This window comes from Chitinophaga sp. CB10, from assembly GCA_001870995.2.
Taxonomy (GTDB): Bacteria; Bacteroidota; Bacteroidia; order Chitinophagales; family Chitinophagaceae; genus Chitinophaga.
Window position 1 is genome coordinate 346,029 of sequence record MLAV02000004.1, and the last position, 50,980, is coordinate 397,008.

General features: G+C 52.1%; 48 protein-coding genes (1 of these 48 running past the window's edge). 14 read left to right on the forward strand and 34 right to left on the reverse strand.

The features are described 5' to 3' along the window. Positions 1-312 carry the beginning of a Gfo/Idh/MocA family oxidoreductase gene (locus BOC67_RS08580; RefSeq protein ID WP_291909359.1) on the reverse strand. 960 nt of this gene lie to the left of the window's left edge, so 312 of the gene's 1,272 nt are visible here — the first part of the coding sequence; it begins with the start codon at positions 310-312; its stop codon lies beyond the left edge, outside the window. Positions 313-877: 565 nt separating this feature from the next. After that, on the reverse strand, positions 878-1,759 hold the full coding sequence (locus BOC67_RS08585) for an ROK family protein (RefSeq protein WP_291909360.1): 882 nt from the start codon (positions 1,757-1,759) through the stop codon (positions 878-880). 220 nt (positions 1,760-1,979) lie between these two features. Here BOC67_RS08585 and BOC67_RS08590 point away from each other — a divergent pair, with 220 nt between their 5' ends. Continuing rightward, entirely contained in the window at positions 1,980-2,354 is a 375-nt protein-coding gene (locus tag BOC67_RS08590) for a helix-turn-helix domain-containing protein (protein ID WP_291909363.1), read from the forward strand. Between the two features lie 267 nt (positions 2,355-2,621). Here BOC67_RS08590 and BOC67_RS08595 read toward each other — a convergent pair whose 3' ends face one another. Next, positions 2,622-3,506 (reverse strand): NAD(P)-dependent oxidoreductase, encoded by an 885-nt coding sequence (locus BOC67_RS08595; protein WP_291909365.1) that lies wholly within the window; start codon positions 3,504-3,506, stop codon positions 2,622-2,624. Between the two features lie 164 nt (positions 3,507-3,670). Here BOC67_RS08595 and BOC67_RS08600 point away from each other — a divergent pair, with 164 nt between their 5' ends. Both BOC67_RS08600 and BOC67_RS08605 read left to right on the forward strand, forming a co-directional pair. Further along, the gene (locus BOC67_RS08600; protein WP_291909367.1) at positions 3,671-9,451 is read left to right on the forward strand and encodes a carboxypeptidase-like regulatory domain-containing protein; all 5,781 of its coding nucleotides are present in this window, start codon (positions 3,671-3,673) and stop codon (positions 9,449-9,451) included. 43 nt (positions 9,452-9,494) lie between these two features. Then, entirely contained in the window at positions 9,495-9,956 is a 462-nt protein-coding gene (locus BOC67_RS08605) for a DUF962 domain-containing protein (protein ID WP_291909398.1), read from the forward strand. On the opposite strand, the gene BOC67_RS08610 is transcribed toward BOC67_RS08605, so the two are convergent. The 5 genes from BOC67_RS08610 to BOC67_RS08630 form a co-directional block, all read right to left on the reverse strand. Continuing rightward, positions 9,953-10,528, reverse strand: a complete 576-nt coding sequence (locus tag BOC67_RS08610) for a hypothetical protein (protein WP_291909402.1) — start codon at positions 10,526-10,528, stop codon at positions 9,953-9,955. The genes BOC67_RS08605 and BOC67_RS08610 overlap by 4 nt on opposite strands. A gap of 132 nt (positions 10,529-10,660) precedes the next feature. Beyond that, positions 10,661-12,244 carry a DHA2 family efflux MFS transporter permease subunit gene (locus tag BOC67_RS08615; RefSeq protein WP_291909404.1) on the reverse strand — a complete coding sequence of 528 codons (1,584 nt, stop codon included), beginning with the start codon at positions 12,242-12,244 and terminating at the stop codon, positions 10,661-10,663. A gap of 175 nt (positions 12,245-12,419) precedes the next feature. Continuing rightward, a complete protein-coding gene (locus BOC67_RS08620) occupies positions 12,420-13,508 on the reverse strand; it encodes an HlyD family secretion protein (RefSeq protein ID WP_291909406.1) in 1,089 nt (362 codons plus the stop codon). Positions 13,509-13,571: 63 nt separating this feature from the next. Next, positions 13,572-14,945 carry a TolC family protein gene (locus BOC67_RS08625; RefSeq protein WP_291909409.1) on the reverse strand — a complete coding sequence of 458 codons (1,374 nt, stop codon included), beginning with the start codon at positions 14,943-14,945 and terminating at the stop codon, positions 13,572-13,574. After that, a complete protein-coding gene (locus BOC67_RS08630) occupies positions 14,935-15,567 on the reverse strand; it encodes a TetR/AcrR family transcriptional regulator (RefSeq protein ID WP_291909412.1) in 633 nt (210 codons plus the stop codon). The genes BOC67_RS08625 and BOC67_RS08630 overlap by 11 nt, the downstream gene beginning before the upstream one ends. A gap of 219 nt (positions 15,568-15,786) precedes the next feature. Between BOC67_RS08630 and BOC67_RS08635 the strand changes: the two genes are divergently transcribed. Continuing rightward, the gene (locus BOC67_RS08635) at positions 15,787-16,272 is read left to right on the forward strand and encodes a hypothetical protein (protein WP_291909415.1); all 486 of its coding nucleotides are present in this window, start codon (positions 15,787-15,789) and stop codon (positions 16,270-16,272) included. A 307-nt stretch (positions 16,273-16,579) separates the two neighbouring features. Here BOC67_RS08635 and BOC67_RS08640 read toward each other — a convergent pair whose 3' ends face one another. Together BOC67_RS08640 and BOC67_RS08645 are read right to left on the reverse strand one after the other, a co-directional pair. After that, positions 16,580-17,200: an HAD family hydrolase gene (locus tag BOC67_RS08640; protein ID WP_291909417.1), complete on the reverse strand. Its 621-nt coding sequence runs from the start codon at positions 17,198-17,200 to the stop codon at positions 16,580-16,582. 14 nt (positions 17,201-17,214) lie between these two features. Beyond that, positions 17,215-17,739 (reverse strand): DUF4251 domain-containing protein, encoded by a 525-nt coding sequence (locus BOC67_RS08645; protein ID WP_291909420.1) that lies wholly within the window; start codon positions 17,737-17,739, stop codon positions 17,215-17,217. A gap of 169 nt (positions 17,740-17,908) precedes the next feature. Here BOC67_RS08645 and BOC67_RS08650 point away from each other — a divergent pair, with 169 nt between their 5' ends. Next, a complete protein-coding gene (locus BOC67_RS08650; RefSeq protein ID WP_291909423.1) occupies positions 17,909-18,745 on the forward strand; it encodes an ankyrin repeat domain-containing protein in 837 nt (278 codons plus the stop codon). An 82-nt stretch (positions 18,746-18,827) separates the two neighbouring features. After that, on the forward strand, positions 18,828-19,133 hold the full coding sequence (locus tag BOC67_RS08655; RefSeq protein ID WP_291909426.1) for a hypothetical protein: 306 nt from the start codon (positions 18,828-18,830) through the stop codon (positions 19,131-19,133). 38 nt (positions 19,134-19,171) lie between these two features. Here the strand turns inward: BOC67_RS08655 and dinB are convergent, their stop codons facing one another. The 13 genes from dinB to BOC67_RS08720 form a co-directional block, all read right to left on the reverse strand. Next, on the reverse strand, positions 19,172-20,308 hold the full coding sequence (gene dinB / locus BOC67_RS08660; protein WP_291909429.1) for a DNA polymerase IV: 1,137 nt from the start codon (positions 20,306-20,308) through the stop codon (positions 19,172-19,174). 20 nt (positions 20,309-20,328) lie between these two features. Beyond that, positions 20,329-23,031: a TonB-dependent receptor gene (locus BOC67_RS08665; RefSeq protein WP_291909432.1), complete on the reverse strand. Its 2,703-nt coding sequence runs from the start codon at positions 23,029-23,031 to the stop codon at positions 20,329-20,331. Positions 23,032-23,036: 5 nt separating this feature from the next. Beyond that, entirely contained in the window at positions 23,037-23,747 is a 711-nt protein-coding gene (locus BOC67_RS08670) for a hypothetical protein (protein ID WP_291909436.1), read from the reverse strand. A gap of 69 nt (positions 23,748-23,816) precedes the next feature. After that, the gene (locus tag BOC67_RS08675; protein WP_291909441.1) at positions 23,817-24,077 is read right to left on the reverse strand and encodes a chitin binding peritrophin-A domain-containing protein; all 261 of its coding nucleotides are present in this window, start codon (positions 24,075-24,077) and stop codon (positions 23,817-23,819) included. An 18-nt stretch (positions 24,078-24,095) separates the two neighbouring features. Further along, positions 24,096-25,172: a DUF1573 domain-containing protein gene (locus BOC67_RS08680; protein ID WP_291909445.1), complete on the reverse strand. Its 1,077-nt coding sequence runs from the start codon at positions 25,170-25,172 to the stop codon at positions 24,096-24,098. Between the two features lie 357 nt (positions 25,173-25,529). After that, positions 25,530-28,682 (reverse strand): glycoside hydrolase family 2 TIM barrel-domain containing protein, encoded by a 3,153-nt coding sequence (locus BOC67_RS08685; protein ID WP_291909447.1) that lies wholly within the window; start codon positions 28,680-28,682, stop codon positions 25,530-25,532. 190 nt (positions 28,683-28,872) lie between these two features. Then, positions 28,873-29,271 (reverse strand): hypothetical protein, encoded by a 399-nt coding sequence (locus BOC67_RS08690; RefSeq protein WP_291909450.1) that lies wholly within the window; start codon positions 29,269-29,271, stop codon positions 28,873-28,875. A gap of 12 nt (positions 29,272-29,283) precedes the next feature. Beyond that, positions 29,284-29,634 carry a hypothetical protein gene (locus BOC67_RS08695; RefSeq protein ID WP_291909453.1) on the reverse strand — a complete coding sequence of 117 codons (351 nt, stop codon included), beginning with the start codon at positions 29,632-29,634 and terminating at the stop codon, positions 29,284-29,286. Between the two features lie 664 nt (positions 29,635-30,298). Then, positions 30,299-30,691 (reverse strand): DoxX family membrane protein, encoded by a 393-nt coding sequence (locus tag BOC67_RS08700; RefSeq protein ID WP_291909454.1) that lies wholly within the window; start codon positions 30,689-30,691, stop codon positions 30,299-30,301. Positions 30,692-30,778: 87 nt separating this feature from the next. Next, the gene (locus BOC67_RS08705) at positions 30,779-31,342 is read right to left on the reverse strand and encodes an HPP family protein (RefSeq protein ID WP_291909456.1); all 564 of its coding nucleotides are present in this window, start codon (positions 31,340-31,342) and stop codon (positions 30,779-30,781) included. A gap of 46 nt (positions 31,343-31,388) precedes the next feature. After that, entirely contained in the window at positions 31,389-31,592 is a 204-nt protein-coding gene (gene xseB, locus BOC67_RS08710; protein ID WP_291909457.1) for an exodeoxyribonuclease VII small subunit, read from the reverse strand. Continuing rightward, positions 31,570-32,940 (reverse strand): exodeoxyribonuclease VII large subunit, encoded by a 1,371-nt coding sequence (xseA, locus tag BOC67_RS08715; RefSeq protein ID WP_291909459.1) that lies wholly within the window; start codon positions 32,938-32,940, stop codon positions 31,570-31,572. Before xseA ends, xseB begins: the two co-directional genes overlap by 23 nt. Positions 32,941-32,955: 15 nt before the next feature. Continuing rightward, the gene (locus BOC67_RS08720; protein ID WP_291909462.1) at positions 32,956-33,561 is read right to left on the reverse strand and encodes a pseudouridine synthase; all 606 of its coding nucleotides are present in this window, start codon (positions 33,559-33,561) and stop codon (positions 32,956-32,958) included. 39 nt (positions 33,562-33,600) lie between these two features. On the opposite strand from BOC67_RS08720, the gene BOC67_RS08725 reads away from it, so the two are divergent. Together BOC67_RS08725 and BOC67_RS08730 are read left to right on the forward strand one after the other, a co-directional pair. Further along, positions 33,601-33,795 (forward strand): YwbE family protein, encoded by a 195-nt coding sequence (locus BOC67_RS08725; RefSeq protein ID WP_291909464.1) that lies wholly within the window; start codon positions 33,601-33,603, stop codon positions 33,793-33,795. A 99-nt stretch (positions 33,796-33,894) separates the two neighbouring features. Next, on the forward strand, positions 33,895-34,596 hold the full coding sequence (locus BOC67_RS08730; RefSeq protein WP_291909466.1) for a LexA family transcriptional regulator: 702 nt from the start codon (positions 33,895-33,897) through the stop codon (positions 34,594-34,596). Here the strand turns inward: BOC67_RS08730 and BOC67_RS08735 are convergent, their stop codons facing one another. From BOC67_RS08735 to BOC67_RS08750, 4 genes are all read right to left on the reverse strand, one after another. Then, positions 34,597-35,076 (reverse strand): DinB family protein, encoded by a 480-nt coding sequence (locus tag BOC67_RS08735; protein WP_291909469.1) that lies wholly within the window; start codon positions 35,074-35,076, stop codon positions 34,597-34,599. A 12-nt stretch (positions 35,077-35,088) separates the two neighbouring features. After that, a complete protein-coding gene (locus BOC67_RS08740; protein WP_291909472.1) occupies positions 35,089-35,871 on the reverse strand; it encodes an alpha/beta hydrolase in 783 nt (260 codons plus the stop codon). A 95-nt stretch (positions 35,872-35,966) separates the two neighbouring features. After that, positions 35,967-36,554, reverse strand: coding sequence for a Crp/Fnr family transcriptional regulator (locus BOC67_RS08745; RefSeq protein WP_291909474.1), 588 nt, complete (start codon positions 36,552-36,554; stop codon positions 35,967-35,969). A 70-nt stretch (positions 36,555-36,624) separates the two neighbouring features. Next, a complete protein-coding gene (locus BOC67_RS08750) occupies positions 36,625-37,113 on the reverse strand; it encodes a 2'-5' RNA ligase family protein (RefSeq protein ID WP_291909476.1) in 489 nt (162 codons plus the stop codon). A 39-nt stretch (positions 37,114-37,152) separates the two neighbouring features. Here BOC67_RS08750 and BOC67_RS08755 point away from each other — a divergent pair, with 39 nt between their 5' ends. Next, positions 37,153-37,575, forward strand: a complete 423-nt coding sequence (locus BOC67_RS08755) for a hypothetical protein (protein WP_291909479.1) — start codon at positions 37,153-37,155, stop codon at positions 37,573-37,575. Positions 37,576-37,698: 123 nt separating this feature from the next. Continuing rightward, positions 37,699-38,121: a VOC family protein gene (locus BOC67_RS08760; protein ID WP_291909483.1), complete on the forward strand. Its 423-nt coding sequence runs from the start codon at positions 37,699-37,701 to the stop codon at positions 38,119-38,121. Positions 38,122-38,270: 149 nt separating this feature from the next. Here the strand turns inward: BOC67_RS08760 and BOC67_RS08765 are convergent, their stop codons facing one another. Next, a complete protein-coding gene (locus BOC67_RS08765; RefSeq protein ID WP_291909486.1) occupies positions 38,271-38,765 on the reverse strand; it encodes a hypothetical protein in 495 nt (164 codons plus the stop codon). Positions 38,766-38,896: 131 nt separating this feature from the next. Here BOC67_RS08765 and BOC67_RS08770 point away from each other — a divergent pair, with 131 nt between their 5' ends. After that, positions 38,897-39,823 (forward strand): DUF6268 family outer membrane beta-barrel protein, encoded by a 927-nt coding sequence (locus BOC67_RS08770; RefSeq protein ID WP_291909488.1) that lies wholly within the window; start codon positions 38,897-38,899, stop codon positions 39,821-39,823. Positions 39,824-39,826: 3 nt separating this feature from the next. Here the strand turns inward: BOC67_RS08770 and BOC67_RS08775 are convergent, their stop codons facing one another. The 4 genes from BOC67_RS08775 to BOC67_RS08790 are packed head-to-tail and all read right to left on the reverse strand — an operon-like array spanning position 39,827 to position 44,412. Further along, positions 39,827-41,047: an ABC transporter permease gene (locus BOC67_RS08775; protein ID WP_291909490.1), complete on the reverse strand. Its 1,221-nt coding sequence runs from the start codon at positions 41,045-41,047 to the stop codon at positions 39,827-39,829. Positions 41,048-41,056: 9 nt separating this feature from the next. Continuing rightward, positions 41,057-41,803: an ABC transporter ATP-binding protein gene (locus tag BOC67_RS08780; protein ID WP_291909492.1), complete on the reverse strand. Its 747-nt coding sequence runs from the start codon at positions 41,801-41,803 to the stop codon at positions 41,057-41,059. Then, positions 41,800-43,038, reverse strand: coding sequence for an efflux RND transporter periplasmic adaptor subunit (locus BOC67_RS08785; protein WP_291909494.1), 1,239 nt, complete (start codon positions 43,036-43,038; stop codon positions 41,800-41,802). Before BOC67_RS08785 ends, BOC67_RS08780 begins: the two co-directional genes overlap by 4 nt. Positions 43,039-43,050: 12 nt before the next feature. Next, on the reverse strand, positions 43,051-44,412 hold the full coding sequence (locus BOC67_RS08790; protein ID WP_291909496.1) for a TolC family protein: 1,362 nt from the start codon (positions 44,410-44,412) through the stop codon (positions 43,051-43,053). Positions 44,413-44,622: 210 nt separating this feature from the next. Between BOC67_RS08790 and BOC67_RS08795 the strand changes: the two genes are divergently transcribed. After that, positions 44,623-45,330 (forward strand): DUF92 domain-containing protein, encoded by a 708-nt coding sequence (locus tag BOC67_RS08795; protein ID WP_291909499.1) that lies wholly within the window; start codon positions 44,623-44,625, stop codon positions 45,328-45,330. Positions 45,331-45,432: 102 nt separating this feature from the next. Here the strand turns inward: BOC67_RS08795 and BOC67_RS08800 are convergent, their stop codons facing one another. Both BOC67_RS08800 and BOC67_RS08805 read right to left on the reverse strand, forming a co-directional pair. After that, positions 45,433-48,651 (reverse strand): LpqB family beta-propeller domain-containing protein, encoded by a 3,219-nt coding sequence (locus tag BOC67_RS08800; RefSeq protein ID WP_291909503.1) that lies wholly within the window; start codon positions 48,649-48,651, stop codon positions 45,433-45,435. Positions 48,652-48,755: 104 nt separating this feature from the next. Next, positions 48,756-49,634, reverse strand: a complete 879-nt coding sequence (locus BOC67_RS08805) for a hypothetical protein (RefSeq protein ID WP_291909505.1) — start codon at positions 49,632-49,634, stop codon at positions 48,756-48,758. Positions 49,635-49,748: 114 nt separating this feature from the next. On the opposite strand from BOC67_RS08805, the gene BOC67_RS08810 reads away from it, so the two are divergent. Together BOC67_RS08810 and pth2 are read left to right on the forward strand one after the other, a co-directional pair. After that, positions 49,749-50,186, forward strand: a complete 438-nt coding sequence (locus BOC67_RS08810; RefSeq protein ID WP_291909506.1) for a DinB family protein — start codon at positions 49,749-49,751, stop codon at positions 50,184-50,186. 39 nt (positions 50,187-50,225) lie between these two features. Continuing rightward, complete coding sequence (pth2, locus tag BOC67_RS08815) at positions 50,226-50,621, forward strand: aminoacyl-tRNA hydrolase (RefSeq protein ID WP_291909508.1); 396 nt, start codon at positions 50,226-50,228, stop codon at positions 50,619-50,621. Positions 50,622-50,980 lie beyond the last annotated feature (359 nt).

Genomic DNA, 50,980 nt, shown 5'->3' on the forward strand with positions numbered 1-50,980 from the left:
GATGTCCACTTCCGGGAGGGTGATGACCTCGCGGTAGTCGGTGAAGGTTTTAACCGATTTATCTTTCAGCTGATCCATGGCCAGTTTCAGGTGACTGCGGTCCACGTCGCAGATGGCCACCACGCGGGTGCCGGCGTAGCCGAAGTGGCCGCGCCCCATGCTGCCGGTACCGATAACGGCTTTGGTAAGTTGATCGCTGGGTGCAAGGTATCCGCGTCCCAGCACGTGCCTGGGAACAATAGTGAAAGCTGCCAGTGCGCCAAGGGAGTTCCGGATAAAGGAGCGCCTGGAATTGCTTGTCTGTTTAGTCATAAGGTGTGATTATGAGTAGATTTATTTGTTCACGTTGCTGTCCGCATGCGCAGCAGTCAAAGGTTCACTGTGGATTCAGGAATAGCGTCAAAGTTCAGTACATCTACCGGGTGCGCATGATTGTCTTGGAAAGATAGCGGGGAAAGTGGGGATTTGCAAGCCTGGGTGCGTGAAATGTGATGAACGGCGGGTGGGTGGTTTCTCGCAAAGCGTTTTAAGGTGCAAAGCACGCAAAGGATTATGTTTTGTTTGGGTTCTCGCAAAGAGGCATAAGGTGCAAAGCACGCAAAGAGTTGTGTTATGCTTTTTTGCGCGCAAAGTTGCAAAGTATCATAAGCTGTAAATACCGAAGGTCCTTTGCAATCTTTGCACCTTAAAATCCTTTGTGAGAAACAGACACCTCACAGGCCGAAGGCCCTTAGCGTGCTTTGCACCTTATGCCTCTTTGCGAGAAACAATCCTTTGCAATCTTTGCACCTTAAAATCCTTTGCGAGAAACAGACACCGCACAGGCCGAAGGCCCTTTGCGTACTCTGCACCTTATGCCCCTTTGCGAGAAAAAAACCTACGCATTCACCGGTTCGCCGAACCAAACGCTGGCGGCGCCGATGATAGCGGCGGACTCGCCCAGCATGGCTATGCGGACAGGTATATGAATCTGATGCGCTGCCAGTTCCACGATCAGCGCCGGCAGGAACAGTGGGGATGCGTTGGCGATATTGCCGCCGAGTATGATGACTTCCGGGTTTTCGTCCTGCACGAAGGGTACGAGGAATGCGGCCAGGTTAGCGGCAAATTCCTGGAAGATGCCTTTTATCCGTTCGTCCCTGGGTTCCAGCTCACATAAAGCCTTTACGTCTTTCACGGTTTGGCCGCTGATTTCCTGGTAACGTTTTACGAACCAGCGGGTGGAAATGTAATCCTCTGCAATGCTGTTTTTGAAGGGCGTACACCAGCGGTCCGCGTCCTTAGCGATGCGCCCGTCGTAGGTGGCGGATCCCAGCCCGGTGCCCAGGGTAAGGCCTATGGCGCGCTTGTATTCCCTGGCGGCGCCGCTGAATCCTTCTCCCTGCAGGAAGCATCCTGCATCGTTGATAAACTGGATATTTTTTGGCGAGATGTTCAATTTAGCAGCCAGCAACTCTTTTACATTCAGGTTGTAGAGTGCGTCGTATTTATCCTGGTGCTGCATTTTGCTGATGCCCAGTTCATAATCAAATGGCCCCGGCATTCCGATGCCGATCACCAGGTTATCGTTGGTTGTACCGGTAGTGACCTCGCTGATAACCGCTGCCCATGCGGTAATAATATCTTCCGCTGTACCTTTGGAATCTACCCGCTCACGACGCCAGGTGTTCTCGATGATGGACCTGTTTTCCAGGTCTACTAATGCTGCCGTAATGTGCGAGCCTCCTATATCCACTCCTACAGCCATGGAATTTTTCATATGTTAAAAAATCAGGTTAAACGCTAAATCGTTTTAGCGATGAGGACAAATATAATATATTTTTTTATTCAGCCATGGATTTTCTGAAGAATCTGCCATAAGCCTTTCTGGTACTGCACAAAATCGATTTTCTAATATAGCGATTTATCCGGTCATGTTCCCGCAGGCATCAGAACTTGTATAGATGTTTTACATTTATAGTCTGTAAATGTTTAGCAAAATGAGAAAGGACGCTTCTACGAATTCGCAAAATGCCAGGCAGCTACGGGGCGACTGCGGCACGGTCTATACCTTGTCGCTCATTGGCAACCGTTGGAAGCCGGTGATCCTGTGGCGGTTGCTGCAGGACAGGCAGCGTTACAGCGAGTTGAGGAAATCCATTCCGGGGATATCGGAACGGGTGTTGGTATTGCAGCTGCGCGAAATGGAGCAGGACGGGCTGATTAGCCGCTTCGTGTACCCCGAAGTGCCGCCACGCGTGGAATACGAACTGACGGAATTAGGCCGCTCCATGGAACCAATCCTGGAAGTAATGAGCGATTGGGGCATCGAACATATGCCTGCAGTTGGTTTTGTTTCTCGCAAAGAGGCATAAGGAGCAAAGAACGCAAAGGGTGTTTTTCTCGCAAAGGGGCGTAAGGAGCAAAGAACGCAAAGACTTGTATAAGTTGTTTTTAAGAAATTGCTTGGCAACATGCATAAGCAATTGCTACTTTCCACTTTTGCAACAAAAGACAAAAAACCATCCTTTACCTACTTTGTTTCTTATGCCTCTTTGCAAAAAAAATACAAAACATAATCCTTTGCGTTCTTTGCTCCTTATGCATCTCTGCGAGAAAAACCCTCTTTGCGAGAAACAAACCTACTTCAGGCCCGCATCGTTCAGCGCCCCCGTTGCCAGCGCTACCCAGTCCGCATCTCTCCTGCCCTTGCTCAATACCGTCAGCAACCGCTGGTGTACCAGGTTCGCAATCGGCATCGGCGTATAGCTGTTGCGCGCCGTTTCCAGCACCAGGTCAATATCCTTCAAGCCTAAGGAGGCCTTGAACGCCGGGTTACCGGTAAACTCCCGGTTCAGTATCATAGCGCCGTAATTACGGAAGACAGGCCCGGTAAATAAAGTAGTCGTCAGCATTTCATAAGCCGCCTTCACATCCAGCCCGTTCTTCTCCGCCAGCACAAACGACTCCGCCATCAATTCCATAGCGCCGGCAATCATGAAATTACCGATCAGCTTCATCACATTCGCCTGCTGCGGCTTCGTGCCCATATCAAAAATATTCTTGGCAAAGCCATCCAGCAGCAACGTCCGGATGCGCTCCTTAGCCGCCGCATCCCCGCTGATAGCCGCATTGCCCATCTTCGCCGCAGCCGCCTCCGGGCGCGCAAATACCGGCGAAGCAACGTAGGTAGTACCCGCCTTCTTGTGCAAGGCCGCCAGCTCACGGGCCGTATCCGGGGAAATCGTGCTCATGGAAGCATGCACCCCGCCGGCGCCCAGCGCAGCCAGGAACTCAGGGGTGACGATTTCCCGCAGGGCCGCATCGTCGGAAACAAGGGTGAATACAATCCCTCCCTTCTCTACAGCGGCAACAGGACTGTCCACCACCACCGCGCCCAATTGCTCCAGCGGCAGGGCCTTCTCACGGGTACGGTTATATACTTTCAACTGATGACCTGCCTTCAGTAAATTTTCCGCGATAGGCAACCCCAGGTTACCTATTCCAATAAATCCAATTGTCTGCATAAAAAATAAGTTTACGTTGAAGTATCAAGGAGCTACAAACTCACTAGGAAAGTTAATCAATTAAGCCGAAAAATATTTTCCTTAAAAATAAAGTAACACTGCCACGGCTGCATGAAAATTACTGCTTAAATACTTACATTCAATGATCGTGCAACACCCTTACCATGAAAAAATTACTGACCACTGTACTATTCCTGCTGACGTTGCAGGCATCCTATGCGCAGCAGCTTTCCAACAGTCAGACCAGCGGCCAAACCATCGCCCTCTTCAAAATTACCGACAGGGAGGCCGCAGGACTTTATTTATCCTCCCTGAAAAATGCCAGTATCAGCAATGGTATGCGCAAAGCAAAGGTCGAATACCTACGCAATACCAACCCTTCGGACGCGCTGCTGCATACGTTTGTACGCTCCTGGAACGCGGATGCGCCTACGCCGGCGGACATACCGGCTGGCCACTACCTGCTCGTGCGCGGTGAGGGGAATATGCTGCGGTACGAGTACTACCCTGTCAAAAACGTCCGGCTGCACCTGATTAAAAACATGGATAGCTATGCCATCTCCCTGACGGATAAAAACGACCGCGCGCTTACTACCCCGGAAGTGCAGTTCCGCGGGAAGCAACTCTCCCTGCAGCCTGAATTCCAGACCTACCCGCTGCGCCAGTCCTCCAAAAAAGGACTGGTCACAGTAAAGCACGAGGGCACGGTCAACTACTTCTACCTGCAACCCTACAAACGCTACCGCCTCTATAGCAACCAGTCATGGTTCGTACGCCAGTGGCGGCAACTGCAACGCTTCTTTGGCCCGAAGCCGGGGAAAAATAATTATAAAGGCTACCTCGTTACGGGCAAGCCAAAATATAAGCCCCGTGATACGGTGCGGCTCAAAGCCTTCCTTACGGACGCCAAGGGCAACCCGGTGAATATCCCCCTGCAGCTGAAGCTGGGAGCCGTAAACAACCGGGAAGAGGAAGATACCATTTTACAGGTGCTGCACCCCTACCGCCCCGGCGCTTATGAATATAGCTTTGTACTCACGGACGGGCTGGACCTGGACCTGGACGAGGACTACAAACTCAGCCTGGGCGCCAACTTCAAGACCAACCGCAAAAAAGAATATCTCCACGGCAGCTTTGAGTACGAGGAGTATGAACTGAGTCAGCTCACCTTCAACGCCCGCACGGAAAAACCTGCCTATGCCCCTGGCATGCCGGTCAAATTCTTTTTGAAAGCGACGGATGAAAATAACCTGCCGGTGCTGGACGGGCGTGTAACCGTTACCGTTAATACCATATCCAGCTCCAACTACGCCACCGGCGCCACCTTCATTCCCAAAAAGCTCTGGCAGCAGGAAGTACCCCTGGAACAAACGGGGGAAACAGTGGTAATAGTACCGGACAGCATCTTTCCCGATGCGGACCTTCAATGCAGTGTAACCTGTGAACTGAACAGCAGCAGTAATGACCATAAAACCGAAAGCTTTTCCTTCTCCCGCCAGAAAACCGTTACCGATATCAGGTTTGAGCGGGTGGCCGACTCCATCCGTATCACCTGCCTGGAAAGCGGGCTGCCGGCGGCCGTACCGGCAAGGGTAATTTTCTATAATGCGGGTAAAGACAGCATAGGCCAGGCTGCGCTTACTTTGCCGGCCACCATTCCCGCCTCTCCCTATGTAGCCCGTTATACTGCCGTAACCGGCCATTACCGGAAGTCGTACGACATCAGCAGCAGCATGGCGGAAATTTCCTTTACCGGCTATCGCCGGCATGATTCCATTTTCGCCAACCTGGACAATCCCTATAAAATACCCGTGTGGTACAAGATTTATGCGGACAAGCAGCTGATCCGCTCCGGCAAAGCTACGCAGCTGCAGTGGGCCGATAAAGCCGCCGGCAGCGCTACCTACTCCCTGTGGATGGCTTACGTGTATGGAGATGTCAGCGCCGGCTCAGGGCAATATGTGTATTACCTCCCTTCCACCCTGGATGTAAAAATCCATGCGCCGGAAACCATCCAGCCGGGCGCTACTGCCCGTATAACCGTGGCCGTTACCGATAACAAGGAGCAGCCCGTGGCGGATGCGGATGTTACTGCCTATGCGCATACCTCCAAATTTAATGCTGGCGATCCGGAAGTGCCTTACCTGGACAGGCTCCATGTAGCGTCGCCCAAATTAACGCCTGACGCAGGCATAGCCACCCGGGAGAAATTGGTGCAAACAGGCCCGTTGAACTGGAGCCGCTGGAAGACCTTACTGGGGCTGGATACCATGCCCTTCTACCGCTTCTTCCACCCCGAGGGGCTGCTCTATAACTTTGAACCTGCCGTTCATGGGATTACCCAAATCGCCCCTTTTGCCGTAAAGGATGGCAAGCCGCAACTGGTACAACTGGTATGGATAAACGATCAGTTAAAGTACGTAAACGGCCGGTTTACCGATAACACCTACAGCTTCCGGATTATGCCCGGCAAGCAGTCCATCCGGATGGTAACAGCGGAATACGAGATCGTTGCAGACTCCGTATATGCGCCGGCCGGCATGAAGACCTTTGTCAGCATTCCGGTCGATAAACCGGGGCCCGGCGTGAAAGTCATGCCCCGCAGGAAGCCTTATTTTACGGACGCCGAAAAAGCGCTGCTGGGCAGCAAGCTGCTGTTGTTAAAGCCTGCGGCGGTATCTATGCCGCAGTATGTCAACAACAATGGCCTGATCTTTCCGTTTACGTATAGCTATTACTCACCCGCAATCATTGGCCCCGTAGCCCCTGCGCGGACCTATTATTTTGGCAGTCCGCTGCTGCGCCAGCACTTCACGCCCGAAACGGGTTATGCCTACAGCATTTCCAAAGGGCTCATCAAGCAGGAGAAACTGAATATCGTCGATAAGTATTTTAGCGACAAGCTCAGCGGCGGTGACGATACCAAATTCCGCCTCGGCGATCATGTGCTGACCGCTACGGATATGGACAGCCTGTACAATGACCAGCTGGAATCCGTTGCGGTTACCCTCAGGCAAAACGGCGACAATAAGGCGCTGCTGAAATGCTATTTTCCTGACAGCGTACAGCAGCAGGTACGGCAGCTATTCCTTTACAGGTATGATTCCACCGCATGGGTGGAAATAGAAAGGGGGAACAGCGCTTCCGAAATCCGCCTGACGCCCGGCTTTTATAAGATGGTGCTGCTCATGAAACACAACGGCTTTGCCCAGATGGACAGCCTGCAGGTCAAAGCCGGTCATGAGGCCATCTATAAATATGACCGGCTGCCTGTTCAGCCGGATACCGATAGCATACACCGATTGCGGCAGCGACTGAACATGGCCATTATTACCGGCGACTATGAAATGGAATTTGCCATTAAAAAGCCGGAAAAAAGATATCCTGATTCCAAACCAATCACGCTGAATGGCCATCAACTGGTAAAGCTGGTGAAAGGCACCGTGCGCGATGCCGATGGTACGCCTATCCCCTTTGCCAGCGTCATGATCAAAGGCACTTCCATTGGCGCCTTGACGAACGAGCGGGGCGCCTATGCGTTGCATGTAACGGATACGGGCACACTATTATTCCGCGCGGTAGGTTATAACGAGGCAGTGCGGCCCATCCAGTCCGATGAAATTTATGATGTGATGCTCTTTGAGCATGCGGATGCCCTGTCGGAGGAAGTGGTGGTAGGTTATGGCGCGCAAAAAAAGGCCTACATGAGCGCCAGCGCCATCCACTACGAGCGGGCGTTGCAGGGCCGGGTGGCCGGCGTGTCCGTAGTCAGTGCCAAAAGGAAATTCTTTGCCCGTGATGGTAACCGGGTGATCATCCGCGGAGCGGCGGGTACGGAAAGTGATCAGCAACCTTTGCTGATCGTGGACGGGCAGCCATTTACCGGCAGCCTGAGCGATATCAGTGAGGACCTGATCTCCAACCTGGAGCTGCTCTCCACCGAAACTGCGGTTAGCCTCTATGGCGCCCGTGCCGCAGCAGGCGCCGTTATCATTACCACTACGGTGAAAGGAGGATTGAAAAGCCAGGAACCCGAAGCAGCGGAAGGCCCCAGGCTATCCCTTCGCCGCAATTTCAGGGATGATGCCTACTGGCAACCACGGTTACGCACCAACGAAAAAGGGGAAGTGAGTTTTGACGTCACCTTCCCGGATGACATTACCAGCTGGAAGTCGTACGCCCTGGTAGCGGGCGACCATAAGCAATCCGGCTTTGCGACCGCTCTAACCCGCGCCTATACGCAGGTAAGCGCGAACCTGGCCTTACCGCAGTTTGCCCTCGCGGGGGATACGCTGGATGTGCTGACCAAGATTATGAACTATAACGGGGATAGCATCCGGCTGCGGCGCTCGCTGACCGTGGATGGAAAGCAATTGAAAAACGGGGAGGTAGCGTTGCGTCATAGCCTGATAGAAACCGCCAGGGTGGCGGCGCCAGCCGGGGACAGCCTGCGCAATTTGTTCGCCATCCACCATCAATCCCTGAGCGACGGGGAGTACAGGGCAGTGCCCATTTACCCGGTAGGGACACAGGAAGCGGTGGGCCAGTTTTTTCAGTTAGGGGGAGATACCACCTTCACACTGCAGGCGGGCAACGATACGGGTACTGTTCATCTTTATGCAGCCGCCTCCGCTATGCCGGTACTGTTACAGGAGGCAGCCTACCTGTACGCCTATCGCTATGATTGTAACGAACAGCTGGCATCTAAGCTAATTGCCGCGCTGCTGCAAAAACGCTGGGCCGCCGCGCTGGATACCAACATTCACATTAATGAGCATATACGTAATATGGTCAACAGGCTGGAAAAGGCCCGCAATATGGACGGGCTCTGGGGTTGGTGGAGCAACGGCCCTACCTCCGGGTGGATCAGCGCGCACGTGCTGAAGGCCCTGCATATGGCCGCCGATGCCGGCTTCCGCACCAAAACGGCCAATAAAGACCTTACGCGATTCTTAGCGCCACGCGTTGATCAGTACGGGGTGGATACCCGGATGGACTTTCTAGGTTGGCTGCGTGATACAGACAGTACGTTTAATTTACGGGCATATGTGGATACCATCAGCACCAGACATCTTTCCCCTATCCAACAACTACGCTTAATGGAACTCAAACAGCGTGCAGGCGTGACCGTTAATACCGAAACCCTGCGTGGAGCTGTGAAAAGAACCCTTTTCGGGAACACCTGGTGGGGGCCGGACAGCCTGGATATTTACAACAGCCGTATCCAGTACACCCTGCTGGCGTACCGCATCCTGCGCAATGAGGGCGGCCACGACGCGCTGCTGCGCAGTACCCGGGCCTGGCTGCTGGATCAGCGCGGCCCGAACTGCTGGCGCAATACTTATGAATCGGCCACCATTATGGCTACCATCGGGGATGATATTTTCCGCGAGCAGGAGCAGCAGCTGCCGGCATTGCAGGTGAATAATACGAGGGTTACGAAGTTCCCCTATGAAGCGACGTTCCCTGCCGGGCAGCCGTTGCAGATCAGCAAAACGGGCCGGCGCATGCTGTACCTGGGCGCCTGGCAGCGGCGGTTTAACGCGAGTCCGAACCGGGTGGACAGCGCCTTTAAAGTGCGTACCGCCTTTAAAGCGGACAACAACGTGATCACCACCCTTACGGCCGGTAAGAAGGTGGAACTGGAGGCCAGGGTGGAGGTAAGGGAAGATGCGCAATTCGTGATGATAGAAATTCCCATACCTGCCGGCTGTTCTTACAACGGCAAGCCGCAGCCATCTGGCAACGGGGAGGTGCACCGTGAATATTTTTATGAAAAGGTGAGTATTTTTTGCCAGTACCTGGGCAAGGGGGAATATACCTTCACGATTCCGCTGATGCCGCGGTACACCGGCAGTTTCCAGTTGAATCCCGCCAGGGCGGAGCTGATGTATTTCCCTGTGTTTTATGGCCGGGAAAGGGTGAAACGGGTCCCTATCAAATGAGGAAAAAATTGATTATATTTAGATACAGCAAAATTTCCACCTTATGAGATCCATACAATCCTGGCTGGACGAGTACGGCGTCAGCCACCGCAATGCCACCAACAAGTCCATTCACTGGATTTGCGTGCCTGCTATCTTTTTCAGTATTGTAGGTTTCCTGTACAGCATTCCCCTGCCCTTTCATATCGGGGGCTTGCAGGTAACGGTGGCGCATATTGCGCTGGTGCTGGTATTGATATATTATTTCCGGCTCTCGCCGAGTTTGAGTATGGGCATGCTGGTATTTGTACTGCTTTGCCTCTGGGCCTGGCGGGTGTTGGACAGCTTTGGCGCGACGCCCTGGATCCTTTCCCTGATCATCTTTGTGGCGGCCTGGATCGGCCAGTTCATCGGGCATAAGATAGAGGGCGCCAAACCTTCCTTCTTCAAGGATTTACAGTTCCTGCTGATAGGGCCCGCCTGGCTGCTGAGCTTTATTTACCGCAAGGCGGGCATACCGTATTAATTACTAACGGTCAGGAATAAACGAAGGATGTAGGAAAATTCGTACAGGATAAAGAGTATGACGAGGAAGCTGTGGAATGTTTTATTGGAAAACCGGATAGCCAGCAGGCATAGCAGCACGTGGGTAATGCCCCGGATGGGGTATTCCGCATTATAGTGCATATGAAAATAGGCTTGCCCTTTCATGAGGGTGTCTACCACATCTGCCACGAAAGTGAGGGCCAGCAGGCCGAAGAACCACTTTCGCCGGGAATAGAAATAATCTTCATAGCCGGTGTAATCCTTAATATCATCGGGGTACAGCAGGGCGCTGAGTACATAGAACATGATGATGTAGAGCGTTACAAAGAAGTATTCCAGGAACGTCCACCGGGTGATGTGGCTCAGGCTGATTTCCCACCACCAGAAGTGCAGTAGTATCAGGAAGAGATAGAGTACCCAACCCAGGTGTACCCAGTAAATCTTTTGCCTTCCGGGGTGCTGGATAAACCTGGCCGTGCCCTTGAGGAGCTGGGCGATGCTAAGACTCAGGATGATGCCGATGACAGTACGTACATGACTAAACGTTTCCATAGGCGCGTATATTCTGATACTGAATATACCAAAAAAAATTAAAGCCCCGATGAATATCGGGGCTTATTTACCTAAACCTACAACTGTTACACTGTTATTGCAACAATTATTTTTATGATATAGCGCTTCCCGTTAGTGCATGGCACTTGGGTCGAGCTTACCTTGCTGTTTGTTGGCGCGTACCATGAGTACGAACGGAATACAGATCAGGAACAGGATACCGAGGTACAGGAACGCATCCATGTAAGATTGTACGGAAGCCTGTTTGGTGATGCTATAGTCCATCATCATGTACGCTTTTTTCTGGGCGGTGGCAAAATCAAATCCTTTGGACATGAAGTTGGCGGTCAGCCCTTTGAGCCGGGTTACGACTTCAGGATTGTTCATATCGATGTACGGCACGAGGTCGCTGCGGTGCAGCTGTGTGCGGCGGGTCATGAAGGTGGTGATCAACGCCACCCCGAAGGAACCGCCCAGCTGGCGCATCATACCTGTGAAGGCTGCACCCTGGCCGATCTGCTGGCCTTTCAGTGTAGAGAGGGCCAGTGTGGTGATCGGGATGAACAACAGCCCCATACCTACCCCGCGTACGATCAGCATCCAGAAGAAGGATTCAGAACCTGTATCAGCCGGCGTGAGGATTTTATATCCCCAGAAGCTGTAGACAAAGAACAGGAACATACCGGCGGCCACCATGTATTGCTGCGGCACACCCTTTTCGAGCATCTTACCGATGATGGGCATCATAAATGCGGTGGTAAGCGCTGCCGGCACCATGAGCATACCGGATTGGGTGGCGGTCCATCCCAGGATACCCTGTGTGTACAGCGGTATGATAAAGGTGGAGCCATACAAGCCGAAGCCGAGGATGAACGAGAGGATGGTACCCACGCGGAGGTTACCGTTTTTGAGTACCCTCAGTTCCACGATCGGGTATTTATAAGTGAGTTCGCGCCACATAAAGAAGAACAGCGCGAGGGCACTTGTAACAGCCAGTACGGTGATGAGCGGGTCGTTAAACCAGTCGTCTTCCTGGCCGCGTTCCAGCACGTATTGCAAAGAGCCAACGCAGAGAGCGAGCAAACCGATACCGAGGAAGTCCACATCCTTTGCAGAGCGTTTTTCCGCGTATTTAGGGCTGCGCACGAACTGCAGGGTGAGCAGTGTTGCGATTACGCCGATGGGAATGTTAATGTAAAATATATAAGGCCAGGAGTAGTTATCGGTGATGAAACCACCCAATGGCGGACCAAGCGTAGGACCGATGATTACACCAAGACCGTAAATAGCCTGAGCTGTACCACGTTTTTCAGGCGGGTAGCTTTCCGTGATAATGGTTTGGGAGGTCACGAGCAGTGCGCCACCGCCAATACCCTGTATGAAACGGAAGAGTACCAGTTCCCACATGGCTGTTGCGTTACCGCAAAGGAAGGAGGACACTGTGAATATGATGATGGAAGCCGCAAAGTAGTTACGGCGGCCAAATTGCTGGGAGAGCCAGCTGGTCATTGGAACGACAATTACGTTACCGATTGCATAGGCCGTAATTACCCAACCAATTTCGGACATGGTAGCGCCCATGTTACCGCGCATATCATTCAGTGCCACATTCACGATAGTGGTATCAACGATTTCCAGCAGCGCGCAGAATATAGCGGTGATCGTGATGATCACCCTGCGGGCGCCGTATTCTATCAATGATTCTTGTTGCAGCATGAAATACTATATTATATAGAAAAGAAGAAAGCAGTATGACCAGGAACTAATAATTAATACCGGAGCATGGCCCTTTTTGGTAGTCTTAAATTATGCTAATGGTTTCCGCCGGTTGAGTGATCATGGTTCCCATTAATTATTAATTCCGGGTCATTACGCTTTCTGCTAAAGCAGATTAGTCGAGGTGAACATCTACCTCTACGTTCATACCAGGACGGAGGTTTTTCACCAGTTCATCGGAAGGATTCACAAACTCGATCTTCACCGGGAGGCGCTGTACCACTTTCACGAAGTTACCGGAAGCGTTATCCGGAGGCAGCAGGGCAAATTTAGCGCCGGTAGCAGGCGAGAAGGAAGTGATTTTCGCTTCCAGTTTTTTATCAGGATAAGCGTCCACTTTCACGGTTACTTTCTGACCGAGTTTCATTTTGGTCAGCTGCGTTTCCTTGAAGTTGGCCACTACCCATGGCGTGTTGTTCAATACTACGCTGAACAGGGATTGTCCGGCGTTGATGTATTGACCAGGCTGTACATAGATTTTGGACAGGTAACCATCTTCCGGAGCGAGGATGACGGCGTAGCTGCGTACCAGTTCCGCATCGGCTACTTCGGTTTCGCGTTGCTTGATGGCAGCGTCAGCGAGGCTGATTTGTTTGGAGGTAGCGGTGCTCTGGGAGGATACCACAGAGGTCTGACGGGCAGCGGCGGTTTTTTGGCGTTGCAGCACATCCAGCTGGCGTTCAGCGGATTGTTTTGCGGCCAGCGCCTGCTCGTATTGCTGCTGGGTGATAGAGTGATCTTTGATCAGGTTGGCATAACGCTCATAGTCCTGGTTAGCTCTCCAGAGGTTTACTTTGGCGGCTTCGATCTGTGCGTCGATGGTACCGATCTGGGCTTGCGCCTGGGTGATACCGGTTTCGGCGGCCTGTGTAGCGGCGGCTGCAGCGTTTTTATTGGCTTCAGCAGCGAGGAGGGCAGCCTGGGCGGATTGCACTTTGATGGCCAGGTCGCGGTCGTCCAGAATTACCAGGGTATCCCCTTTTTTCACGAACTGGTTATCTTTCACACGTACTTCTTTCACGTAACCGGAAACTCTGGGGATAACCGGGCTCACGTTAGCATCGATCTGCGCGTTATCTGTTTCCTCGTGGTGCTGACCGTGAATATATTTGGTGATACCGAAGGCGCCGCCACCGATTACCAGCGCTGCCAGTACGATGACGAACCCTTTACTGCGTTTTTTAGGCGCGGATGTTTCCTGCATGGTCGTATTATTAGTATGATTAGAAGCTTTAGTTTGCGTTTCCACAGCTTATAAATTTGTGTGTTATTGTTTATTGATTGACTGGTCCAGGATACCTGCCGCCTGCAGCAGTTTGTTGTAGGCTACGATGGCTTCCGCTTTGGCGAAGGCATAGTTCAGGTGAGCCTGGAGGTTGGCCACGTCAGCGTCCAGCAGGTCGGTAGTGGTTGCGAGGGCGTTGTCGTGTTTGTTTTTGGTAATACGGTAATTCTCTTCTGATTGTTCAATGGCCTTGATGTAGGTATCCATTTTTTTGTGGCTCAGGAGATAATTTTCGTATGCCTGGTAAACGTCCAGGTGGATGGCATCCGTTACCTGTGCTTCATTGGCGCGGATCTGTGCCAGCTGGGCATTGGCTGCGGCTACCTTGGATTTGTTTTTCCAGATGGAGTGAATGTTGTATTTCAGTCCTACCCCTGCTGTGATGGCGTTGGTGATAGTCAGGAAATTCGGAATGTAAGCGGCTACATAACCACCGGTTAACGCCAGCTGCGGATACATTTCTCCTTTCACGGATTTCACGTTGGCGGAGGCGGCGCCTTCGTGGGCTTTCAGGGCCTGTGCATCCTTGCGGTTCTGGTAGGCCAGCTGTTCAAACTCTCCGATGCCCCGGGCGTCTACCTGGTTGCTGGTGTTGAATACGGTGGTATCCAGTTCCAGCGTGGTATTGTCCGGCAGGCCGAGCATGATGTTCATGTTGAGGTTAGCCACTTTGAGGCTGTTTTCCGCATCCATGAGCAGCAGTTCGTAGTTGGACTGGTTGAGCTCAGCTTTTAAGAGGTCGTTCCGGGCGAGCAGGCCATTTTTCTCTAGGTTGCTGAAATCTTTTACGCGTTGGGAAGACTGTCTTACGTTTTCCTTCATGAGGTTGACGCTCTGCTGTGCTTTATAAAGATTGGCGTAAGCAGCGATGGTGTTCTGCATTACTGCTTCTTTATCTTTTTCCGCGTCGAGGCGGGCAGCGGTGGCCAGGTAGCTGGCTGCTTTCTTCCCGTTCTGGATCATCATACCTGCGAATACAGGGATGCTGAGGTTAGCCATGCCGTAGGCGGCGCTGTTTACTTTCGGCATTTCTGAGCCGCCACCGGAACCGCCGGAGTTGTCTTTACCCAGCTTGAGGTCAATGTTAGGTTCGGTAACACGCATGTAGGCGCCGGTAACGCTCAGGTCCGGCAGTTGACGTTCGTTAGCTTCCTTCAGTTTTGCGTTAGCTTCTTCAATCTTCGCCTGGCTTACCTTTAACTGTTTACTGTTTTGAATACTCAGCGATATGGCTTCACTTAACGACAGTTGCCTGGAGGCTGACTGTTGCTGTGCCGAAGCGGCCTGAAAAACCAGCGTCAGCAGGATTCCCGTTGTAAGCGCATATAATCGTGCGTATATGCTTTTAGAATTCATGTGTAAGGATTGCTTTAAACATTTTTTTAAGATGGGCGCTCACCCTGACTTTCAGATATTCGACGAATTCGTCATCGGGCATATTTGCAAATTCAGGGCTGGACCTGATATAAGATTTAGCAGGAACTACCTGGTGAATGGTACCGAAAAGGCTGGACATCAGTAACACCACGTCCACATCCTTATAGAAGATACCTTCTTCCTGGGCGCGGGTTACAATAGGCTCCATCAGTCCCATCATTTCCCTTTTCAGCTCCCAGATAAGGTCTTTCACCGGACTCTGTTCCCGGTTCATCTGTTCCCGGTTCATGATGCATTGAAAATTTTGTTCATTCAGCATCTTATTCACAAACCGGTCTATCAGCGAGTATATTTTTTCCAGCGGTCCCATGGTATCGTTGTTCACCAGTTCCTGTATGAATGCCTTGGAGGCTGTCATACGATACCGGAATACCGCTTCGAGTAATTTGTCTTTGGAGCCGAAATAATAGGAAATCATGGCGATGTTCACATCTGCTTCCTGGGCGATATCCCTGACTGAAGTGCCATGAAAGCCCTTGTCGGCAAACAGACGCTCGGCGACTAATAATATACCGAGTTGTTTTTCACTGTATCCTTCCATGTTTCATTTTATTGTTTCGACGGCACAAAGTTAAACAAACGTTTGATTTAAACAAGAACTTAATTAATCGTTTGTTTAAATATTTTTTATACTAAATCATATATAATTGATATTTAATTGTTTTAGATAAATAATAAAATTTGACTTCACTATTCCTTAACAGAAGGCGATATTGCCGGGGAATTATTTTAACTTAAGAGATATTTAATTTCTTAATCTATGGAATCGACCCGCCAATACAACAAATTCACTTCGGGCACTATTGCGCTCACCGCCCTCCTGGCGGGCACGCTGGACCTGGCTACTTCCTGCATCCTGTTTACCGTCCGGTCCGGGAAGTCGTTCGTGGAGGTATTGAAGTTCATTGCCAGCGCGATATTTGGCCCGGCGGCCTACAGCGGCAATCCTGCCATCCCCTGGCTGGGCGTATTATTTCACTATGCCATTGCCTTTGTATTCACCACCTTCTTTTTCCTGGTCTATCCCGTTGTACGCAAAGGCATCCGCAACACCTTCCTGATAGCCGTCCTCTATGGCCTGTTTGTTTGGGTGGTGATGAACCTCATTGTGCTGCCCTTTACGCATGTAAGGCCGGTACCATTTACCGCCTTCGGGGTAACGGTAGGGGCATTGGTGCTGATCGTCATGATTGGGTTACCGCTGGCGATGGTGGCCGAGCGGGTGAGCGCGCCGGAGAAAAAATAAAATAAGGGCGGGCGCTGCAACAGTAAAAGCCCGCCCCTGCACATCTTGTATGAGGGCAAGATGTTGTACCTGTTTTTATCAACCGTATAAAATTGCTTGTATTATCCTGTTCAAAGGAATGCAGTTTTGTGTCTATTGGTTTTGTTTATTTGGTAGCGCGCTGCTGCGTGGAGCGGCAGCCTTTACCGGGTCAAAAACAATGCGGGGCTCGTTGCCTGCTACGAAAAAGAGCCACGCTGTTAATTATACTAACAGTCATGGCTCCGGAATGTTCAATATTATTTTTTATTATACGGCCGGTTCGTATTTATACCGCCAGGCCATAGGTGGCCAGGGCCGCCTTCGTAGATTCGTAACCGGTATGGCAGATGCTGTTGATATCCAGCCCCCGCGCCACGTCCACGAACATGCTCCTGTCTTCAATATACACCACTTCCTGCGGCTTCACCTGGGCAATATCCAGCGCTATGCGGTAGATATCGGCGTCCGGTTTGCGGAAATGTACAAAGCAGGAAGAGATATAAAAGTCCGCGATCTCCCCGATGCCGAAATGATGGATACGGTGGGCATTCAGCTCCCGGCCTTCATTGTTGACGATCGCTATTTTTACCTTGTGCCTGGCTTTGACCTCCCGGATCAGTTCCAGCATATCCGGGAACGGTTCCGTTTGGGCGAACATGAATGCCCGGAAGTCGTCCGGCGTAAAGGACCGCGGGGCGTAGAACACGACCCGGTGCAGGTATTCGTCCAGCGTGAGCTTTCCTTCTTCATATGTATCAAAAGTCAGGTGATGCCGCTCTTCGGTTTCCACTGCATCCAGTCCGAATTTTTCAATTGCCAGTTTACGCGCTTTTCTGTCCCACCCGTTGCTCAATAACACGCCTCCTATATCCAGGAAGAGGGTCGTAATTTTTTGTGAAGATGACATGTTTCCTTTTTAATCTATTTTTTGCTTTTTGCCCGTTTTTCCCGCAGCACGCCATTGTAGCTGATGGGCTGTTTGCTGTTGCTGGTGACCTGTAAGGTACCGTAACCGCTTTCGCCAACGGTGAGGTTGATGGTTGCCACATCCCGGTTATCCTTCGGGCGGATGGTGATATCCCAGCCGCCTTTTTTGCGGGGAGTACTGGTGTAATCGAATGATTTACTCTTGAAATCCATGGAGTTTTTTGTCGGGTCGATCGGCGCCGTATAGGCGCGACCGTAGTACGGCAGATAACTCACCAGCGAATCCGGGCTAACGGCCAGGAAAAATTCGCCCGTCAGCTGTACGACCCTGCCACCCATGGGTATGGCGGACTGGGGTACAAATACATACTGCTTTGCATCTATCCATCCTTTTACTTCCGCTGCCTTAGCGGCTTCCTTTGCTGCCCTGGTTTCCTTTTGCTGGGCGGATATGGTTGTTGTAAGGCCAGTGGTAATCAGGCCGGTAAACAACATTACCTGGAAAATCTTGCTTTTCATAATGCTGCTTTTTTATGGGGTACATCGTTGTGATGCCTCTAATAAATTTCGTAAAAATTCACCTAAAAACTGAAATCCGGGATAAATACTAACAGTCTATAAACAAATTAACTAAATTGCACATGTATTTCATCCGCAATCCCGTCAAAGTATCACGTTAAAACGGTTTATGCAGCTAGTATCTCTCCAGGAGTTAAAACGCAAAATTAGAAACAGCCAGGATCCGGACGAGATCATCACCTATATCAGCTATAACCTTGCCTATTACACGAAAGAAGAAAATTCAGCCTTACTCTGTGAGCTGCTTGAATACCAGGAGATATTTTTTGAAGCGGCAGAATTACTGATTACAAGCGGTGGCGCCGACATCCATTACAAAAAGGAAGGGATTATCCCTATTATCTTTTGTGCCGTGGGAGCCAACAAGCCCATGGCAGTGGAGTATGCGCTTGCCAAAGGCGCCAGCCTGCGGGTGGATAACCCGGATTACCTGTTCGCCATTGCCTACATCTTCCGGCAACACCGGCTGAGCGCTATATCGGACATGCTGCTGATCCTCATCCAACATAATATTCATTTCGACTTTGTATTGGCAGACAAAGAAACGCCGTTATTGTTGGCCGTGAAGCATAATTCCTACCCGGATACGGTGCAGTTCCTCCTTTCAGAGGGCGTGAACAAATATGCCTATGACGAAGATGGATTCACGGCTATTCACTATGCACCGTTCGCGAAGTCCCCGCATCTCTATAAAAGTATGATCACCACTATCGATGATGTATTGGTCACCACGCAATATGCCACTTACATGGAACCTGTGGCCAATTGCATTATTAAAGTAGAAGCGGATACCACATTTGAGGAGTTCATCTACCTGGCGCTGAATGCGTTCCTGCACAACCGGCACCGGATGTTTGAACAGATCTTTGAGAAGTATTATTACCGGCTCCACATGATTGCCGAACACATTGCCCTGATGTGGGAAAAAGCAAATACCGCCCGATAAATAAGGAATATTTGGAATATTGAAGGGAATTAGTAATTTGAGGTAATAACAACCAATATCCTAACCTTAAAAGAACCACGAGATGTTAAGTACCCTTACTACACTGTGCCTGTTATCATTCCTGGCGCACGTTTTCCTCCTGTTTACTTCATTTGGCAAAGGCGGTATGAACAAGCCCAAATACCTGTGGTCCCATATTACGCTGTGGATCGCGGGCGGACTGGCCTGCCTGATCACCATCCTGTATGCAGGTAAGAATGTGTCGTCCGTAGTGGACGTTTTTGATACGCCGGCAAAATCGGCCCTGCTGATTGTACTGGCGTTCGTCCTGTCCCTTATTGCGCATACCATTGTCCGCAAAGTGGTGATGCCAAAGTATGCCAAATAATTTTTCCGGGAGGTTATATCAGCCGGTATAACCTCCACTTATTCATCGTCGAAATTAAACAGGGATAATTGCGGCGATGGTCCCTCCTTCCCCGTTCCCTGGTTTAGCTCCCCGAAATTAGACAGCGTTATACCCAGCAACCGGATTGGCTGGCCCTGCGCCAACGTGCCTGCCAGCAACTGTTTGGCCGTTTCCAGGATGGTTTCATAATCGTTGATGGGATAGGGAAACGATTGGTTACGGGTGATCTGCCGGAAGTCGTTGTACTTTACTTTGAGCGTGACGGTGCGGCCTTTGAGCTGATGGCGTTCCAACCTTCTGCATACCGCTTCCGCCAGTTTTTCCAGTTCGGCATGCATGTCTTCCACGCTGGTGAGGTCGTGCGGGAAGGTATCTTCCGCCCCGGCGGACTTGGTTTCCCGGTGGGGCTGCACTTCCCTGTTATCGATCCCTCTTACGATGCGATAATAAAAGGAGCCTACTTTTCCGAAATGCTGCAGGAGCTGTTGCTCTGTCATCTTCTTCAAATCCGCGCCGGTAAAGAGCCCCATGCGTTTCATTTTATCCGCCGTCACCTTTCCTACCCCGTGGAATTTTTCGACGGGCAGCTGTTCCATGAAGGCTTCAATGGCAGAAGGGCCTATAAAGGTGAGCCCATCGGGCTTTTGCAGGTCGGAGGCTACTTTAGCCACAAACTTATTGATTGATACGCCGGCGGATGCCGTCAGTTGCAGTTCTTCCTTGATGGATTGTTTTATCTGCGTGGCAATTTCGATGGCGGAGCCGATTCCCAGCTTATCGACCGTTACGTCCAGGTAGGCTTCATCGAGGGACAAGGGTTCGATCAGGTCCGTATATCGCGCGAAAATTTCGCGTATCCTGCGGCTTACTTCCTTGTACACATCAAAGCGGGGCCGCACGAAAATGAGGTGCGGACAGAGCTGCTGCGCACGCTTGCTGGGCATGGCGGAGCGCACGCCGAACTTCCTTGCTTCGTAGCTGGCGGTGGCTACTACGCCGCCGCGGCCTTCCGGGCTACCACCCACGGCAATAGCCTTACCCCGGTAGAGCGGGTTATCGCGTTGCTCTACAGAGGCATAAAACGCATCCATATCGATGTGGATGATCTTGCGGCGAGTTGTTTGCGTGGTGTCCATGAATACAAGCAAGGACAAAGATACGGCGGTTAGGGGAATCAATCTACAAAACTGCCGTCGTTGCGCCGGGCTTTGCCGGCGTTGCGCCCGCCCGTCCACCGTTGCGGACTCCAGGAAAATTGCAGGAGAAAAAACCGGCTGTCCTGCGCGGTAGGAATATCCCGGTAGCCATTGAACAGGAGCTGGCGGGATACGGCGCGGTCCTGCCGCAGGAGGTCCATGACGAGGAAGCTGATCACGCCGTTCTTCCGAGGGAAAAGGCGCTTTTCCATATTGAGGCCCACGATGAGGGGCGACCTGTTCAAAGCGGCGTCGCTGCTGCGTTCCAGCTTCTTGCTTACATCAAATCCTATGAGCCATTCGGGTGTCAGGTAGATGGTACCGCAGAGATTAAAACGGCTGCGGGTACTGTTAAGCGCCGCGAAGTCGCTGCCATGGCTCCAGTCCACCCCTGCCGCGGCCTGGAGGTCCAGCCAGCGCCAGGGCGTCAGGGCGGCCGTAAGGGCATTGTTGTTCATCAGGCTGGTAGTGCTGTTCACTACCTGCTGACTTAGGTACATCATGCGGTTCCGGGAGAGCTGCCCGTCCAGCTTCAGGCTGAGCGAGCGGTAAGTAAAGCTTTTTGTGAGGTTGTAATACAACTGCATTTTCGTATCCCCGTTCACGTTAGTGAACCCGGTAGTCCGGCTCATCACGCTGCCATTTTGATGGAAGGTAATATCCGGCGTTACCTTGCCGGCGGTGAGCGCATACATGGCAGTCACACTGAAAAACAAATCCGCCCGCAGGAGGAAGCGCGCCAGCCTCGCCTGGAATTGATGAACTGCCGCGGGGGTCAAATAAGGATTACCCTTTATGGTATTCAGGGGATTGCTTACATCCGGAATGGGCAGCACTTCTTCCATGCCCGGCAATATGGCATTACCGTTGTAGCGAAAGGAAAACTGCGTGCGCATGCCGTTGGAATACTCGTATAGCAGTTCAGGGAATAGCTTTGCCCTGTGCCTGGCCTGTAAGTTCTTCATCCATGTTTGCTGCAGGCGCAGACCGGCGGTGAGGATGCTTTTACCGCCGATGCGCTGCTTGAGGGCTGCTACTATGGGGTTGTCGATAGTGGTATAAGTAAAGCCCGCGCTGAGGGAATCAACCCGCTGGGGGGCGCTTAGCTTGTTGTAAAATTGCTGCTGGTAATCCACCTGCCGGAACTGCCAGTCGCCCTTCAGTTGTAGCGTGGTGCGATCGTTGAATGGGTGGGTAAAGGTTAGTGCAGCCTGGTAGCCCAGCGGGCGACTATTCACCTCCGACAGCACATGGTAGCTACTGTCCGGCGAGGTGATGGCGCCTTCATCATTTTTTTCCCTGCAGTCCTTTGCATTTAACAGGCACAGGCCGGCGGTGAGCGTGGTTTTGGAGTGGTTGAACCGCTGGATGTAGAGCAGGTCCAAATCCAGCTCAGGGCGGGATGCGGATTGGGTACCGTGTTGTAAACTGCCCTGCTGCAACAACCCGGCCTGCACGGCATTGCTGTTCCGCTCCTGTTCATCGCTGCTGTATTTGAAGCCGATGGTGGTATTTAACTGTGCGTTAGCGGAGAGCTTTGCATTGAATATCCCTTTGCCATCATGCTGGGTTTGGCGCTGGGTGGCCGATTGATGCGTGGTGGTCGTCAGTGTACCTGCGGGAAAATATTCCTGTTGCACCACGTCCTTCAGTTCCAAATTATCCTTGTGTTGCAGGTTATAATATAGTTCGTAGGTAAGGAACTGCCTGAACTGGTTTTTGTAGGTAAAAATGCCGTATGCGTTTTGGCGACGGCCGCCGGAGATGCCGGCAGCAGGGCCGGCGGTAAACTGCATGGCATTGGTTTTACTGATCGTGCCCACGGGCGGGCCGGCGATGATACCTGCCGGCATCTTTTCCGCTCCTCCCTGTACTTCCAGCTGATGGACGCCATCAATATGTTTAATATAGCCGTGACCGTTATAACGCGCGTCCAGGTTTGCTTCCGCCGTCACGTCGTAGAGGTTGGCGACTGATTTATCTTTTTTGGATACGATGTTGATGGATTTGGTGGAAGCGCCGGTTTTAATGCCGGCAGCATTTGCCTGGTCCCCGTAATCATCAATGATTTGAATGCGCTCGACAATATTGGCCGGCAGCTCTTTGAGCAGCTGCTTTACATCTCCGCCGAAATAGCGGATCCCGTTGAACATGGCTTTCTTCAACAGCTGGCCCATGAAGAGGACGTTGCCATCTTTATCCACGCTGACGCCTTCCAGTTTTTTCACCAGCTCTTCCAGCCGTGCATAGTCCCGCACGATATAATCATCCGCCCAGAACTGCACCGTATCGCCCAGCATTTGCGGCCCTGTTTTGCCTTTGATGGTAACGCCGGAAAGCGCCTGCATGGCCGTATGCAGGAGAACAGGCGCCAGCGTGAGGCGGGGTTTGGTATCGTTCATCAAATAGCGTTGCAGGAAGGGCTGGTAGCCCATGTGGCGGACGACGATGGTGAATTCAGCCGACTTCACCGCTTCAAACACGAAAATACCGTCCCCGTTGGTGACGGCGCTCAGTGTATCCGCAGGCGTTATCAGCAGCACGGAGGCTTGTGGTATGTCCACTGCGCCGCTGGAATCGCGCACCACCCCACTCACCTGCCGCTGCGGAAGCGGCGGCGGTTGTTGCGCCAGGGTTTGCCCGGCAAGTATGAGTAGCAGGAGCAGGTGCAATAATCGCATGCGGCTCAGGGTTGGTTTGCAAAATGGTAGGTAGCCCAAAACTCCGTGACGGTATCTGTCTCCGCCAACCTCAGTAGCTCCGCGGGGCTCAGGGCTTTGCCATCCTTGTTTTTCAACTGGATACCCGTCATCAGGAACATGGATGGCTGGCCGCGGCGGCCTGTACCCATCAGGCAGATATTGTAATCAAAAGCATTGCCGTTGAGGGCCAGGAGCTTGCGGGGAATGCGGATTTCGCTGGTGAATACGTTGCTGGCCGCATCCAGCTTCCAGGCTGCTTTGATGCCGTACTGGTTGTAGATGGAAATAAGGGAGTCCTTAATGGCGGGGATATTCCTGACTGCTATTTCATCCCATTTTTCCGGGAGCTTTTTGTGGATGCCTTCCGTTGTTACGGGGAAATGCAGCATGGGTAATTGTTCCGTCTTGCGATCGCCGTTGGCGCTAACGTAAAATTGGATGGAGGCAGGCGTGTAAATTTTGGCGAGGTTGTCTGTCTTTTTAATGGCCAGGTAAATATAGTCGTTATCGTTAGCGATGGCGTACCAGATTTTGTTGGTGGCGTTATAGGCTGCGAGCGCAGCGCCCCAGTCGGCCAGGTTGCCGTCGATTTTTTTGCCGGAGGCCCAGATAGGATTTTGTTGGATGTCCGGCGGCTGTTGGGCCTGCAGAGAGAGGGCTGCCAATAGTATGACTACCGAAAATACGTATTTCATGTGGCGGTTTTTGAAAAAAGCATACCTGCTGCCGGCTTTGCAGCCAACAACAGGTACGGCTATACGAAATTAAATACCGGTTTCAACTTCCCATGGCCAGTCGCATACTTTCAGGGTTGGACTAAACCAGAGGCCTTCCGGGCATTGGCCCAGTAAGGTGAATCCATCTTCCGTGCATACGTAGAAGTTAGGATAAGAGGACGGATGCGGGTAAAGGCCGGGCGCCAGGTTGTTTTGTCCGCAGTAGTTAGGGTTGAAAGGCACCTGGGCGATAGCGGCGGTAGCAATGAAAGCTATGCCTGCAACGAACATTGCAATTTTCTTTTTCATAAGGTTTGTGATTAGTTTTTAATGATTGTTTACTTTACCATGTATATTGATCAATAATGGCCGGGAGGAGGCATTGGAGAAAACGTACACGTTCTGATGGAAGTCGCCCGGCTCTTTCAGCTGGTACGTGACGCTGATGTCACGTATCTCGCCGCCCGGGATGGAATCCTTTGGCCATTTCACCTGCAGGCAGCTGCAGGAAGGATGCACATCGCTGATCAGCAGCGGCTTTCCGCCTGCGTTGCGGACCGGGATGCGGATGGTCCGGAAAGCGTTCAGGGGCGCGGGGTCCAGCATAATGTCCGTAGCTGGGGTGCTGAGGATGGCGCTGTCTTTTGCGGCGCCGGGGCCGGCAAAAAATTCCAGTTCAGCGATATAGGTTTTATACAGCATCCGATCTATCCCCGTGCTGGCGGCGAGCAGCTCCTTTGCCATGGCTGCTGCGGAGTCCTGCTGCCCTTCTTTTGCCTTTAGCTGGGTGAGCAGGTACCGGTTGAGGAAGTAAGGCTTCAGGCGTACATTCTGTTGGAGGCGCTGTTTTTCTTCGCTGGTGAACGTGCCGTTTTTGCGATAGGCGGTGAATAAGGCTGCTACGGTGTTGATGAAATCAATCCGGTCCTCGTTGGTGAATTTTTTTGTAGAGTCCGCCGGCTGAAACGCTTTACTGTTGGGCGAATAGTAGATACCGCCTTTGTAGACCGGCGCCAGCTGTGCCGGCAATTCCGTTGCCAGGCCGCCTTTGGCAATACCCCTGATTTGCCCGTCCGGATTGAAGATCACAATCATCGGGAAGGAGAATTCATGCAGCAGCTGGTTGAGCCAGAGATTCTGCGGCAGGCGGGTGTTGATGGAGCGGATAATCAGGTCCCCCGGGAGCGACTGCTCCTTTTTAACGCTGGTGGCCAGCATGGATTTGTACACGAAACAGGCGTCGCAACCTTGCTCCGTCAGGATTACCACGGCGTGTTTATGCGCAGCTTTGGCATCCCGCAGCACGTCATCGATAGCCGTAAGTTCACTCATATCCACTTCCGGCGGCGTATATTTACAGCTTACAAGTATGCACAGGCATACCCATAGAGAGAGCTTTCTCATTGTTGGTTATTTTCTACTGGTTGGTTATTTGTACTAATGGTTGATATACGTGTAATCAGGGATTCCTGGAATGCTCTCTGCGACAGTCGCTGCTAATGGTCGGTTCGTTCAAGGGCGTTCATTGCTCACTTCCAGTATCACAATAATATTTTTAAAAATTTATTTAAACAAATCTTTGCAGCGGATATTAGATTTTTATTTGTGAATAATTTTCCTATTTTATTCAATAAGATAATATGGAGGGTAGCCGGTAAACTTATCCTGTAGGCAGATAGGATGGATTCCAAACTTTTTCCAGGCATAAAAAAAGAGGCGCCATACAAGGCGCCTCTTCTACTTTTGCTATTTTTAATGAACCTATTTCAGCGGTTTGATCACATAACTGTAATTCAGTTTTCCGAAGGGGATGCGGTATTGTTCCAGCGGTTGTGAGCCCCAGCTGTCGATCCCCTGCACGCCGGACTGTTGAAGGTCCACATGCATGAAAATCTTATCACGGGCAACCAGTTCACCGCTATGGTATTGCTTTTTATCCGCTTCAGGATCGAGGTCATCCAGGCTGTATGGCAATGCGGCAAAATTGAGCCAGGTACTGCCTGTGCTTTCGATCCGGATACCTTTTCCTTTTTTGTTGGTCATGGTCACCCAGCGTACATCCGTTTTGTTGCCGCTTTCCTGCGGGCGTGCATAAGGGAAGTACTGGGCTGCCACGTTGGATTGGTACAGTCCCACGAAGGACGCCGTCTTCCTGTCCCAATAGTTTTCCCATGGGCCGCGGCCGTACCAGTTAATCTGGTCAAACTGTTCCGCCAGTTGTAAATCGTTGCCGTAGCGCAGCAAAATTTTGTGATCGCCTTTGATGCCTTCGAACGTGTTCTGCACGTGGATGGTACCATCCGGCGCGATGGTGAAGGATTGCACCGCGGAGGCGTCGCCATTGAGCAGGGAGGCTTTGAAGGTAACGGTCACGGCTGATGGCTGTTCATCCGTGGCAGCGGTGATGGTGGCTTTGCTGTATGCATCGCGCCAGTTACGCAGGCTATGGTTATAGTTTGCGCCAATGTCGTTATCGGTTGGCGCGCGCCAGAAGGCTGGCTGCGGGCCGTTTTCGATAATATTTTCTCCGTTGAGCCGGTAGGAAGCGAGGATGCCATGCGCCAGGTCGAACGTGGCTTCGAAGGCTGTTCCTTTAACTTTTAACGTCTGCGCATCTTTGATGACGGTCAGTTTACCGTTGGCAGGAGCTGCTGCAGGCGCGGGCGCCGGCGTGTTATAGGCAAACTGTTCTGCCGCGATTTCGTATCCTGCCGGCAGGAATGGTTCTGCTGTTTTCAGCACATAGCGGATATTTAAAAAGTACTCTTTGTTAGCCGCTATTTTAGTTTTAGGGGAGATGGTAAATGCGGCAGAGTCCTGTGCCGCAATATTGAGGCTCGCTACTGTGCCGCGCTCCGCTACTCTCCCATCTTCCAACAACTCCCAATTCATTTGGTAATTGGAAAGGTCGCGGAAGAAGTAGCCGTTGCGTACGGATACGCCATTGGCTGTGCGGGTAGTTTTTACGTGCTGGTAGACTTTTTTCACTTCGATGGCCATAGGCGTCAGTTCGCGGTGAGCGGTTACCACGCCTTTGACGCAGAAGTTATTATCGCTGAACGTTTCGTTTACGGGGCCACTGAGCGGGAAGTCGCCTCCATAGGCCAGGATACGTTTTCCGTTCTTCACGGTATCAATGCCCTGGTCTATCCATTCCCAGATGAACCCGCCCTGCAGGTAGGGATTGTTTTCGATGGCGGTCCAGTATTCCTGGAAGTTGCCCAGGCTGTTGCCCATGATATGCGCGTATTCGCTCATGATCATAGGGCGGTCCGGGTTACGCTGGCTGTAGCGTACCAGGGAGTTGGGGCCGGGATATTGCGGTACGATGATATCCGTGTTGTAGTCATGTTCTGCGCGTTCGTATTGCACGGGGCGGGTATCGTGGGCTTTCAGCCAGTCGTACGCCTCGTAGAAGTTGACGCCGTTACCGGCTTCGTTGCCCAGGGACCAGGTTACAACGGCCGGGTGGTTTTTATCTCTTTCGTACATGCGGTACACGCGTTCCAGGTGGGGCATGCGCCACTGTTTATCGTTGGCCAGCGTATAGGCGAGGTCGTAATAGCGGCCGTGGGATTCGATGTTGGCCTCGTCGATCACGTACAGGCCGTATTCATCGCAAAGCTGCATCCAGTACGGATCAGGAGGATAATGGGAATGGCGCACCGCGTTGACGTTGAGCTTCTTCATCATTTCCATGTCCTTGCGCATATCCTCGTGGCTGAGGGTATGGCCCTGCGTGGCATTGTGTTCGTGGCGGTTTACGCCTTTGAGGAATACGCGTTTACCGTTTACGAGGAAGTTACGGTCTTTAATTTCTACAGAACGGAAGCCAACGCGCTGGGGTATTACTTCCAGCACGTTGCCCGTTTTGTCTTTCAGGGTGATGTAAAGCGTGTATAAATACGGTATTTCGGCGGACCATTGTTTCACCGCGGGAATTTCCTTGCTGAAGGTGACGGTGGATTTATAGTTGCCCAATACTTTTTGCACGGAAGTTGTTTCGTCCTGGTACACGGTTTTGCCGGTGGCATCCGTTAGTTTCAGGGCAACGGAGAAGGTATCCGGTTTGCTGTGGTTGGTACGCTTGTCGATCCGGTAGTTGTTTACTTCCAGGTTGACGTTGAGCAGGCCGTTGGTATAGTTATTATCCAGGCCGGCGGTGATTTTAAAATCACGCACATCCAGCTTAGGCGTTGCATAGAGGTACACTTCCCGCTCGATGCCGGAGATGCGCCACATGTCCTGGCACTCGAGATAGGAGCCGTCGCTCCAGCGGTACACCTGCAGGGCCACGAGGTTTTCGCCGGGCTGGAGGTATTTGGTGATGTCAAATTCGGCGGCCAGCTTACTGTCTTCGCTGTAGCCTACTTTTTTTCCGTTGATCCAGATGTAGAAAGCAGATTTCACTGCGCCGAGGTGAATGAACACCTGTTTGCCGTTCCAGTCGGCCGGGAGCGTGAACTTGCGGCGGTAGGAACCAACGGGGTTGTTATCTTCCGGGATATCGAACGGCGGATTGAGTGCGGCGCCCATTTTAGCGCGGCCTGTAAATTCGTACGGGTGGTTGACGTAGATGGGGAGGCCATAGCCGTTCACTTCCCAGTTGGCCGGCACTTTCAACGTAGCCCACTGGCTGTCGTTATACTCCGGCAGGTAGAAGTCCAGGGGGCGCTTGCGCGGGTCCTGCACCCAGTTGAATTTCCACGGGCCGTTGAGCGATAAGAAATTGGCTGATTTTTCTTTGGCCTGCTGCTGCGCCAGTGATTCGTTTTCAAATGCGAATGCCGAAGCTCTCATTGGCATTCGGTTTACGGATACTACTTCCGGCGTTTGGAGTTCGGAAGGTAATTGCTGTGCGTGCGACTTTAAGGCAAAGCTCACGCAGGCGGCAAGAAATAATTTTCCTTTCATTGTTCAGTAAATAGTTTGTTTTTGCTGGTCCAACACACGTTCTAAGGCACAGGCGCTAAGAAAAGTATTATTTCCGAAAGTACTGAATATTTGTGATGAGCGTAAAAAATACGTTTCTAAAAGTGAGGGATAAAAAAAGGGCATCCCCGCACCCGGCGCTAAGGGATGCCCGCTCCTGCTACATCAATATTCAGGCTTTGGGGATTGGCGGATTGGTAACAGCGGCCAACCGTTCTTTTGCTTTAGCTATCCGCCGCCCCCTAAAGAAGAAGAATAGATTGATGAATAACATGATCCCGAGGTATATAAAGAAGCCCCCTAGTTTGGAGCTCAGCGCTTCCATCATTTCCCGGTGGGAATCGACGCTGTAGCTGATTTGCATGATGCGTACGCCGAAGCCCAGGTTGAGCAGGTAAAAGCCGGTTTTAAACAAGGTGTTGGTGCTCATGGCGATGTCCACCCGGCCGTTGAATATATCGAGCATAAATACTTTACTGTTTTTAAACAGCGTGTATGCGACAAACCAGGTAACGAGGGCTACTACCGGGAGGTAGATGAGGTAGGCAGTGTAGTTGAATGTGTGGTTCATATTGATGTATTTTTATTTGTGGAGATGAAAATTTCGCTTTCCGAGAAGGTATATGCCCAGCATATTCATACAATGGATAATGCCAAGGGTGAGCATGATCCGTCCACACATCCGCGTCACAGATTCCATCACGTCGATCCAGGAGTGCAATGGTTCCCAGCTGCTGATCATGAGGGTGGCATATCCCAGGTTGAGGAGGTAATAGCCGGTTAGTAATATCCTGTTGATGGCGTCGGTCGTTTGCACGTCCCCGTTAAAGAAGTGCAGGATGAATATGCGTCCGTTGCGGTAAAAGCGCCAACCCACCTGCACGGTGATCACCCAGGTGATCGACAGGTAAATGAGGTATGCCAGGATATTCATAGCTTATCTGCTTTTGTTGGAACAAAGCTATGGAGGAATTTTGAATTTTCAAAATATTCTGAAAGTTTAGAAAGAACGGATTTTAGGAAAGTTATCAGGAGCAGGTGTTATTTTGTGATATGGAATCCTGTTCAGATCAACGAACGACCCACAGTATGCTGCTCTAAGATTGCCTCAAAGGCTTAATATTGAAACTATAGCGAAGAAATATCGTGCAGGTGAATCAGGTACCAGGTGTCAACATATGATTTGCTCCCCGGGAAACAGGATCAAATTTATGTAGCACCTCCATATTTCATAATATGTTATCCAACGCGATATAAGTATGTCAATGATTGTACTTATACGCCACGAGATAGATAAGGGCGAATATCTTCTGGCAAACCAGTACAGTGCCGCCGTTCACATGCCGTGGATTGGTCCGGGGCTTGCGGGAGTTGATGGGGAAATCATTACAGCGATTATTGAAAAGGAATTATACCAGGGATATTTTTCTTTTGGTTCCATAAAAAAACTGTGTCAAAGGCAAAAAATCCAGGCCTTTGACACAGTTTATTTTACAGTCATAAAGCGGGGCCCCGCCCCGCTCCCCTGGCATATCGCCACAGTTATTTTTTTACAGTATCCAACACAAGCCGCAATCAACCACGCTCACTCTCCTCCCCTACTTCTTCACCAAATTATCCACCGCCCACGCATTACTCGAAACATACTGCACCAACACCGCAAAAAACGCCACATGTATCAACTGCGACGGAATCCAGTCCCAGTTTTCTACCATGCAACTGCCAAATATCAGCGCCACCATCACCAGCGCGCCTGCAATCGCCGCAAACCTGGTAAACAGCCCTGCCAACAGCAGCAGCCCAACCACAAATTCTGCAATAGGAACGAAATAACTGAAAGGCGTCACCAAAGCCGCCGGCAGCATAGATTTTTCAAAAGAGCTTACCATCCAGCTGCTGAAACCATTCAGCTTCGGCAAGCGTACCAGTCCATGGCCAAACATGCTGGCCGCTACTCCAAGTCGTAGTAACAAATAAACGGTTGCGTTCATGTATCATTAAATTTTATGATACAAAGATGCAAAGAACTGTTGGACTATTACCGGTACAATTATGCGCTTTATTTGTAAAAATCTTGCCTACCACCACTTCCTGTTCGCCGGATACTGCCTGATACTCGTCATATTATTCACCAACACCGCCACCAGCAACAATATCGCTACCCCGCTCGCCACCGGGCTTATCACATACCAATACCCCAGCTTGCGGATCGCCGGCGAACCCGCAATCGCCAGCAACGCCGTAGCGCCGCCCGGCGGATGCACCGTCTTCGTCATCTGCATCACAATCAAACTCAACGCCACCGCCAACGCACAAGCCAGCCACTCAAATTCCGGCCAGGGAACCAGGTAACGTATCGTAACACCCACAATAGCACTGAAAATATGCCCGCCTATCAGGTTGCGGGGCTGCGCAAGCGGACTTTGGGTATGCCCGTATATTAAAACCGCAGAGGCGCCGAAAGAGCCGATCAGGAAAAGATTGTCCTTTACCGGCAAATAAAAATGACTCAACATCCCCACTGCAGCTATCCCCACAAATGCGCCCACAAACGACCAGATAATGTTTTGCTTGTCAATCATGGTTTCCCTGTACACCACGTACCGGGCTACACGTAAACTACGTTTAATCCTGTGTTTCATAATAATCGTGGCGCAAAATTAATAACTGACCGCCACAATTAAAACACTACCGGTTATTATCCAGCTGCCGGATAATATTATTCACCTCCGTTTCCGTCGCCCGCAGCTTCTGCTGGCAAAACGCGATCAACTCCGCGGCACGCTTCACCTTTTCGGACAACAGGTCCACCGAAACCGTTTCCTGCTCTATCTCTTCCGCTATCTCCTGCAGCTCCCGGTAAGCCGCGTCATATGTCAGTTCCTCGCTCATCTGTATTGGATTTAGATTGGACTACTGCCTGTATGGCCGTATCCTGTAATTGAATCGTAATAGTATTCCCCGCACTGATATCCTCCGCGTCCTTCACCAGCTGCCCATCCTTATACACGAGCGCAAAGCCCCGCCGCAGCATACGCTCCGGCGCCAGCATCCTGAAAAACTGCTGTTGCTGCCGCAACTTCTCCTGCTCCCGCTGCAATACCGACAAAGGCCTGGTAAGGAGCGCTGCCTGCATAAAGCGGAGCTGTTGCTGTGGCTGCCGGAGGAGCTTCTCCGCCCCCCGGCCGATGCCATGCCGCATATGCAGCAGTTGTTCTCTCCCCACCTCCAAAATATTCCTCGATTGATGGATAATATCCTGCTGTAACAAATACATTTGCCGGTTGCCCGCGGCTAAAGTCTGCTGCGCGCGCACCAATATGCGCTGCCGGTATTGCAGCAACGCATCCTCATAGCTGCGGTTGTGCGCAATGATCAGCTCCGCCGCCTTGGTAGGGGTTTTCACGGCTGTATGCGCCATCATATCCGCCACCGTTTCATTCTTCTGGTGCCCGATCCCCGTGATCACCGGGATGGGAAACCTCGCCACCACCCTGCCCAGCTGATAGCTGTCAAACAACAGGAAATCCGTTTGCGCGCCGCCCCCGCGGATGATCACCACCACGTCATACGCCCTGCCGGACTGAAATACATCCACCATGCGCTGCTGTACCAGCTCGGCATTCGCCTCGCCCTGCACCACGGTAAAATAAGTATCCAGCTGAAACGTATATCCGAAACCGTTATTCACCAGCGTATGGTGAAAATCCTGGTAGCCCGCGCTGTTGCCGGAAGTAACCACGGCTATACGCTGTATCACCGGCGGCAATGGCAGCTCCTGGTTACGGGTGATATACCGCCCCTCCGCCAGCCGGATGGCATCGGCATTTTCCGCCAGCAGCCGGGCCAGCGTCTGCTGCTTCTGCTTCTCCAGCTGCCCGATGGTGAAGCTGATGTCCACATCCTGCACGGTCACCTGCAGGCCATGCACCTGGTGATAACTCACCGTTACCTCCACCAGCACATGAATATTATTGCGGAAAGGCTGCCCCGTGATCAGCTCAAAGGCCTTGATCTGCCGGCTGCCGTTGCCCCAGGCATTAGCGGCCACGCGGGCCACAATGCCGCTACGCTCATCTTTTTCAACGAGGTCAAAATAATGTATGTTCTTATCGGGATAATAGGAATGGCTCGTGATGTCCGCCTTCACCCAATAGCTGCGCCCTGCGAATGCTTGCTGCATCGCAGTCCTGATCCTGTTGGTTAACTCAGATAAGCGTATGGCGTTTGGGTGACTCATACTGCGAAGATAAGCCTATTGATAATCGGTAATGCCCAGGCGGGCAAAGAACTCTGCTTCCGGCAGCTCCCGCACCTCGCCGGAACGGAGGTCGCCCAGCTCAATACCTTCGATGGATACCCGCACCAGTCGCTGACAACGGTGCCGTATATGATCCAGCATCTTCCGGATCTGGTGAAACTTCCCCTCCACCAGCGTCATACGCAGCCAGGTATGCGGGTGATCGTTATAGTCGCCCGGCCGCTTAGCCAGTATTTCCGGCGGCTGCGTACGGTCTACCTCGCAGGGCAAAGTGGTGTAATCCACCTCCCCGCCGGCCATAAACGTAATCCCGCCGCGGAGGGTATCAATACTGGCATCGCTCACAATATTCTTCGCCTTCACGACATACGTACGTTTATGCGGTACCGTACCCTGGAAGAGCAGCTTCGTCACTTTCTTATTCGTGGTCAGCAGCAACAGCCCTTCGGAGGCATTATCCAACCGCCCGATGGCGTGGGTGCCTTCAGGAAAATCAAAATCAAGGTCGCCCAGGAGCCGCACCGGGTGCGGACTTACAAACTGGGAAACCATATTGTACGGCTTGTGTACTACAAAATACCGGTGACTACTACTACTCATGATGAGCGTAAAGGTACAGAATTAAGTAACTTTGCGGTTATGGACGGACAATATAGAAAAGATATCTATCCCGGACTGGAGGTAGGTATCATACTCAAAAAAGACCAGCGCAGCGGTAAAAAGACTTACGGTATTGTAAAAGACCTGCTGACTTCCGCCGCGTATCATTCCCGTGGCATCAAGGTGCGGCTGGAAGACGGGCAGATAGGCCGCGTGGTAGAGATTATCGGATAATCCTTACATTTGCCCGCATACCCAAACTACTTACTAACTCATTACTTGCTAAAACGAATGGATCAGTTAATTTTTCACTGGGCAGGAAATCTTAGATTTTTGCGTAAACGGAAAGGCTTAACACAACAGCAACTCGCCGATGCGACCAGCATTAAAAAAGGACGCCTGGCCGCCCAGGAAAGCGGTAAAACCCGCAACCCGCGCATGGAAGACCTGGTGCGTATTGCCACCTATTTCAACCTCCCGATCGACCGCCTGATCAAAACGGACCTCAGCGCGCTCAGCGCCGATGAGCTGTACGAGCTGGAAACAGCGGCGCCCCTGGATATAACGGGCAAGCATATACGTGTACTGCCCATCACCGTCAACCACGATAACGAGGAGAATATGGAGTTCGTGCCCGTTAAAGCCAAAGCCGGCTACAGCCGCGGCTTCAGCGATCCGGAGTTCATCGCGTCCCTTCCTAAATTCTCCCTCCCCGGCCTGCCCAGGGAAAAAACCATCCGGATGTTTCCCGTGAGTGGCGACAGTATGCAGCCCATCCCCGATGGCAGCCACGTGATTGCGCAGTATGTGGACGACTGGACGGTGGTGAAAAACGATACGCCCTGCGTCGTAGTGCTGAAAAATGAAGAAGATATTTTGTTCAAACTGGTCGACAACACCATGAAACTCGATGGCACACTGCGCCTGCACTCCCTTAACCCAAGCTACAAGCCGTTTAAGGTGAATGCAAATGAAGTGTCCGAAATATGGAAATTCATCGGGTATGTAAGCCGCGAAATGCCGGCCGCCAGCTGATTATTTGTTCACCAGGGCTAACTGGCCCAGGTGATAGGAAATATGCGAGAGCCTCGACAGCAATACGTTAAAACGGTTCCTGTGAGGCTCTTTTTCAAACTCCTCCGGCGTCACCATCGTATGGCGCTCCAACCATCCCGCAGGAGGCACCTCCCTGAAAGCCGCGCTGACAGCGGCATTCACATCTCTCCAGTAACTTCTTAATTCGCCCGGCATTGGCAACGCCGTATCCGGACTATCGGGATGGGTGATAAAAAATTCATCCAGGTTGGGATATTTCCGCTCTCCCAATCCCAGCAGGGGCAACAACATATCATGCGCCGCCGTCATATGGCCCAGGATGTAGATAATCCGGTTCCTGCCCGGCGCCGCCTGCACATACATTTCCTCGTCCGTAAAGCTGTCAAACACAGCTGTCATGCGCCTCACCTGGCCATCCCAGTGGGAAAGGGTATTACTCAATAAAGGGTTTGTGTTCATAGTATATCGATATTAATATGTTCGGATCCAATCCAGTACATACGCAGCGTCCTCCTCCCAGGTTGGCTGGCCCAGCACAAAATGATTGCGGCCCGGCAGCTCCCGGAAATGTCTGAGGTAACCATTCTGTTTATACCTTTTGAAATTGGCGTACACCAGCGAAGCCGGCACCACATGATCATGGCTGCCGCCCATCAGCAGCAAAGGCGCATGGGGCTTGCCGAAGTCGACCCTGGCAGCGGCCGTCAGCCCGTCCCGCAGTATCCGCCGGGATTCCGGCACGGCGTATTGCTCGTATGTGGCCAGCTGCTGCTGATGCGGCATGCCGTTGGTAACGGCGTACTGCCATTCCTTAAACGAAAGCAGGTAAGGCTCGTTGGCGGAAGCATAGAAGCCCAGCGGCCGGAAGGAGGATTTAAGCACGGAATACTTCAACGAATACACGCCGAGGGGCGGCGCGCTGTGAATGGCAATACCGGCAGCGCCTATATTTTTTTGCAGGAGAAGTTGCGTAATCAGGCCGCCCAGGGAATGCCCCATGATGATGGGCGTTTCCGCCTGTACGCTGGCGATATCGCCGTAGTAATGCACGAGGTCGCGCAGGCGGATGCTGGCTACCAGCGGATCAGGATGTTGCTGCCGCAGGGCGGGCGCAGGCAAGTTTTTATGCGGCCATGGCGGCGCGATAACTTTATAGCCGTGGTGTTCGAAATAACCTTTCCAGTTATCCCACATGGCCGCCGTTACAAACGCGCCATGGATCATTAGGATGGTGCGGGTATTCAGTTCTCTCATACCGTGATTTTGGGATCATTACTGATTCCAAAATTCAGGCAAAGCCCCGGCGGCGCCAATGATAAACGGCAAGAAATTGAATTGACAAATGTCAACTACTCATTTTTCAGGTAGGCCTGTTTTCTGATGCGGCTCAGCGTTTCGGGGGAAATGCCGAGGTAAGAAGCGATCATATTCTGCGGGAAACGCTGTATGAATGCAGGTTGATGGCGCAGCATATCCAGGTAGCGCTCTTCGGCCGTCAGCGTAATGGCCGCATGAATCCGCTTTTGCGCCGCTACGGCATGGCGTTTATCCATTTCCGCAGTCAGGATGCGCATGGCGGGAATGCTGTTGCGGATCTCCCACCAGTCGTCATAATGAATCTGCAGGACCTCCGAATCCTCCCAGGCATCGATGTTGTAGGTCGATACGGAACCCAGTTCAAAACTTTCCCTGTCGGACATCCACCAGTCCTCAATCCCGAACTGCACAATATGTTCTATGCCCTTATCATCCACGGAATACTGCCGCATGGCGCCTTTGGTGATAAACGACAGGTGCCGGCACACATCGCCTTCCTGGAGAATATATTGCCGTTTGCGCACTTTGCGGCGGCTGAAAGCCTGCTGCAGCAGGGCTATTTCCTGGGCGGACATGGGGTGTTCCGTGTACCTGCGGAGATAGTTAAAAAATGTTTCCATAATGTGGTAAAATGACGGATTCCTAAGATAAGAAATTATCCGCTGCCGCTGTATTCCTGCGGTGTAACACCTATTCGGAGAAGGGATAGAAAGCCAGCGGTTTCCAGGGCCCGTGCAGGTATTTCCAGGTATGGAGGCCGGTGGTCTTTACCTGGAAAGGCGAAAAATTTTCCAGCAGCAATTCCTTTGTGCGGGCTGCTTTGAAAGCCGTCACTTTATTTTGAACAGTAATGTGGGGGTGTAAAGGCTGTTGGTCTTTTTTGGGGAGAAACTGGCGCCACAGCTGCTGCATTTTCCCGTGTAGCTGCAAGAGTTCATCGCTGTGTGCCGTATAAGCACATCCGGACCCAAATGAAAAGATGCCCCGGACGTCCAGTAGCAGCGGAGGCCGCCGGACCAGCTCCGGTAACGCGTCTGCGATAATGGGCTGTTCATCCGGCAACTTGTAAAAAAGGGTTATATGCGCATCCAGGTAGTTGGCATGCGCCGGGAAATGCGCTTTGCGCAAAGCGTTGAAATAGGCCTGCGCACTATCTTCCATTTGCAAAGTCAGAATCATATCCGCTGCAATTTAATTTTAATCCCCGGTTATTTATATTTGCAACAAGAGCTTACAGCATTGATAGAAGAAACGGATATACGAAACGGCAACTTGGTGGCCTATTACGACCGCAATATGCAGGAAACCGTCTTTGCGGTGGAAGGCGTATGGCAGGGATACCTCTATAATTCCGGCCTGCCCCTCAGCAAGATACCCTGCCAGAAGGCCAATCCCATCCCGCTGGAGATCAGCTGGCTGGAACATTTTGGCTTTCTCCCCGGCGAAGCGGATCATAACGAGGACCCGAATGTATATTCCCTGAAATACAACCGCCTGCACAGCGTGCATATACGGGTGCAGCAAGGCGTCTTTCAACCCGTGGCGGACAGTCCGGCCGGGCAGGTGCCCTACGGCCGCCCCCTGGCGCATGTGCACCAGCTGCAGAACCTCTTCCATGCACTGACCATGGAAGACCTGTAGAACGGCAGGATTAATCCCCCTTTGTCACATTCGCCCCTCATTTTGTCTTAATTCCCCATCCCTGCGCAACAACATCAACTGTACTTTTGTATAAGCAATTATCCACCAAAAAATTTGCAGTATATGGCAAGTGTAAATCCTTATTTGAACTTCAATGGTCAGTGCGAGCAGGCGTTTCTGCAATACGAAACCGTGTTCGGCACAAAAATGCAATTCCTCTCCCGCTTCAGCGAAATGCCGCCGGATCATCCCTGCGACCCCGAGGAAAAGGACAAAGTCATGCACGTAATGCTCCCTATCGGGAAAGGAACGGTACTCATGGGCAGCGATATTCCGAAAGCTTACCAGCAGCCCAGCACCGTATCCGCTTCGTTTGCCGTAGCCGTAGCGCCGGACAGCGAGGAGGAAGCAGAGCGGATCTTCAACGGCCTCGCAGAGGGCGGCAATATTACCATGCCAATGGGTAAAACCTTCTGGGCCGAAAAGTTCGGCATGTGCGTGGACCGCTGGGGAATTAACTGGATGGTTAATTATGTGAAAATGTAACCGGAATTAGCCGGATGGTTAATTACGGGGAAATGTAAACTGGAATTAACCGGATGGTTAATTATGTGAAAATGTAAACACGAAAAACCGCAACTAAAAAAGTCTGCATCACGTATGATGCAGACTTTTTTATTGGTTCAATCAAAAGCCTAGCCGCGTGGTGCAGGATAGGCGTCGCGATTCTTCTCCAGCTCTCCTATAAAGGGTATTGCATTGAGGATAGATGATTTTATGGCGTTTTGCAGGTAGAGTTCCAGTTGCATGAACTTCGCCGCATTTTTGCCGCCTAATACTTTTGAAAAACGCTTGAAATATTTTTGATAGAATTTATCGTAAGCCAGGTCGTTGGAGAGGGTCCGTTTAGCCAGGGACGTTGCCGATTCATCATCCAGGGTATTGTACAACCGCGTATAGTCCTGCAATATTGCCAGCCGCTCGCGGCTCAGGGAACGGCGGTCCGCCTCATACTGATCATACAGCGCCCAAAACGGATCATTGCTGTTATTCCTGAAATCCATGTACTGCGTTACCAGCGCTTTCTTCTCCTTCCCGAATACCGACTGGATCGTCTTCAGGTCGCTATCCTCCTGGGCAAACAAAATATTCCCTGAAAAAAGCAATAGCAATAACAGTACGAATCTCATAAAAGCAGTTTACAAGGAGATATAACACCATTTTTTCACAAAGGTTCAGGAAAGAAATATAAAATTAACGGAACAGCCATAGGGGTACACCCGCCCTGACCGTGTCGGAGGTGATATCTAATTAAACTGTGATGTTAAAAAAACTACCGTTCTTATTACTGCTCGGCGCTGCAAGCCAGGCCCATGCCCAGTTAGGCGCTGCTTCCCTCAAAGGCCCCGGCATCGCCGTCAGTACGGACTTCCTCCCCGCCAGCCGCTACATCCGCCCGGAGGACAGCGTAAAGACCTCCTCCACTACCAGCCAGCTTCGCTATAACTTCGGCGCCAGCTTCGTACTGTCGTCCAAAACAGATACCGCTACGCACAGGCTCCGCATGTGGACGGCCGACGTTTCCGGCAGCTATACCAAACTGGACAATAAAGACTATACGAAAAAGATATTCCCGGAGGAATTGCTGGATGCCTCCGTAGGCCTTAAATACATCCACTCCCTGCGAAATAACTGGACCCTGCTGGCAATGGCCTCCGGCACGCTGGGAACGGACCTGGAAGAGATCAATTACGACGACTTGTTCCTCCAGGGCGGCGTCCTCTTCCTCAAACAGCACAATAAGCGCTTTGCCTACGGCTTTGGCGTGGTGCTCACCAACGCCTTCGGCACCCCCATGGTATTGCCGGCATTCGGCATCCAGTACAAAACGGATAACAGGTTTAAGATCGATATCAACTTCCCGGAAAAGATCGCCATTGGCACGCAGCTCAACAGCTTTACGGAACTGGCCCTGGCCGTACGTGTACGGGGCGGCGCCTATGATGCCACCCGCGGCGTGGACGGCAAGAAGCTGCTCAGCTATTCGGAGTTCAGCGCCGGCCTGGAAAGCACCTGGCACTTGGGCCGCCCGTTCGATTTCGTAGTGTCCTGCGGCAGCATCCTCGCCAGCCAGGTATCCTATTCGGATAAAAAATTATCGGAGATGTTTAAGGACAAGCCGGCCCATCGTTTGGCCACCAACGTGTTTATGAGCGCGGGCTTCCGCTGGAATATCCCGCATAAATAAAGGCTACTCGTAACGCAACGCCTCGATAGGATCGAGCCTGCTCGCCTTCTGCGCCGGGTAATACCCGAAAAATACGCCCGTGAGCGCACATACCATGAACGACAGGATGATGGAACTGCGGGATACCAGCGTGGGCCATCCCAGCGTCAGCGTGATCACCTCGGAGGCGGTAATGCCCAGCACCACCCCGATCAATCCGCCGGTGATGCTGATGATAATGGCTTCCACGAGGAATTGCAGGAGTATGTCGATCCCTCTAGCGCCAATGGACATACGCAGTCCGATTTCCCGGGTGCGCTCCGTTACGGATACGTACATGATGTTCATGATGCCTATCCCGCCTATCACCAGGGAGATGCCGGCAATGGCGGTAAGCAGTATGGTGAGTAAGCTGCTGGTAGAGCTGAGGGTTTTGATCAGCTCCGCCATGGTTCTTACCTGGAAGTTATTTTCATCCGTAGCACGCAGGCGGTGCGTTTCCCGCAGCACGCTGGTGATCTGATCTACCGCAGCATCGGAGGCATCTTCGCTCACTGCGGACGCCAGGATGTTTTGCAGGTAGGTAGTGGCGAGTACGCGTTTTTGAATGGTGGTATAGGGCGCTACGATAATATCGTCCTGGTCCTGCCCGAAGGAGCTCACGCCTTTGGGCGCCAGCGTGCCGATGACCTGCAGGGGAATCTTGTTGAAGCGGATCACCTTTCCTATGGGATTCTCCCCGCTGGGAAACAGGTTGTCGACCACGGTTTTGCCCAGCAGGCAAACCTTTGCGGCGGATGCCACATCGGATTCAGAATATAAAATACCATCCTGCAGGGTGAGCTTACGGATGTCGAAATAATCCGTATTGCCGCCCTGCAATTGGGTAGGCCAGTTGAGCGCCCCGGAAATAGCCTGCCCCCGCGAGGAGGATACCGGCGATACGGCGGAGAGCAGCGTGGCCCTTTTTTTCAGCGCATCCACATCCGCCACGGTGAGGGTCTGCACGCTGGAACCTTCCAGCCGCGCGCCTCCGGCCACATTGCTGGCCGGCATGATGGTGATCATGTTGGAACCCATGTTGCCCAGTTGCGACTGTATGCTTTCCTTGGAGCCCTGCCCGATGGCCACCATCGCGATCACCGCAGCCACCCCGATGATGATGCCGAGCATGGTGAGGAAAGCCCGCAGCTTATTGCGTTGCAGTGCCAGCAAGGCGAGTCGTATGAGATTGAAAATACTCATGGCGGTATGTTAATAGTCGTCCGTTACCGGAAGCGCAGCCAGCGCCTCTTTGGCGGAACGTACGTTTTCGTTGAAATAATCTTTTTGCACGCGGCCGTCGCGCAGCATGATGGTGCGGCTGCTGAAGGAAGCGATGTCCGGCTCGTGCGTGACGAACACAATCGTTTTACCCTGCTGGTTCAGCTCCTGCATCAGCGCCATGATCTCATAGGAAGTGCGGGTATCCAGGTTGCCCGTTGCTTCATCGGCCAGGATCATTACCGGTTCATTAACGAGGGCGCGGGCGATGGCCACGCGTTGCTGTTGCCCGCCGGAAAGCTGGCTGGGCGTATGATCCAGCCGCTCGGCCAGTTTCACTGCCTCCAGCGCTTTGATGGCTTTTTCCCGGCGCTCCTGCGTGCCGATGGCTTTATTATAGAACAGTGGCAGCTCCACGTTTTCCAGTGCGGACGTGCGTGGCAGCAGGTTATAGGCCTGGAATACAAACCCGATTTTCAGGTTGCGCACCCTTGCCAGGTCGTTACGGGATTGGTTGCCCACATTGGTACCATCCAGTATATACGTCCCCGAGGTTGGTTTATCCAGGCAGCCGAGGATATTGAGCAGCGTGGTTTTGCCGCTGCCGCTGCTGCCCATGATGGTTACAAACTCCCCGGCGGTTACGGTGAAGTTAATCCCTTTCAGGGCCCGTACGATTTCGGTGCCCATGCGGAACTCACGCTTGATATTGTCTATTTCCAATATTTTCTTCGTCATCGTCTTCTTCCCATTTTAGGCATGAACGGGGAGCCTCCGGCCGGGCTGGAAGCCGTGCCGGCAGCGGCGCCTCCCTCCTGCCCGGTGATCACCTTGTCGTTGATGGTGAGGCCGTGCAATACTTCCAGCTGCGTGTTATCGTTTAGGCCTGTACGTATGCGTTTCTGCTGAAGCGTGTCGCCACGCAGCACCCATACAAAGTTGACGGCGCCTTCCCGCAGCTTTTTATCCGTATGAATGCGGTTGGTGTCCTTCGGCTCCGGGGGCGCGTTGCGGCGCACGGCCGGCAGTATGATGTATTGTTTGGACAGGGTAGCGGAATCCGGTCTGAACTTCAGGGCCCGCACGGGTATCAGCAGGGCGCTGTCCCGCTCCGCCGTGTAGATGGTCACGTTAGCCGTCATTCCCGGCTTCAGCTTCATCTGGTTATTGCTCGCGTTGATGATGGTGTTGTATGTGACAACGTTGGAGGAAACGCTGGGCTGCAGCCTGATTTCCTGCACCCGGCCGTCAAACACATCGTCCAGGTAGGCATCCACGGTGAAGGATACACGCAGGCTGTCCCGCACCTCGCCGATGTCCGCTTCATCCACGCTGGCTTCCACCTGCATCTTAGTAATGTCCTTGGCAATTACAAAGAGCGTTGGCGTATTGAAGCTGGCTGCAACCGTTTGCCCGATGCTCACATTCCTGTTGAGTACCACGCCATCGATCGGGGAATAAATATTGGTGAATTCGAGGTTGGTCCTGGCGGACTTCAGCTGTGCCGTAACGGCTGCCACGTTGGCTTTGGCGGCATTTAACTGGTAGGCGGCGTTATCGTAATCCGCCCGGCTGATAGCGCCTGTTTTATACAGCAGTTGCTGCCTGCCGAAGTTCGCCGTCTGGTAGGTCAGGTTGCTGTTGGCTACTGCCAGCTGCCCGGTGAACTGATCTACCGATGCCTGGAACAGCGTCTGGTCCAGCTGTGCCAGCAGCTGTCCCTTTTTTACCTGGGAGTTGAAATCCACGTACAGGTACTTCAGGTAGCCTGAAACCTGCGTACCCACTGCTACGGTATCTACCGGCTGTATGGTGCCGGTGGCAGTAACGGTGGTGGCTATATGACCATACTGCGGAAATTCCGTCGTGAAGGTGGTTTTTACCGGTGGTTTCCTGAAAAAGAAATACCAGATCAGCAGGAGTGCCAACAGCACTGCTACTATAATAATGATCACCCGTTTATTTTTTGCCATAGCGCTCAGCTTTTATAGTTTTACCGGGATGCCCCTGTAAAAATCATAGATCCTTATATTAAGTGCCGCGTTGTATTTCGCTTGTATGTAGGCTTGTACGGCCTGCACATAGAGGTTTTTCTGCTGCAGGAACTCCACGATGTTGGCCACGCCTACTTTCAGTTGTTCGTTAGCGATGCGGTAGCTTTCCTGGACGTATTTAAACTGCTCTACGGCGGCATCGTACTGGGCCTGCGCATTCACCACGTTGATGTAAGCCTGCTCCACTTCCTGCGATAAATTGGTCTTGGTATTCTGCAGGTTGAGGTTGGACTGATCGATATTGATTTTCGCTTTTTCGATATTGGTCTTGTTTACTTTCCGCGTGAAGATGGGGACGGACAGCGTCAGCCCGATCTGCTGGTAGAAGTTATTATCCAGTTGCTTGAAATAGGCATAATCATTCCCTGTGAGGTAGTTGCTGGACAGCGATCCGCCGGCGGTGAGTACGGGCAGGCGTCCTGCCCTGGCCTTTGCCAGGTCCAGGTGGGCCACATCCACATTCAGGTTACTGCTTTTGATTTCCGGCCGGGTTTCAAACGCTTCCTGCTGCGCCTCTTCTACCGGCGTCAGCAGCCCGGTAGCCATGAGCGTATCCGGGGATACGATGTCAAAAGGCTTGCCTGTGGGCAGCTGCAGGATTTGTTTAAGGGTAAGCATGTTCTGCCTGCGTGTATTCTCCGCCGTTATGAGGGTATATTTATCGTTGGCCAGTTGCGCCTGCAGCTGGGCCAGGTCCTTCAGGGCGATGCTACCTACGTCGTACTGCTGTTGTGCCCTTGCTACCTGCGCTTCCGAGGTGGCGACGATATCGCGGATGTAGATAATATTTTCCTTCGCCAGCAGTATGTTCAGGTAGGACTGTGTGATCAGCAGCGTAATGTCGTTCATTTGCTGCGCGATATTTAAGTCCGCCACCTGGGTAAGGATGTTCTTCTGCTCAATGTCCCGGTTGAGGTAACCGCCATTGTATAACGTTACGCTGGAATTCAGTCCGTAGTTACCGGAAGCGTTAACCGTATAGGCCTGGTTGCTGCTGTTGGATTTGCCGCCGGTAAAATTCTGCGTGGCGGTGGCGTTGAGGTTAGGCAGCCGGGCCGCGCGGGAGAGGATGAGGTCCTGCTCACTGGTTTGGCGGCTGAGGCGCAGGCTGTTGAGCGTGATGTTATAGCGCATGGCATAATCGAGGCATTGCTGCAGGTCCCACACGACGGGCGAAGCTGAATCCGCCGGGGCTTGGGCGAAGCTGCCGTGTGCCACTAGCAGCAGCGCCCAGGTGAGCATGACTTTTGGCATTTGCCTGAAAAAATGATGAATCCGGAGAAGTGGTATCATAATCCCTGCTAAATTTAAATCCATGATAGGGTAAGGCGCCCGATACACTAATCAGCCCGCCAAACTTCAAGCCGGAAAAGTTGCAACAGCGCGCAACATCGCGGATGATAACATCATATAACACTGCTTAACACTAAATAACAAATCATAGCGGCCCAATCATTCATATAACAAAATAATTTCATTAAGGTTGTATTTTTGGCCACAACTATGGAATGGATCATTGTAGCAGCGCTGGCGGCTTTGGCTGCGGCCCTGGTAGTAAAAAAGAAAAAGCTCACGCCGGCGGCCGGCCTTACGGGCTGGCTGGTGGCCCTGGCAATATATATGGGTACCCGTTATGAAGGGCTGGCTTACCTGGCCCTGTTCTTTGGCAGCGCCACCTGGGCTACGCGGCACCAGCGGGCTGCCAAGGCCGGCGTTGGGAATGAAGCGCATACCGAGATCCGCCAGGCCTCGCAGGTATTGGCCAATGGCGGCGTGGCCGCCCTGCTGGGATTGGCCGCCTGGCTCCTGCCGCAGTACAACGGGCTGTTTGCGTTGCTGATGGCCGCAGGCTTTGCCTCCGCTACGGCGGATACGCTTTCCTCTGAACTGGGTACCGTGTATGGCCGCAGGTTTTACAATGTAGTTTCCTGGCAGCCAGATACCCGCGGGCTGGATGGCGTGGTTAGCCTGGAAGGCACGCTGATAGGCGCTGCCGGCGCGGTGGCTGTGGCGGGCGTATATGCCGTGTTTCGCAGGGTGGATGCAGGTTGTATGATCATAGCGCTGAGTGGCATCCTGGGGAATTATATCGACAGTGTGCTGGGAGCTACCCTGGAAAGAAGGCGGCAGCTGAATAATGATATGGTGAATGTGTTGAATACGCTGGGGGCGGTGGGGATTGCGTTTGCATTGTATGCGGCGTTCAGGTGACAGGGGATCATATACCCGGAAAAAAAACATCCTCCCGCTACCTGCGGAAGGATGTCTATACTGTAAGAACAAAACAATTGCGTTGTTACTGAAAGCCGATGCTTATTTAATAGCATTCAGCATTTCTTTTACTGCGGCTTCCATCTGCGCGTCGTTGCCGGCGAGGAAACCTTCATAAGGCAGCGGCACGCGTACGTCCGGCTCTACCTGCAGGTTTTCCGTAGGACGGTTTTCAGCGCCGATGGTAGCTACCATTGGAATACCGAACACGATGGTAGGATCTATCTGGGTTTCCCACCATACCGCCGTACCGGTACCAGCTACCGGCATACCTACCAGCTTACCCAGTTTGCCTTGCTTGTACACGTAAGGGAAGATGAAAGCGTCGCTGTAGTTGCCTTCGCTCATGACCACGCAGCTTGGGCCCTGCCATACGCCCATCGGCTCGCCGCCATTGAGGCGGTTACCCTGCGGCGCAAATTCCAGGTACTTTTTACCGCTGAGGAACTGGTACAGGTCATCATGCAGCCAGCCGCCGCCATTGAAGCGGGTATCCACGATCAGCGCTTTCTTGTCTTTATTTTTACCCATTACCACATCGTACACGGAGCGGAAGCTGGCATCGTTCATACCTTCCACATGCACGTAGCCTACTTTACCACCGCTCAGCTTATCCACCAGTTTGGACATGCGGTCCGTCCAGCGTTTGTACATCAGGGCAGATTCCTCCCCGCTGCTGATCGGCTTAACGGTTTCCTCCCAACGTTGTTTGGTGTCAGGGTTGTAGATACTCAGCAGCACATTGCTGTTGACCTTACGGTTTAACAGGGTAGCCCAGTCGAAGCTGTTGTTAACCGCCACGCCGTCTATCTTTTCAATGATATCTCCTTTTTTCAGTTTGGAGCTGGCTTTATCCATCGGTCCGCCGTTGATCACTTCTTCCACTTTGAGGCCGTCCGCGGTGGAGGTTTCGTCATAGAGGAGTCCCAGTGCGGCAGTCACGTCGCCATTGGCGATCATCGGGCTGTAACGGCCACCGGTGTGGGAGCCATTCAGCTCGCCCAGCAGTTCGCTCAGCAGCTCCTGGAAGTCGTAGTTATTGCTGATATGCGGCAGGAATTTAGCGTAGTTCTCACCGTACATTTTCCAGTCGATGCCATGGAGTTTAGGATCATAGAATTTCTCTTTCACCTGTTTCCATGCGTGCCAGTAAATGTATTCGCGTTCTCTCTCCTGGTCGAGGGACATTTCTGAACTGATAGTCACCGGGGTGATTTTGCCGGAATTGGCATCTACTTTCACCACGCTGCCGCGGTTGCTGACAAACACGGTGTTGCCGTCCTTGCTCAGTTCCAGTCCGCCCGGAGAGCCGCCGAGTTTAGCGAGTATCTTGGTTTCGCCGGTCCTTGGTTCCGTAACCCAGAGGTCGTACCCTTTCTCGAAGGCGGCCATGTAAAACACTTTGCTGCCGTCTTTATTGAGTACATAGTCGCTGATAGAAGCACTGTTGATAGTGAGTTTTACGCGACGGTTTTCCAGGTTATCGAAATTGGGCTGCCAGGCTTTTTTCGCAGTTGTATCTTTTTCTTTGGCCTTTGAGGTATCTTTTTTGGCGTCGCCTCCTTCTTTCAATAAATTAAATTCATCTTTAGACAATTTGAATTTATCGTATGCTTCCTGGTCGAGGAATACCGCATAGATATCTACCTCGCGGCTACCTTGTTTGGCGAGGGATTTACGGCCATCGCGGTTGTTGTACCAGGTCATCATTTTACCGTCAGCGGCCCATTTACCGTTGCCTTCACCAAAGCCGCTGTTGATCGGATAGAAAGGCGTTCCTTTTCCATCGGCAGCTAACAGGGCGAGGTTGCTGGAACCGAAATAGTTTTTCTCATCGTCTACCAGGAGCCACTTGCTGTCCGGTGACCAGGTAAAGGACCAGTCGCCGTCGGAATAGCTGTGGTTATGGCCTTCCGGCAGGATGGTGCGGGTTTTACCGCTGGCGATGTTGAGTACTTTCAGCACGTTGCGGTTTTCCACGTAGGCGACTTCTTTACCATCCGGGGAAACCACGGGCTGGAACTCTTCCGCCGAAGTGGCAATTACCGGCTCTTCCTTCAGCAGGGTAGCGTTGAAGAAGAAAGGCTCTTCCTTGCGTACGATGGTGGATTGGAAGATGTCCCAGTTGCCGTTACGTTCGGCGGCGTAGAGTACTTTTTTGCCGTCGGGCGACCAGCTCACCATACGCTCCTGCTGGGGCGTATTGGTCAGGCGTTTGGTCATGTTGCCTTCCACGCTGGTAACGTACACTTCTCCCCTGGCAACGAAAGCCATTTGCTTGCCATCAGGGCTCATGGAGAACTCAGTGATATTACCGGAAACAGGCACGTTCTTCACCACGGATTCGCGGCCGTCGTTGAAGATCTGTACGCTTACTTTCTTTGGCTTTTCGCCTTCCTTCATCGTGTATATCTCCCCGTTAAAGGTAAAAGACAATACGCCGTTATCCGCTATAGTCAGGCTTCTTACCGGGTGGTGGGAGAAGCTGGTCAGTTGTTTCAAACTTGATTTATCCGACAGGGAGGATTTGAAGATATTCTGGGAGATACCGCCTTTTTCACTCAGGTAGTACACCTCGTTGTTAGCGCCGAAAACCGGTTCGCGGTCTTCCCCTTCGTAGGAAGATACCTGTTCGTATTTACCTTTGGCTACATCCATCACCCAGATGTCGCGCGTAACGGCGGAGGTATGGTGTTTACGGAAAGGATCTTCGTAACCTTTACGGTCCTGGAAGATGATTTTGCTGCCGTCTTTGTTATAGCGGGCAGCGTCCATGCCGGCAGCGCTGAGCAGTACAGAGCGGCCGCCGGTAACCGGTACTGTGTACACGTTGCGGAAAACGCGGTTGGGAAAACGTATGCTCGATGCCGGTGCATTGCGTACGCTTCCGAACAGCACCTGTTTGTTATCCGGTGTAAAATCATACGGATAATCGGCCGCGCTGTTGGTCGTGAGTCGCACAGGCGTGCCACCGGTAGCCGGCATCACAAACACGTCGAAGTTGCCGTGCCTGTCGCTGGCGAATGCGATGTATTTACCATCATGACTCCAGACCGGCATCATATCATGCGCTTCATGAATGGTGAGCGGCACTGCCACTCCGCCATTGGCGTCAACGCGGTAGATGTCGCCCTTGTAGCCAAAAACAATGGTCTTACCATCCGGGGAAATGGCTGGATTCCTTAACCAAAGGGCATTATCCTGGGCATAGGAAGAGGCGGCGAGCAGTATTGCCGCACAGCTGAATAAAATCTTCTTCATAAGCGGTATTAGATAGCTTTGTATAACCGCCTAAAATAACGAAATACCCCCGCTTTAGCAATGGCTTACTTGACAAGCGGTTCCCAGGTCCAATAGCTGGAAAATCAGGTGGTCTTGTAGAGATACCATCCCCCGCCGAGGTCGCGCAGCATAATGAGGTCAGAATCATAGAGGTCCGGCAGTTCTTTCTTGTCGGCCACGTACATATAGCCCACGAAATTATCGATCATCCCGCCGATCAGGAAACGGATGGCTGCGGGGCCTTCGGCTTCGCCGGTGACCACATTTTCTATCAGGAGCTTTTTGTAGTCCTGCGTGTATTTGCGGAGCAGTTTGCGGTATTTGCCCTTTTGTTTGGGGGTGCGTTGTATTTCCGCTACAGCGCTGTCTTTAAGGCGGTTGAAGGCGGCTTTGTTGCGTTGAAAATGATCGGCGATGCTGTCATCCAGCGCGAGGGCGAGGCGGAGGTTACCGACGAGGAAATGGTAATCGTCCATAGAGGTGAGCATTTTCAGCGCATTGCCCTGTTTATCTTTTTGCGCGGCAGCAATGAGGGTATCGAGGTAGCCCTGCGGCATTTGTTCCAGTTCTTCCAGTTCTGCCTGCATCATGCCTGTCATGGCCAGGGAGCGTACGCTTTGGAGTTTCCAGGTAGTATCCTTTACCATGCGGAGATAGAGGTCAGCGCCGTTGCCGGAGGAGTCGACTGCGGTGAGGTTGATCAGTGCGAGGCTATCGCGCTGGTCGAGCACGCGCCAATGCAGCGTGGCGTTGCCCAGATCGCGGCCGTTGGGCGTACCATCATATTCTCCCGTGATATATTTTGAGATATCCGGTACAGAATCTTTTCCGAAAATTATCTGCGCCACTTTTAATGCTTCATTGCTATTCACTCCTTTGGCGCCGGGCACTTTTTCGTTGCAGGAAAAGAAGCTACTGATAATCAGGGCTAAACAGGTTAATAAGATAGTGTTGCTTCTCATGATAAACAGGTTTTACCAGGAAATGGTCAGCCCTAAAGATACGAATATCATAATAAGCGATATATACATTTAAAAAATACCAGTTACCTTTAGCGCGGTCAAAAAATATATAGCATGAAACGCCCTGCTTTAGAGCGCTTAGCCCAAATCCTCCGGGAGGTACCCGGCAAATTATCTGCATTTTCCACGGAAGCATGGAACACGCCGTATGCACCCGGCAAGTGGAATAAAAAACAGGTGATTGGTCATTTGATTGACAGTGCGGTGAACAATCATCAGCGATTTGTGCGCATCCAGTTTGAGGACGCGCCGGTGATACGCTACGCACAAGAACAGTGGAATCAATACAGTTATCATCACTTGCAAAATGAGCAGCTGTTGTTACAAACGTGGGTAAGCCACAACACCTTTCTGCTGGCGCTTCTGCAGCATATTCCGGAGTCGGCGCTGGAACGTACCGGCATCGGCGGAGAAGGGCAACCGTTTACGCTCGCATACATTGTGGACGACTATGTAGCGCACATGGAACATCACCTGCAACAGATATTGTAGTGCGAACATTTCCATAATTTCGTGGAAAACCAATTCATTATGTCATCCAGGAATATCAAGCAGGTGATTGTCATGCGCAAGGATCTCAACATGCGTAAAGGAAAAATGATTGCGCAGGGCGCGCATGCTTCTATGGCTTTTCTGACGAGGCAGGCGGTCATAGAAGGGAATACGTTGCATACGCCGTTGCGTAACCCGGAAGAGGTGCAGGAATGGATTTCGCTGGGGTTCACGAAAATTTGTTTATCCGTTGATTCGGAGGAGGAACTGGTACGGATATACGAACAGGCGGTGGCGGATGGGTTGATTGCGTCGCTGATCACGGATTCCGGGTACACGGAGTTTGGGGGTGTGCCGACGAAGACGTGCTGTGCGATTGGGCCTAACAGGAATGAGGAGATAGATAGGATTACGAAGGAGTTGAAGTTGTTGTAGGGGCGGCTGGTTGCTCGCAGAGAGGCGTAGGGTGCAAAGGCGCAAGGAGGTTTTTTTAAGGGAGCAGAGGGCCTGCGGCCGGGCGAGTGGTTGCTCGCAGAGAGGCATAAGGGGCAGAGAGGCAAAGAAGGGAGTTTTTAAGGGAGCAGAGCGAGTGGTTGCTCGCAGAGAGGCGTAAGGGGCAGAGAGGCAAAGAAGGGAGTTTTTAAGGGAGCAGAGCGGGTGGTTGCTCGCAGAGAGGCATAAGGGGCAGAGAGGCAAAGAAGGGAGTTTTTAAGGGAGCAGAGCGGGTGGTTGCTCGCAGAGAGGCATAAGGGGCAGAGAGGCAAAGAAGGGAGTTTTTAAGGGAGCAGAGGGCC

Coding starts and splice junctions, on each gene's coding strand:
- BOC67_RS08585 (WP_291909360.1), bottom strand. CDS start 1,759: ATGAAAAATTCCATGGCTGTAGGAGTGGATATAGGAGGCTCGCACATT.
- BOC67_RS08590 (WP_291909363.1), top strand. CDS start 1,980: ATGAGAAAGGACGCTTCTACGAATTCGCAAAATGCCAGGCAGCTACGG.
- BOC67_RS08595 (WP_291909365.1), bottom strand. CDS start 3,506: ATGCAGACAATTGGATTTATTGGAATAGGTAACCTGGGGTTGCCTATC.
- BOC67_RS08600 (WP_291909367.1), top strand. CDS start 3,671: ATGAAAAAATTACTGACCACTGTACTATTCCTGCTGACGTTGCAGGCA.
- BOC67_RS08605 (WP_291909398.1), top strand. CDS start 9,495: ATGAGATCCATACAATCCTGGCTGGACGAGTACGGCGTCAGCCACCGC.
- BOC67_RS08610 (WP_291909402.1), bottom strand. CDS start 10,528: ATGGAAACGTTTAGTCATGTACGTACTGTCATCGGCATCATCCTGAGT.
- BOC67_RS08615 (WP_291909404.1), bottom strand. CDS start 12,244: ATGCTGCAACAAGAATCATTGATAGAATACGGCGCCCGCAGGGTGATC.
- BOC67_RS08620 (WP_291909406.1), bottom strand. CDS start 13,508: ATGCAGGAAACATCCGCGCCTAAAAAACGCAGTAAAGGGTTCGTCATC.
- BOC67_RS08625 (WP_291909409.1), bottom strand. CDS start 14,945: ATGAATTCTAAAAGCATATACGCACGATTATATGCGCTTACAACGGGA.
- BOC67_RS08630 (WP_291909412.1), bottom strand. CDS start 15,567: ATGGAAGGATACAGTGAAAAACAACTCGGTATATTATTAGTCGCCGAG.
- BOC67_RS08635 (WP_291909415.1), top strand. CDS start 15,787: ATGGAATCGACCCGCCAATACAACAAATTCACTTCGGGCACTATTGCG.
- BOC67_RS08640 (WP_291909417.1), bottom strand. CDS start 17,200: ATGTCATCTTCACAAAAAATTACGACCCTCTTCCTGGATATAGGAGGC.
- BOC67_RS08645 (WP_291909420.1), bottom strand. CDS start 17,739: ATGAAAAGCAAGATTTTCCAGGTAATGTTGTTTACCGGCCTGATTACC.
- BOC67_RS08650 (WP_291909423.1), top strand. CDS start 17,909: ATGCAGCTAGTATCTCTCCAGGAGTTAAAACGCAAAATTAGAAACAGC.
- BOC67_RS08655 (WP_291909426.1), top strand. CDS start 18,828: ATGTTAAGTACCCTTACTACACTGTGCCTGTTATCATTCCTGGCGCAC.
- BOC67_RS08665 (WP_291909432.1), bottom strand. CDS start 23,031: ATGCGATTATTGCACCTGCTCCTGCTACTCATACTTGCCGGGCAAACC.
- BOC67_RS08670 (WP_291909436.1), bottom strand. CDS start 23,747: ATGAAATACGTATTTTCGGTAGTCATACTATTGGCAGCCCTCTCTCTG.
- BOC67_RS08675 (WP_291909441.1), bottom strand. CDS start 24,077: ATGAAAAAGAAAATTGCAATGTTCGTTGCAGGCATAGCTTTCATTGCT.
- BOC67_RS08680 (WP_291909445.1), bottom strand. CDS start 25,172: ATGAGAAAGCTCTCTCTATGGGTATGCCTGTGCATACTTGTAAGCTGT.
- BOC67_RS08685 (WP_291909447.1), bottom strand. CDS start 28,682: ATGAAAGGAAAATTATTTCTTGCCGCCTGCGTGAGCTTTGCCTTAAAG.
- BOC67_RS08690 (WP_291909450.1), bottom strand. CDS start 29,271: ATGAACCACACATTCAACTACACTGCCTACCTCATCTACCTCCCGGTA.
- BOC67_RS08695 (WP_291909453.1), bottom strand. CDS start 29,634: ATGAATATCCTGGCATACCTCATTTACCTGTCGATCACCTGGGTGATC.
- BOC67_RS08700 (WP_291909454.1), bottom strand. CDS start 30,691: ATGAACGCAACCGTTTATTTGTTACTACGACTTGGAGTAGCGGCCAGC.
- BOC67_RS08705 (WP_291909456.1), bottom strand. CDS start 31,342: ATGAAACACAGGATTAAACGTAGTTTACGTGTAGCCCGGTACGTGGTG.
- xseB (WP_291909457.1), bottom strand. CDS start 31,592: ATGAGCGAGGAACTGACATATGACGCGGCTTACCGGGAGCTGCAGGAG.
- xseA (WP_291909459.1), bottom strand. CDS start 32,940: ATGAGTCACCCAAACGCCATACGCTTATCTGAGTTAACCAACAGGATC.
- BOC67_RS08720 (WP_291909462.1), bottom strand. CDS start 33,561: ATGAGTAGTAGTAGTCACCGGTATTTTGTAGTACACAAGCCGTACAAT.
- BOC67_RS08725 (WP_291909464.1), top strand. CDS start 33,601: ATGGACGGACAATATAGAAAAGATATCTATCCCGGACTGGAGGTAGGT.
- BOC67_RS08735 (WP_291909469.1), bottom strand. CDS start 35,076: ATGAACACAAACCCTTTATTGAGTAATACCCTTTCCCACTGGGATGGC.
- BOC67_RS08740 (WP_291909472.1), bottom strand. CDS start 35,871: ATGAGAGAACTGAATACCCGCACCATCCTAATGATCCATGGCGCGTTT.
- BOC67_RS08745 (WP_291909474.1), bottom strand. CDS start 36,554: ATGGAAACATTTTTTAACTATCTCCGCAGGTACACGGAACACCCCATG.
- BOC67_RS08750 (WP_291909476.1), bottom strand. CDS start 37,113: ATGATTCTGACTTTGCAAATGGAAGATAGTGCGCAGGCCTATTTCAAC.
- BOC67_RS08760 (WP_291909483.1), top strand. CDS start 37,699: ATGGCAAGTGTAAATCCTTATTTGAACTTCAATGGTCAGTGCGAGCAG.
- BOC67_RS08765 (WP_291909486.1), bottom strand. CDS start 38,765: ATGAGATTCGTACTGTTATTGCTATTGCTTTTTTCAGGGAATATTTTG.
- BOC67_RS08770 (WP_291909488.1), top strand. CDS start 38,897: ATGTTAAAAAAACTACCGTTCTTATTACTGCTCGGCGCTGCAAGCCAG.
- BOC67_RS08775 (WP_291909490.1), bottom strand. CDS start 41,047: ATGAGTATTTTCAATCTCATACGACTCGCCTTGCTGGCACTGCAACGC.
- BOC67_RS08780 (WP_291909492.1), bottom strand. CDS start 41,803: ATGACGAAGAAAATATTGGAAATAGACAATATCAAGCGTGAGTTCCGC.
- BOC67_RS08785 (WP_291909494.1), bottom strand. CDS start 43,038: ATGGCAAAAAATAAACGGGTGATCATTATTATAGTAGCAGTGCTGTTG.
- BOC67_RS08790 (WP_291909496.1), bottom strand. CDS start 44,412: ATGATACCACTTCTCCGGATTCATCATTTTTTCAGGCAAATGCCAAAA.
- BOC67_RS08795 (WP_291909499.1), top strand. CDS start 44,623: ATGGAATGGATCATTGTAGCAGCGCTGGCGGCTTTGGCTGCGGCCCTG.
- BOC67_RS08800 (WP_291909503.1), bottom strand. CDS start 48,651: ATGAAGAAGATTTTATTCAGCTGTGCGGCAATACTGCTCGCCGCCTCT.
- BOC67_RS08805 (WP_291909505.1), bottom strand. CDS start 49,634: ATGAGAAGCAACACTATCTTATTAACCTGTTTAGCCCTGATTATCAGT.
- BOC67_RS08810 (WP_291909506.1), top strand. CDS start 49,749: ATGAAACGCCCTGCTTTAGAGCGCTTAGCCCAAATCCTCCGGGAGGTA.
- pth2 (WP_291909508.1), top strand. CDS start 50,226: ATGTCATCCAGGAATATCAAGCAGGTGATTGTCATGCGCAAGGATCTC.